Source organism: Streptomyces panaciradicis, from assembly GCF_023516615.1.
In the GTDB taxonomy this organism is placed as follows: Bacteria; Actinomycetota; Actinomycetes; order Streptomycetales; family Streptomycetaceae; genus Streptomyces; species Streptomyces panaciradicis.
On record NZ_JAMGBF010000092.1, the window covers coordinates 1 to 45,209 of the forward strand.

At 69.5% G+C, this 45,209-nt stretch carries 28 protein-coding genes and 1 pseudogene; 17 read left to right on the plus strand and 12 right to left on the minus strand.

The features are described 5' to 3' along the window. Positions 1-74: 74 nt before the first annotated feature. The gene (locus M8J74_RS27645; protein WP_249839038.1) at positions 75-746 is read right to left on the minus strand and encodes a DUF4097 family beta strand repeat-containing protein; all 672 of its coding nucleotides are present in this window, start codon (positions 744-746) and stop codon (positions 75-77) included. A 223-nt stretch (positions 747-969) separates the two neighbouring features. Here M8J74_RS27645 and M8J74_RS27650 point away from each other — a divergent pair, with 223 nt between their 5' ends. Further along, the gene (locus M8J74_RS27650; protein WP_249839039.1) at positions 970-1,713 is read left to right on the plus strand and encodes a GbsR/MarR family transcriptional regulator; all 744 of its coding nucleotides are present in this window, start codon (positions 970-972) and stop codon (positions 1,711-1,713) included. 47 nt (positions 1,714-1,760) lie between these two features. Here the strand turns inward: M8J74_RS27650 and M8J74_RS27655 are convergent, their stop codons facing one another. The 3 genes from M8J74_RS27655 to M8J74_RS27665 all read right to left on the minus strand — a co-directional run bounded on the left by M8J74_RS27655 (position 1,761) and on the right by M8J74_RS27665 (position 4,338). Further along, positions 1,761-2,603, minus strand: a complete 843-nt coding sequence (locus M8J74_RS27655; protein WP_249839040.1) for a DUF4097 family beta strand repeat-containing protein — start codon at positions 2,601-2,603, stop codon at positions 1,761-1,763. A 94-nt stretch (positions 2,604-2,697) separates the two neighbouring features. Next, entirely contained in the window at positions 2,698-3,216 is a 519-nt protein-coding gene (locus M8J74_RS27660; RefSeq protein WP_249839041.1) for a toxin-antitoxin system HicB family antitoxin, read from the minus strand. A 270-nt stretch (positions 3,217-3,486) separates the two neighbouring features. Beyond that, a complete protein-coding gene (locus M8J74_RS27665; protein WP_249839042.1) occupies positions 3,487-4,338 on the minus strand; it encodes a putative nonproteinogenic amino acid hydroxylase in 852 nt (283 codons plus the stop codon). Between the two features lie 238 nt (positions 4,339-4,576). Between M8J74_RS27665 and M8J74_RS27670 the strand changes: the two genes are divergently transcribed. The 14 genes from M8J74_RS27670 to M8J74_RS27735 all read left to right on the plus strand — a co-directional run bounded on the left by M8J74_RS27670 (position 4,577) and on the right by M8J74_RS27735 (position 35,883). Next, positions 4,577-4,888: a phosphopantetheine-binding protein gene (locus tag M8J74_RS27670; protein ID WP_249839043.1), complete on the plus strand. Its 312-nt coding sequence runs from the start codon at positions 4,577-4,579 to the stop codon at positions 4,886-4,888. Further along, on the plus strand, positions 4,885-6,135 hold the full coding sequence (locus M8J74_RS27675) for a cytochrome P450 (RefSeq protein WP_249839044.1): 1,251 nt from the start codon (positions 4,885-4,887) through the stop codon (positions 6,133-6,135). Before M8J74_RS27670 ends, M8J74_RS27675 begins: the two co-directional genes overlap by 4 nt. Further along, the gene (locus tag M8J74_RS27680; RefSeq protein WP_249839045.1) at positions 6,132-6,866 is read left to right on the plus strand and encodes a thioesterase II family protein; all 735 of its coding nucleotides are present in this window, start codon (positions 6,132-6,134) and stop codon (positions 6,864-6,866) included. Before M8J74_RS27675 ends, M8J74_RS27680 begins: the two co-directional genes overlap by 4 nt. Next, positions 6,866-9,892 carry a type I polyketide synthase gene (locus M8J74_RS27685; RefSeq protein ID WP_249839046.1) on the plus strand — a complete coding sequence of 1,009 codons (3,027 nt, stop codon included), beginning with the start codon at positions 6,866-6,868 and terminating at the stop codon, positions 9,890-9,892. Before M8J74_RS27680 ends, M8J74_RS27685 begins: the two co-directional genes overlap by 1 nt. 22 nt (positions 9,893-9,914) lie before the next feature. After that, complete coding sequence (locus M8J74_RS27690; protein WP_308406111.1) at positions 9,915-15,341, plus strand: type I polyketide synthase; 5,427 nt, start codon at positions 9,915-9,917, stop codon at positions 15,339-15,341. Then, on the plus strand, positions 15,338-21,739 hold the full coding sequence (locus tag M8J74_RS27695) for a type I polyketide synthase (protein WP_249839048.1): 6,402 nt from the start codon (positions 15,338-15,340) through the stop codon (positions 21,737-21,739). The genes M8J74_RS27690 and M8J74_RS27695 overlap by 4 nt, the downstream gene beginning before the upstream one ends. Position 21,740: 1 nt before the next feature. Then, the gene (locus M8J74_RS27700; protein ID WP_249839049.1) at positions 21,741-24,845 is read left to right on the plus strand and encodes a type I polyketide synthase; all 3,105 of its coding nucleotides are present in this window, start codon (positions 21,741-21,743) and stop codon (positions 24,843-24,845) included. A 143-nt stretch (positions 24,846-24,988) separates the two neighbouring features. Then, complete coding sequence (locus M8J74_RS27705; RefSeq protein ID WP_283948665.1) at positions 24,989-28,216, plus strand: non-ribosomal peptide synthetase; 3,228 nt, start codon at positions 24,989-24,991, stop codon at positions 28,214-28,216. A 126-nt stretch (positions 28,217-28,342) separates the two neighbouring features. Beyond that, a complete protein-coding gene (locus M8J74_RS27710) occupies positions 28,343-29,692 on the plus strand; it encodes a lysine N(6)-hydroxylase/L-ornithine N(5)-oxygenase family protein (protein ID WP_249839051.1) in 1,350 nt (449 codons plus the stop codon). Further along, a complete protein-coding gene (locus M8J74_RS27715; protein ID WP_249839052.1) occupies positions 29,689-30,459 on the plus strand; it encodes a thioesterase II family protein in 771 nt (256 codons plus the stop codon). The genes M8J74_RS27710 and M8J74_RS27715 overlap by 4 nt, the downstream gene beginning before the upstream one ends. 227 nt (positions 30,460-30,686) lie before the next feature. Continuing rightward, positions 30,687-32,276 (plus strand): AMP-binding protein, encoded by a 1,590-nt coding sequence (locus M8J74_RS27720; protein WP_249839053.1) that lies wholly within the window; start codon positions 30,687-30,689, stop codon positions 32,274-32,276. Position 32,277: 1 nt separating this feature from the next. Further along, positions 32,278-32,550: a phosphopantetheine-binding protein gene (locus tag M8J74_RS27725; RefSeq protein ID WP_249839054.1), complete on the plus strand. Its 273-nt coding sequence runs from the start codon at positions 32,278-32,280 to the stop codon at positions 32,548-32,550. Between the two features lie 110 nt (positions 32,551-32,660). Beyond that, the gene (locus tag M8J74_RS27730) at positions 32,661-34,586 is read left to right on the plus strand and encodes a B12-binding domain-containing radical SAM protein (RefSeq protein WP_249839055.1); all 1,926 of its coding nucleotides are present in this window, start codon (positions 32,661-32,663) and stop codon (positions 34,584-34,586) included. 22 nt (positions 34,587-34,608) lie between these two features. Next, the gene (locus M8J74_RS27735; RefSeq protein WP_249839056.1) at positions 34,609-35,883 is read left to right on the plus strand and encodes an aminotransferase class I/II-fold pyridoxal phosphate-dependent enzyme; all 1,275 of its coding nucleotides are present in this window, start codon (positions 34,609-34,611) and stop codon (positions 35,881-35,883) included. Positions 35,884-35,952: 69 nt separating this feature from the next. On the opposite strand, the gene M8J74_RS27740 is transcribed toward M8J74_RS27735, so the two are convergent. Then, the gene (locus M8J74_RS27740; RefSeq protein ID WP_249839057.1) at positions 35,953-36,690 is read right to left on the minus strand and encodes a TylF/MycF/NovP-related O-methyltransferase; all 738 of its coding nucleotides are present in this window, start codon (positions 36,688-36,690) and stop codon (positions 35,953-35,955) included. Positions 36,691-36,881: 191 nt separating this feature from the next. Continuing rightward, a complete protein-coding gene (locus tag M8J74_RS27745; protein ID WP_443744580.1) occupies positions 36,882-38,141 on the minus strand; it encodes an IS701 family transposase in 1,260 nt (419 codons plus the stop codon). 722 nt (positions 38,142-38,863) lie between these two features. Here M8J74_RS27745 and M8J74_RS27750 point away from each other — a divergent pair. Next, entirely contained in the window at positions 38,864-39,547 is a 684-nt protein-coding gene (locus tag M8J74_RS27750) for an LmbU family transcriptional regulator (RefSeq protein ID WP_249839059.1), read from the plus strand. Between the two features lie 53 nt (positions 39,548-39,600). Here the strand turns inward: M8J74_RS27750 and M8J74_RS27755 are convergent, their stop codons facing one another. Further along, positions 39,601-40,344, minus strand: a complete 744-nt coding sequence (locus M8J74_RS27755) for an FMN-binding negative transcriptional regulator (RefSeq protein ID WP_249839060.1) — start codon at positions 40,342-40,344, stop codon at positions 39,601-39,603. 120 nt (positions 40,345-40,464) lie between these two features. Between M8J74_RS27755 and M8J74_RS27760 the strand changes: the two genes are divergently transcribed. Next, positions 40,465-41,637 carry a serine hydrolase domain-containing protein gene (locus tag M8J74_RS27760; RefSeq protein ID WP_249839061.1) on the plus strand — a complete coding sequence of 391 codons (1,173 nt, stop codon included), beginning with the start codon at positions 40,465-40,467 and terminating at the stop codon, positions 41,635-41,637. An 85-nt stretch (positions 41,638-41,722) separates the two neighbouring features. Here the strand turns inward: M8J74_RS27760 and M8J74_RS27765 are convergent, their stop codons facing one another. The 5 genes and pseudogenes from M8J74_RS27765 to M8J74_RS27785 all read right to left on the minus strand — a co-directional run. After that, positions 41,723-43,222 carry an FAD-dependent monooxygenase gene (locus M8J74_RS27765; RefSeq protein ID WP_283948671.1) on the minus strand — a complete coding sequence of 500 codons (1,500 nt, stop codon included), beginning with the start codon at positions 43,220-43,222 and terminating at the stop codon, positions 41,723-41,725. 181 nt (positions 43,223-43,403) lie between these two features. Continuing rightward, complete coding sequence (locus tag M8J74_RS27770) at positions 43,404-43,685, minus strand: hypothetical protein (protein WP_249839063.1); 282 nt, start codon at positions 43,683-43,685, stop codon at positions 43,404-43,406. Positions 43,686-43,708: 23 nt separating this feature from the next. Then, complete coding sequence (locus tag M8J74_RS27775) at positions 43,709-44,206, minus strand: GbsR/MarR family transcriptional regulator (RefSeq protein WP_249839064.1); 498 nt, start codon at positions 44,204-44,206, stop codon at positions 43,709-43,711. A 94-nt stretch (positions 44,207-44,300) separates the two neighbouring features. After that, entirely contained in the window at positions 44,301-44,819 is a 519-nt protein-coding gene (locus M8J74_RS27780; RefSeq protein ID WP_249839065.1) for a hypothetical protein, read from the minus strand. Positions 44,820-44,927: 108 nt separating this feature from the next. Next, positions 44,928-45,209, minus strand: a pseudogene (locus tag M8J74_RS27785) (amino acid transporter); the annotation flags it as partial.

A 45,209-nucleotide genomic window follows, 5' to 3' on the forward strand; every position in this document is an offset into this window, starting at 1 on the left:
AAGGACTTGCGCAGTCCGTTCGCCGCGATGGCCAGGTCGGTCATGACTGGTGCCCCTCTGTGGATGGCGGTGGGTTAAAGGCTGCGGGCGGTGATGTCGCCGTGGCTGGTGGTCGCGTGGATGCTGATTCCGACGTCGGTGCCGGCGCCGTTGGTGAGGGAGTTGCTGATCCGGCCGTGGCCGGTCCCGGCGTCGAGGACGGCCGAGACGCCGGCCGCTGCGGTGACCTCGATGTCGCCCTTGTGCGTGGTGAGGCCGACCGGGCCGCCTGCTGCCTCGGCGATGCGTATGTCGCCGCACTGAGTGCTGATCGCCGCGGGGCCGGTCAGCCGCCCGACCGCGACGTCCGCGTCGTGCACGCTCAGCCGGACGCCGGCGGCTTCGTCGAGCCTGACCTGGCGGTGGCCGCCTTCGAAGACGACTTCGCCGAGCCTTCCCACGCCCCGCAGCTCGGCGGCGCCCGCCTTGCCCTCGACGCGGGATCCGGCCGGCAGCCGCACGGTCACCTCCACGGAACCGGAGTGGCCAAGGAGGCGGTTCTTCACCGGCGCGGCCTCGATGCGCAGCACGCCGCCGGCGTAGGCGACCTCGATCTCCTCGACCGCCTTCTTGTCGCGGCTTTTGGAGGCGTCCGCGGGCCGGACCTCGACGACGGTGTCGGCGCGGTCCGCGGCGATCAGCTGGATACGTCCGGCCGGGATGTCGAGCAGGGCGGAGACCGGGGCGGGGGTCTGGAACTTCTGCATCGTGCGCTCCTTGGATCCGTTGTTTCCGACGCAGGAAACGCTACGTTGCGTTCATGAAACGAGCAACAACGTCGTTGCCTATTAATCATGTTTCTGCAGTTCAGGGATCCGAAATCGTTGCAACTGGCTCGATGGTAAGGCAACGAAGCGGGCCTACCTTTTTGCAATGAGCTGGAGGTTAACGCTATGGTGGGCGGCAGTACGCGACATGGAGGAGGCCGTGATGCCGGGAGGCAGGCTCACCCAGCAGGAACGTCAGCAGATCGCGCTGGGACTGGCCGACGGCCTCGCCTACGCGGAGATCGCCAGGCGTCTGGACCGTCCGACCTCGACGATCACGCGAGAGGTGATGCGCAACGGCGGGCCCACGGCCTACCGCTCGGACCTCGCCCACCGCGCGACAGAGCGGCGGGCGCAGCGCCGCAAGCGGGCGGCACCCCGGGATTCGGGAGCGTCCCCGTGGGCCTATGAGGGAGACGCCGAGGCCGTGCGGGAGTACGGGGAGACCCTGACGACCGTCTTCATGCAGTCGGGCATGCCCGCGATGATGGCCCGGGTGATGGCCTGCCTGCTCATCTCCGACACGCGCGGCCTCACCGCGGCCGAACTCGTCCAGCGTCTCGAGGTCAGTCCGGCGTCCGTCTCCAAGGCGATCGCCTTCCTGGAGAGCCAGGACCTCGTGGGGCGGGCGCGCGACGAGGGTCGTCGGGAGCGGTACTTCGTCGACGACGACATCATGTACGACTCGATGATGGCCAGTGCCCGCTCCACGGCCCAGGTCGCAGAGACCGCACGGCAGGGCGTCGCGGTCCTCGGTGCCGACACGGAACCCGGCGTCCGCCTCGAGAACATCGGCCGCTTTCTGGACTTCGTCTCCGAGAGCATCGCCCGTGCGGCGGACCAGGCCCGCGACATCCTCCATACCAAGCCGGTTGCCTCCGGCAGGGACGCCGAAGGTGGCCGGTGACCGGTCGCCGTCACCCTGCTTGGATGTGGGCATGACAGGCGGGGTTCTCAGGCCTTCGCGCGGAAGATGTCGATGTTCCCCCAGTTGGTCCGCACACGGACCTCGACGGTGTCCTCGCTCGGCTCCGGGGCCTCGGACGAGTCGAGCGTGTTGCGCACCTGCCCGTGCTTGGTGTTGAGGTCGAGCCAGGCGGCGGTACCCTCGCGGACGCCGATCTCGACGTTCCCGTTGGAGGTTTCCAACTGGATGTTGCCGCGGGCGACTTCGGCGAGGCGGACGACTCCGTTGGTGGTGGTGCCGGTGACCGACGCCTCGGCGCGCGTGATGTCGATGGCGCCATTGGCGCCGTTCAGCTGGAGTTCGCCGGTGACGGCGCCGACGGTCGTGGTGCCGTGCGAGCTCTTGAGCACGGCGGGGCCGTCGATGAGGCCGATGCGCACATTGCCGGTGCTGCTGGTGATCTCGGCCGTTCCTTCGACCCGGTCGACGGTGCTCGACCCGTGCTGTGCCTTGAGCTGCAGCGGGCCGGTGGTGTCCAGGCGGACGTCGCCGGCCGAGGTCTTCAGGCGGACGGCGCCGAGTCGGCCCTCGCCGATCACGTGGGCCCCCTCGCCGTCGAGCTCGAGGTCCGAGCCCGTGGGGAGTTCGACCGTCACGTCGACCGTGCCGCCGCGCCCGAGCATGTTGGCCTTGGGCGTCCGGAGGGTGAGAGTGCCGCTGGTGCAGGCGATCTCGGTCTGCTCGGCCGTCCGGACGTCGAGGTCCTTCTTCGGGTCCCGGGGCCGCACTTCGACCACGGTGTCGAGGCGGTCGCTCGCGCTGAACCGGATGGAGCCGGCGTACACGTAGGCGGTGACCGAGATGGGTTCGAGAGTGTCGAAAGAAGGCATGGCTGTCCCGTCCTCATGAATCCTTGGATCGTCCCCGCTGGTGGGACGTGATGTGGGTGCTCTGCTGTGTCTGTTCCGGGGGGCGTGGGCGCGGCTAACGCACCCAGCCCTTGAAGCTCTGTCCGAGATTGCGGGTCCGCTCCGTCGGCCGTTGCCGCGCGCCGCTGCCGTCGACCGCAGCCGACACGGCTCGCACCAGCCATGCGTTGACGGACAGGCCCTCGCGGCTCGCGGCCTCCTCGGCACGTGCCTTGAGGTGAGCCGGCAGGCGCAGGTTGACGCGGGCGGTGCCCCCTTCGTCGCCGTCCGCCGGGGCCGGGGCTCTCGACGGTCCGAGCGGCTCGGCGGGTTCCGCCGGGCCGTGGTACGTGGGGGGTGGCGTCACCACGAAGTCGGGGTCGACCCCACGCAGCCGCACGTCGACCGCCCCCGGGGCGAGCTCGCGGGTGATCTCGTCCATCGCGTCGGAGAGCACATTGAGCATCGCCAGCCTGGTCGCCGACTCCAGGGGAGCGGTGAGTCGGTTGGCCAGTTCGCGGGCATCGTCACCGCCCGCTTCTGCGGCCACCGCCAGTTCGCGGCGAAGGGAGTCGACGTAGGGAGTGAGGTCCATGACGCCATGATGGCACCATGATGGCGCCACGGCAAGTCCGGTAGGCGTCTCGCGTGGGCAAGGAGTGCGAGATCCGTGTGATGTGCCGCGCTGAACTGCGAAAATGTAGGAAAAGAAGCGGTGTCACCGTGGTGCCGCGCTCGGCGCGTACCCGTCGTGATGGGCGGTGCACTGTGGCGCTCGGATGATGCCAAGTGGTGCCATCCGACGCCATCCACATGCCGGACGGGCCGGGACGCGTGGTCGCGTCCCGGCCCGTCCGGCCCTGCCTCACCAGTCGAACGCCTCCCCATCGGCCCGCTGCTCGATGCAGTACCTGCGGAATGCCTGGGCCTTCGCGACAACGGCCGCGTCCCCGGAACGCCTCGCGGCCTCTTCATACCAGTCGAACACGGTGGAGGCGGGCGCGTGCCGCTCGTAGTGGAGCGCGGCGAACCGAGGGAAGTCCGAGCGCATGGACTCCCGGGTCATCGTCCGGCCGGAGTCCACGAGATGCTCGATCTCCGCCTCCGTCGCCTCGGGACGCTCGATGACGCGGATCGGGTCGGTCGCCGGCACTTCGTTGCGGATCGGCACAGGCTCCTCGGCGTCCGAGAAGTCGAGGCAGAGGGAGAGCCGGGCAGTACTCGCGGTACTGCGCGCCGAATGCGGCACGGTCGTGTGTATCTTCCACACTTCGCCGCGGCGGAGGTGGTACACGATGTCATTCTCGGAATGGAGGGATTCCTCGCTGGTGCGCAGCGGAACCTGCACCCTGGTGCCGGGTTCGGCGAATTCGAGGAAATCCACATGAGGCGCCATGATCCCGTCGCGGAGGCTGAAGATGCGCACCCATTGCAAACGGTCCAAGGAGAAATGCCCGGTCACCAGGGACATGATGCCGGGCAACTGCTTACCCAGTTCGGTGAGAGCCAGGCCGTCACTGTGGGGGCGGAAGGCGATGTCGGACTCGGCGCCGCTGCCGTTGGCCAGCACATGGCACGACCACGCCCCGAAGGTGAGAGCGTCGTACTCTCCGCTGTACTCGTGGCGGTCCACGACGGACAGCTCGGAATCCAGATCGTAGGAGTCGATGGGCAGCACCGCAAGCCGTTGCGACTTAAGCAACGAAATCCCCTTCACTGCATGATTTTTTGACGCGCCGGCCGTCACCACAAGACGCGCCGACCGTCACCAGAATTCGCAGGCTATCCGCGCGGTACGGTTTATAGCCAGAGAACAAGGGCTGTCGCCGTCTGTCCCGTCGGCGGGACAGACGGATGCCCGAGCGCACGGCACTGCCATCTCTTGCGCGGAGTTTCCTCGGCTATTTACCTTGGCGGCACGAGCCACTCGCCCGGCGGAGAAGGAAAGGCTGCCAATGGAATTGGGGCCGCGGGTCCACCAGCAGGACGGACAGGGGAAGGCGCCAGAACCGCAAGCCGCGCCTTCGGACGCATCGGTGTCACTCGCGCACGAGATCTCGGTGCTGTGGGGGGAATACCTCGACGGCCGCGAGGTCGGCGCGGATGACGACTTCTTCGCGCTGGGCGGCAACTCCCTGATCGGAATCAAGATCATCGATCGGATGCTCCGGGACTACGGTGTCGAATTGTCCGTGCGTGACTTCTATGTCGCGCAGACGCCGGCCCGGGTCGCCGAGTTGATCGCGCAGGGGAGGCCACGGACGTGAGGCTGACGCCGGGGACCGGGAAGGGCATCGATCTCGGACTTGTCGACCTGTTCGACCTCGATCTCTACACCTCGGGCGATCCGCACGCCGTCTGGGACCTCATGCGGGAATCGGCACCCCTGCACCACCAAGTCCTGCCCGACGGCAGGGAGTTCTGGTCGGTGACGCGCTACGACGACGTCTGCCGCGTGCTCGGCGACCATCGCGACTTCACCTCGGAGCGTGGCACGGTGGTCACCCACCTCGGCGTCGACGACGTCGCGGCGGGCAGGCTGATGACGTCCACCGATCCGCCGCGGCACACCCAGGTCCGCCGAGCCATCGGCGCCAGGCTCACCGCACGCGCGGTAGCCCCCTGGGAGGACCGGATCCGGCAGGCGGTCGCACGCTTCCTCGAACCCGCCCTGGACGGCGGCCCGTTCGACCTGGCCGAGCGGGCACTGCTGCTCCCGGCGCTCGTCACGGGCCCGATCCTGGGCATTCCGGAGCGGGACTGGGAAGAGCTCGTGCAGCTGACCGCGATGGTGACCGCGCCCTCCGACCCGCACTTCCGGCACGGCAGCGAGGCCGCGACACTGGCCATCTCCCACCACGAGCTCGTCACCTACGTCACCGAGTGGGTCAGCCGGCGGCGGGCGGCCGGCGGCGAGGACGGCAGCCTGCTCGACCACCTCATGAACGTCCGCGCGGGGGACGCACCGCTCACGGACGAGGAGATCGCCCTCGACGGATACAGCATCCTCCTGGGCGCCAACGTGACGACCCCGCACACCGTTTCGGGCACGGTGCACGCCCTCGTCGAGCGGCCGGAGCAGTTCCAGAAGGCGCAGGCCGACCCTTCACTGGTCCCGAACCTCGTCGAGGAAGGACTGCGCTGGACCTCGGCGGCATGCAACTTCATGCGGTACGCGGTGCACGACACCGAGATCGCCGGAGGCACCGTCCCGGCCCGAGGCGCGGTCGTCGCATGGATCGGATCCGCCAACCGGGACGACTCCCAGTTCGCCGATCCGCACACCTTCGACATCACGCGGAGAGCCGCCAAGCGCCATGTCGCGTTCGGGTTCGGACCGCACTTCTGCATCGGCGGACCGCTGGCCCGACTGACCCTGCGCGTCTTCTTCGAGGAGCTGCTCCAGCGCTTCGCGTCGATCGAACTCGACGGCGAGCCACAGCACTTGCGGTCGTTCTTCATCGCCGGAATGACCCACCTCCCCATCGTCGCCCAGAAACGACAGACACCATGACATCCGGCCATGCCGCCGCCACGTCCCCATGGTTCGTCCGGACGCAGTCCACCGACCCCGCCGCTCGCGTCTTCTGCTTCCCCTACTCCGGTACCGGAGCATCGGCCTTCAGCGCCTGGCCGGCCGCCCTGGACGACATCGAGATCTGCCCTCTGCAGTTCCCCGGCCGCGAGAACCGGCTGGGCGAACCGCACTACGGCACCTACGAGAACCTCGCCGCCGACCTGATCGGACCGCTGGCCCCGCTGCTCGACCGGCCGTTCGCCTTCTTCGGACACTGCGCGGGCGCCCTGCCCGCCTACGAGACCGTCCTCCGGCTCGCCGAACTGGGTCTGCCCGGTCCGGACCGCCTCTTCGTGTCGGGCCAGCCGGCGCCGCACGACGCCGGTGCGGACCGGATGCTCACCATGACCGAGCCCGAACTGCGCGCCGCGGTCGAGGAGTTCGTCCGAGGCCGGGGCATCGAGCCGCGGCCGGACATGATCGACATGGGCATGGCCGTGCTGCTCCGCGATCACGCCGCCGCACGTCGGTACCACCGGGCCGAGCCGGTCGCGGTGGGCTGCCCCGTGGTCGTACTGCACTGGCGTGACGACCCGGACGTACGTCTCGACCAGCTCCGGGGATGGCATCGGTACGCGGACTCGGTGGACATCCGGGTCCTCGACGGCGGGCACCACGAGTTCGCGAAGGCGCCCGACGAACTGCGAAGGTTGTTGACCCGTTGGTGATGAACGCGGCGCGGCCCGACATAGCCGTCATCGGCATGGCGTGCCGCTTCCCCGGAGTGCACGACCCGGGGGAGTTCTGGCACCTGCTGCTCGGCGGGAAGTCGACCGTCGGAAGGTTTCCCGAGCACCGGACAGCCCCCTCGAACCTCACTTCCCACCCCGACACGGCCACCCTGACCGCCGGTTCGTTCTTCGAGTCGATCGACGGATTCGACGCGCCGTTCTTCGGTATCGGCCCCGCGGAAGCGGCCGCCATGGACCCCGTGCAACGGCTCGGCCTGGAACTCGCCTGGGAGGCTGTGGAGGACGCCCGGCTGCCCGCGACCGCGCTCGCCGGACGCGAGATCGACGTCCTGGCGGGCGCCGCGTCTTCCGGCTACGACGTCCTGCGCCGCCAGTCGGGCAGCGACCGGGACGACCACTACAGCGCACTCGGATCCAGCGGCGCGTTGATCGCGAACCGGATCTCCGGCCTGTTCGACGTCCGCGGCATGAGCCTGTGCGCGGACTCGGGCCAGTCGTCCTCCCTCGTGTCGCTGGCGCTGGCCTGCGACCGGATCCGCGGGGGCGCGGTCGACATGGCGCTCGTGGGCGGCGTGAACCTGATCGTCGATCCGGAGTCGGGACTGGGCCTGGCGAATCTGGGAGCCCTCTCACCGGACGCCCGCTGCTTCACCTTCGACGAGCGGGCGAGCGGTTTCGTACGGGGAGAGGGCGGCGGATTCGTCCTGCTGAAGCGGCTCGACCTGGCCGTCGCCGACGGTGACCGCGTCTACGCGGTGGTGCGCGGCTGGAGCGTCGGCAACGGCGGTGCGTCCTCGCACATGCCGGACCCCAGCCCCGAGGCGCAGGCGGCGACCGTGCGATCGGCTCTTGGGGACGCCGGTGTTGCCTGCGAGAGTGTCGACTACGTCGAGGCTCACGGCACCGGCACCCGGCTCGGCGATCCGGCCGAACTGTCGGGCCTGCGCGAGGTGTTCCGCGCGACCGGCCGCGACCGCCCCCTGGCGATCGGCTCGGTGAAGACGAACGTCGGACACCTGGAACCGGCCGCCGGCATCGTCGGCTTCGTGAAGACGGTGCTCTGCCTGCACCACGCCCGTCTGGTTCCCAGCCTGAACTTCCGGTCCCCGAACCCCGCCGTACCGGACTTCCACGACCACTTCGAAGTCCTCACGGCCGCGCGCCCCTGGCCGGGTGGGCCGAGCCGACCACGCCGGGCAGGTGTCTCGGCGTTCGGGATGGGCGGCACGAACGCGCACGTGATCCTCGAAGAGGCGCCCCCGACCCGGACGGAGGCCCGGCTCGCCGGCGACGGAACACTGCCGTGGGTGCTGTCGGCCCGGTCGCAGCCGGCCCTGCGTGAGCGGGCGGCACGGCTACGGGACCGCGTGCACGCGGACGCGTCGCTGTCGGCGGCCGACGTCGGGTACTCCCTGGTGTCGACGCGAGTCTCCTTCGAACACCGGGCCGTGCTGCTGGGAGGTGACCGTGCGCAAGCGCTGGACGGACTGGCCGCAGGCCACGACACGGCAGGCGTGATTCGCGGAGAGGCCGCGGGACCGGTCGCGCCGGTGGTCTTCGTCTTCCCCGGCCAGGGCTCGCAGTGGGTGGGCATGGGGCGGCATTTGTACGCCGAGTCGGAGGTCTTCGCGCGCGGCATCGACGACTGCGCGGATGCCCTGTCACCGTGGGTGGACTGGTCGCTGGTGAAGGTGTTGACCGGTGCGGAGCCGACCGCGTCGTTCGACCGGGTGGATGTGGTCCAGCCGGCGCTGTTCGCGGTGATGGTGTCGCTCGCGCGGGTGTGGCGGTCCCTGGGCGTCGTTCCCGAGGCGGTGGTCGGGCACTCGCAGGGCGAGATCGCCGCGGCCTGTGTGTCGGGTGCGCTGTCGCTGGCGGACGCGGCCAAGGTCGTGGCCGTCCGCAGCCGGGCCCTGACCCGACTGGCTGGATCGGGCGGCGGGATGAGCGCGGTGTCCGCGTCGCCCTCGTGGGTCGAGGAGCGGTTGGGACGCTGGTCCGGGCGGCTCGCCATGGCCGCCGTCAACGGACCGGCGTCGGTGGTGATATCCGGGGACGACGAGGCGTTGGACGGGTTCGCCGCGGCGGCCGACGGCGACGGGGTCCGGGTGCGGCGGGTCAAGGTGGACTACGCGTCCCATTCCCATCACGTCGAACGCATTCGTGAACGCCTGCTGGTGGACCTCGCGGACATCTCGCCGAGGGCGACCGCGGTGGAGTTCCACTCCACGGTCACCGGACAGGTGCTCGACCCACTCGCGCTTCGGGGGTCGTACTGGTACGACAACCTGCGCTCGATGGTGCGGTTCGGCGCGGTCGTCGAGCACCTGATGCGCGAGGGCGGCGGGGCCTTCGTGGAGGTGAGTCCGCATCCGGTGCTGACGGTGGCGATGGAGGAGACCGCCGACGCGCTGAGCGCCGCACCACCCGTGGTGGGCACCCTCGACAAGGACGACGGAAGTGCGGGCAGGGTCCTGGCGTCGCTGGCCGAACTGCACGTGCGCGGGGTGCCGGTGGACTGGACGGAGGTCTTCGCCGCCCACCGGCCCCGCCGGATCGACCTGCCGACCTACCCCTTCCAACGGCGGCGGTACTGGCTGACGGCGCCCGAGGACGCCGGCTCCACGGACCCGGGTCCCGCACCGCAGCCGATCGGATCGGAGGCGTCGGCCCTGAGGCTGGTGTGCGCGGAGACGGCGGCGGTGCTGGGCGCGAAGGGCGCCGGCCCGGCGTACGTCGATCTCGCGGCGAGGTCGACCGAAACCTTCAAGGACCTCGGGTTCGACTCCTCGATGGCCGTGCGGCTCCGCAACCGGCTCACCAACGCGGCCGGAGTCCGGCTGCCGGCCACTGTCGCGTTCACCTATCCCACCCCGCAGGCGCTCGGGCGTCACCTCTTCTCCCTCCTCGCGCCAGAGGTGCCCGCAGCCCCGGACACCGAGAGCCCCGAAAGCCGCGGTGACGACGAACTGTTCGAACTCATCGACCGCGGATACGTCTGAGCAACTCATGGGGGAGGCCCAGGTGGAAGACGTCGACAAGCTCCGGTCCTACCTGCGACGCGCCGTCGGCGACGCGCAGAGGCTGCGTGAGCGGGTGCGCCGGCTGGAGGAGTCCGCTCGCGAGCCCATCGCGGTCCTGGGCGCGGGGTGCCGCTTCCCTGGCGGGGTCACGTCCCCCGAGGAGCTGTGGCGGCTGGTGTCCGACGGCGTGGACGCGACAGGCGGCTTCCCGCGGGACCGTGGCTGGGACGTGGAGGCGCTGTACGACCCGGACCCCGAGGCGCGCGGGAAGACGTACACCCGCTCGGGCGGATTCCTGTCCGGCCTCGCGGACTTCGACGCGCCGTTCTTCGGGATCAGCCCGCGCGAGGCGCTCGCCATGGATCCGCAGCAGCGGCTGATGCTGGAGACGTCGTGGGAGGCACTGGAGCGGGCCGGGATCGATCCGGCCGGGCTGCGGGGCTCGGCGACCGGGGTGTTCACCGGGATCTACGGGGTCGACTACGGACCGCGGCTGGGTGGTGGGGCCGCCGGAGAGACGGAGGGTTTCGCGATCGCGGGGACGTACACCAGCGTGGCCTCGGGCCGGGTGGCGTATGTGCTGGGGCTGGAAGGTCCCGCGGTGTCGGTGGACACCGCCTGCTCGTCGTCGCTGGTGGCGGTGCACCAGGCCGTACGGTCCCTGCGGTCCGGGGAGTGCACGTTGGCGCTGGCCGGCGGGGTGTCGGCGCTGCCGACTCCCGGGCTGTTCGTGGAGGCCGCCCGGCAGCGCGGTCTGTCGGCCGACGGGCGGTGCAAGTCGTTCGCGGAGGCGGCCGACGGCACCGGCTGGGGCGAGGGCGCGGGCGTACTGGTGCTGGAGCGGCTGTCGGACGCGCTGCGCAACGGACGCCGGATCCGAGCGGTGATCCGGGGCTCGGCGATCAACCAGGACGGTGCCTCCAACGGACTGACGGCGCCGAACGAACTGGCGCAGCGCCGGGTCATCCGGGCGGCCCTGGGCGATGCCGGTCTCGCACCGGGCGACGTGGACGCGGTGGAGGCCCACGGGACCGGCACGAAGCTGGGTGACCCCATCGAGGCGGAGGCACTGCTGGCCACCTACGGACAGGACCGGGACCCCGGCAGCCCACTGTGGCTGGGCTCGCTGAAGTCGAACATCGGGCACACCCAGGCCGCTGCGGGCGTCGGCGGGATCATCAAGATGATCATGGCGATGCGCCACGGGGTGCTGCCCAGGACGCTGCACGTGGACCGGCCGACCCCGCATGTCGACTGGTCGGTGGGAACGGTACGGCTGCTGACCGAGGCGAGGAAGTGGCCGGGCGCACCGGGGCGGCTTCGGCGCGCCGGAGTGTCGTCCTTCGGGGTCAGCGGGACGAACGCGCACGTGATCATCGAGGAGCCTCCCGAGACCGTCGAGGCGACCCACACCGACGTCCCCGGTGCGGTGCCGTGGGTGCTGTCGGCCCGGTCCGCCGAGGCGCTGCGGGAACAGGCACAGCGGCTGCGGGACAGCCCGGCCACGGCTCTGCCGGCGGCCGACGTGGGGCACTCCCTCGTCGCGACGCGCTCCCTGTTCGAACACCGCCAGGTCGTCATCGGAGCGGACCGGGAGGAACTCCTCGCCGGCCTGGCCGCCGTCGCCGAGGGCAGCCGGAATCCGGCCGGTGTGGTGTCCGGCGTCGCCGGACCGGTCGGCAGGACGGTGTTCGTCTTCCCCGGCCAGGGCTCGCAGTGGGCCGGGATGGGGCGTGAACTGTGGGATTACTCCTCGGTGTTCGCGGAGCAGATGCGGGCGTGCGAGGACGCCCTGGCACCGTGGGTGGACTGGTCGTTGACCGATACCGTGCGCGGCGGCCCGAAGGCGGGAGACCTGGACCGGATCGAGGTCGTCCAGCCGGTGCTGTTCGCGGTGATGGTGTCGCTGGCGCAGGTGTGGCGGTCGCTGGGCGTGACACCGGACGCGGTGATCGGCCACTCCCAGGGCGAGATCGCCGCCGCCTGCGTCGCCGGTGCGCTGACCCTGCCGGACGCGGCCAGGATCGTGGCCATACGGTCCCGGATGCTGGCCACCACCGCCCAGGACGGCGGTATGGCCGGGATCGTGCTGCCCGAACACCGAGTGCGGGAGGTGCTGGAGCGGACGGGGTCACGGGCCGCGATCGCCGCGGTCAACGGGCCGTACTCGACGACGGTCGCGGGGGAGGCATCAGAGGTCCGGGAATTCGTCGCGATCTGCGAGTCCGAGGGCGCCCGCGTGCGCTGGATCCCGGGCGGCGTGCCCGGCCACTCACCGCTCATGGACCAGTTCGAGGGCCGGCTCATCGACGAGCTGGAGGGAATCACCCCCACGTCCTCACCGGTGGAGTTCTGCTCCACGGTGACCGGCGGACCGATCGACACCGCGGAGCTGGACCCCGCCTACTGGTTCCGCAACATACGCGAACCGGTCCGGTTCGAGGCGGCCGTGAGATGTCTCCTCGGCGCGGGCTACGGCGCCTTCGTCGAGGCCAGCCCGCACCCGCTGCTCACGATCAACATCCAGGACATGCTCGACCACACCCCCGGTGCACAAGGCGTGGTGGTCGGCTCGCTGCGCCGCGGCGACGGCGGGCTCAAGCGGTTGTACAGGTCGGCGGCCGAGGCCTTCGTGGCGGGCGTCGCGGTGTCCTGGGAGGCGGTGTTCCCGGGCCGGGACGGCCGTTGGGCCGAGCTGCCCACGTATCCCTTCCAGCGGCAGCGCCACTGGCTGAACACACCCGCGGAGACGACCACCCCCACCATCTCGGACCACCCGCTCCTCGATGCCGTGATCGAGCTGCCCGACGACGCGGAGCAGGGGGGAGTGGTGGGCAGCGGGCGCCTGTCACCGCGGCAACACCCGTGGCTCTACGACCAGATGGTCCATGGCGTCGTGGTGGCGCCGGCAGCGGTGCTGGTGGAGCTGGCGGCGTGGGCGGCCCGGCGGGTGGGCTGTGAGGTCGTGGACGAACTCACGCTGGAGACCCCGCTGGTGCTGTCCCGGACGGCCGACCGCGAGATCCGGATCGTCGTCGACGGCAAGGGGGTCCTCGGCGTGCACTCGCGGGGCGAGGGCGAATCCGCGTGGATCCGGAACGCCGTCGGCTCCGTCACCGGAGGAACCCGCGCGGAGGAAGATTTCGTTCCGTGGCCTCCGAAGGGCGCGGTCGAGGTGCCGTTCGACAAGGACAGCGCGCTGAAGCATGTCTGGCGCCGCGACGACGTCGTGTACGCCGATGTGGAACTGCCCGCCCAGGAGGGCGCGGACTCGCGCGGCTTCCGGATTCACCCGGCGCTGCTCCACGCCGCGTTGCGCGCGATCGGCCTCGGGCGGTTCGTCGACGACACCCGGAGCGAGGACTGGCTGCCGTACCGCTGCGCGGGGGTCCACCTGAACGCCGCGAGAGCGGCGACCGCGCTGCGGGTCCGGCTGGCGCCCGCGGGTGACAACGCAGTGTCCGTGGCCGTGTCGGATCGGGACGGAACACCGCTCGGCGGCATCGATTCGCTGCTCCTGCGGCCCGTTGACGCAGACCGGCTGACCGAGCTGGATCCGGACCACCGGGGCGCGCTGTTCCGGATGGACTGGACACCGTTTCCGGTGCCGTCCGGCACGGCCGCCGGCCAGTACGCCGTGGTGGGCGCCTCCGCCTCGGGCCGGGCTGCAGCGGCTCATGCCTCCCTCGATGACATCGCCGCCTCCTGCCCGACGATCCCTCCTGTCGTCATCGCCCGGGTGGAAGGAGCGGCCGACGGCGGCACTCCCGGCACCGCCGAGCGGAACATCCACCAAGTGCTGCGCTGGACGCGGGACTGGCTCGCCGACGACCGGTTCGTCGACTCCCGCCTGGTCGTCGTGACACGCAATGCGTTCCACGACGACCACGTACCCCACCCCGACCCCGCGGCGGCCGCTGTCTGGGGATTCGTGCGCAGTGCGCAGACCGAGAACCCGGGCCGGTTCGTGCTCGTGGACACCGACGACGAGGCCGCTTCACAGGCCTGTGTTCCGGCCGCCGCCGCGAGCGGCGAACCCCAGCTCAAGATCCGGGCCGGCGTGGTGACCACGCCTCGACTGGCGCCGGTCCAGGGCACGGCCGGCCGCCGGCGGCCCCTCGACGGCACCGTCCTGATCACAGGCGGTACCACCGGTCTGGGGGCCGTGCTCGCCCGGCACCTCGTGGAGCGACACGGCGTACGCCGGCTGGTGCTCGCCGGCCGGCGAGGGCCGGCGGCACCGGATGCGACCGGGTTGAAGGATGAATTGACGGCGGCGGGGGCGCACGTCGAGATCGCCGCCTGCGATGTCACCAGCGGCGACTCGGTCGCCCGGCTGATCGCCACGGTGACCGACGAGCACCCGCTGACGGCCGTGGTCCACTGCGCGGCCGTGCTGCGCGACGGGGTCGTCGAGGCCCTCACCGAGGACCGGGTCGACGAGGTACTGGCGCCGAAGGTGCGCGGCGCCTGGCACCTGCACGAACTGACCCGGCACCTGGACCTGTCCGCGTTCGTGCTGTTCTCCTCGGTCGCGGGCGTCCTGGGAACGGCGGGACAGGCCGGCTACGCGGCGGCCAACGCCTTCCTCGACGGGCTGGCTCAGGCTCGACGCGCCGAGGGCCTGGCCGCCGGCTCGTTGTGCTGGGGCTACTGGGCCGAACGCACCGAGGCGGGCGCCGGCCTGGGCACGGGGGACGTCGAGCGACTGCAGCGGCAGGGCGTGCGGCCGATGACGTCGCACGAGGGGCTCGCCCTCTTCGACGCGGCGCTGTCGCGGGACGAGCCGGTGCTGGTGCCCGCGCGGCTCGACCCGTCCGCCCCGGGACCGCTGCTGCGCGGTCTCGCGGTGCCGCCCTCCAGCCGGAAGAGCCGGGAGGCCGTGGACGCCGGGCTCGCGCAGCGGGTGAGGGCGCTGTCCCGGCCCGATGCGGAAGGAGTGCTCCTCGATGCCGTAAGGGTGCAGACGGCGGTCGTGCTCGGCCACCCGGACACCGAACAAGTGCGTCCCACCGTGGCGTTCAGGGATCTCGGGATCGACTCGCTCATGGCGCTGGAGCTGCGCAACAGGCTGACCGAGGTCACCGGCCTGAAGCTGCCCGCCACGCTCGCGTTCGACCACCCGAACCCGAGCGCCCTCGCACGGTTTTTGACCGAGGGCCTCCAGCCCGGCGCCGACCGGGAATCCCCGGCCGGACGCCTCGCCAAGGAGATCGAAGGACTGGGCGACCGGCTGACGGACGCTGTGCTCGAACTCGCCGAGGAGGACAGGAGCACGATCGCCGCCCTTGTCGGCGAGCTGCACAACCGGGTCCGCACGGCGGCGGGCGGCGCATCTCCGGTGGGCATCGTCGACCGGATCAGTTCGGCATCAGCCGGCGAGCTTCTCTCGCTGCTGGACAAAGAGCTCGGCCAGGGAGAGCGATGACACACGACAACGACGCCGATGTTCTCGACTACCTCAAGCGCACCTCGATCGAGCTGTTCGAGACCCGTCGGCGCCTGAACGAGCTGACCGAGGCCGCCGCGGAGCCCATCGCGATCGTGGGCGTCGGCTGCCGTTTTCCGGGCGGCGTGGCGTCGCCGGAGGCGCTGTGGGAGCTGGTGGCGGCGGGCCGGGACGCGGTGTCGGGTTTCCCCGAGGACCGAGGCTGGGACCTGGACGCCCTGTACGACGCGGATCCGGACCGGCCGGGCACCTGCTGCACCCGCTCCGGCGGATTCCTTTACGACGCTGGTGACTTCGACGCCGACTTCTTCGAGATCAGCCCACGTGAGGCGCTGGCCGCCGACCCTCAGCACCGGCTGCTCCTGGAGACCTCCTGGGAGTCCCTGGAGCGGGCAGGCATCGACCCGCGGACCCTGCACGGCAGCAGCACCGGCGTGTTCGCCGGCATCGCCTACTTCGGATACGGCAACCACGTCCACACCCCCGAGGCCATCGCGGGCTACGCGCAGACCGGTTCGCTGCTCAGCGTGGCGTCCGGGCGGGTGGCGTACGCGCTGGGTCTGGAGGGCCCGGCGCTGTCGATCGACACCGCCTGCTCCTCGTCGCTGGTGGCGGTGCACCAGGCCGTGCAGTCGCTGCGCCAGGGCGAGTGCACGCTGGCGCTGGCCGGGGGCGTCACCGTCATGGCGACGACACAGGTCTTCCGGGAGATGTCGCGGCAGCGGGGCCTGGCGGTGGACGGCCGGTGCAAGGCCTTCGCCGACGCGGCCGACGGCACCGGCTTCTCCGAGGGCGCGGGCGTGCTGGTCCTGGAGCGGCTGTCGGACGCTCGGCGGGCCGGACGCCGGATCTGGGCGGTGATCCGGGGCTCGGCGGTCAACCAGGACGGCGCGTCCAACGGGCTGACCGCACCGAACGGCCCGTCCCAGCAGCGGGTGATCCGCGCGGCACTGGCGAACGCCCGCATCCGGGCGAACGAGGTGGACGTGGTCGAGGCCCACGGCACCGGCACGACACTGGGCGACCCGATCGAGGCGCAGGCGGTCCTGGCCACCTACGGACAGGACCGCGACCCCGACCGGCCGCTGTGGCTCGGGGCGTTGAAGTCGAACATCGGGCACACGCAGGCGGCGGCGGGCGTCGGCGGCATCATCAAGATGGTCATGGCGATGCGCCACCGGACCATGCCCAAGACCCTGCACGTGGACCGCCCGACGACCCGGGTGGACTGGTCGGCCGGGGCGGTGGAACTGCTGACCGGGACCATGAAGTGGCCGAGCGCCCCGGGACGGCCGCGGCGCGCCGGTGTGTCTGCTTTCGGGGCCAGTGGCACCAACGCGCATCTGATCCTGGAGGAGGCACCCGAGGAAGAAGGGGTGCCTGATGTCTCCGACCCGCTGACCGGCGTGGTTCCGTGGGTCGTGTCGGCACGCTCGGAGAGCGCACTGCGGGCGCAGGCCGAGCGGCTGCACGCTTTCGCCGTCGCCGACCCCAACGCCGAAATCGCCGACATCGGGCGGTCGTTGACGTCGAGCCGGTCGCGGTTCGAGCATCGCGCGGTGGTGCTGGGACGCGACCGGGACGAACTGCTGCTCGGTCTCGCCGCGCTGCGCGACGGCACCGACTCCGCGGGGGTCGCACGGGGCGTCGCCGGTGACTTGGGCGGCACCGCGTTCCTGTTCCCGGGGCAGGGCACCCAATGGCAGTGCACAGCGCCCAAGTTGTACGACACCTTCCCTGTCTTCGCTCGCAGTATCGACGAGATCTGCACGCACTTCGACGCCCATCTCCCGTACGCTCTGCGGACGTTGCTTCTCGCTGAAGCGCCCGAACAGGACGGTGCGACCCGCACGGACATCGCGCAGCCGGCGCTGTTCGCGCTGGAGGTCAGCCGATACCGGCTCCTGATGACGCTCTGCGGGCAGCCGAGCCACCTCATCGGTCACTCCATCGGCGAGGTCGCCGCCGCCCATGTGTCCGGCGCCCTGGACCTCGACACCGCGACACGGCTGGTGGCCGCGCGCGGTCGGGCCATGCACGAGGCCGAGCGGGGTGCGATGCTCGCGGTACGCGCGTCGGAGGAGCGGGTCGGCGCCCTCCTCGGCCCCTACGACCGAACCGGTGTCGCCGCTGTCAACGGCCCGGAGTCGGTCGTGGTCTCAGGTGTCCGCGACGAGGTCCTCGACCTCCGGGACCGCCTCGCCGCCGACGGTACGCCGGCGAAACTCCTCGACGTCGACCACGCCTTCCACTCCCCGCTGATGGACCCGGTCCTGGAGGAGTTCGCGAACTCCGTCGGCGCACTCCCGGCGGGCCCGGGCCCTATGACCGTCCCGGTCGTCTCGACGAGACTGGGCCGCGAGGCCACGATCGAGGAGCTGACCTCCATCGCCCACTGGGTACGGCACATCCGTGAACCCGTGCGCTTCCACGACGCCGTAGAGCACGCCCGTACGGCGGGTGCCGACACCTTCCTCGAACTGGGCCCGGGAGCGACCCTCACGAGCATCACCAAGGAGGCGTTCGCCGCCGAGGGCGTGGACGACGCGGTGGTCCTGTCGGCAGCCCGGCGGGGCCGGGACGCGGTGGAGACGCTCGTCGGCTCGCTCGCCCAGCTGTACGTCCGGGGCGGGGACGTGGACTGGGACGCCCTGTTCGGTCCGCGCCGCCGGGTGGACCTTCCGACGTACGCGTTCCAACGGAGGCGGTACTGGCTGGACTTCCAGGCCGGGACGGGCATGGCGGACGTCTCTTCCGCCGGCCTCTCGGCGCCGGAACACCCTCTGCTGGGAGCGGTGGTCGATCACCCCGGCACCGGCGAGGTGGTGTTCACCGGCCGGTGGTCCCCGCGCACCCACGACTGGCTCGCCGATCACGCCGTGTTCGGCTCGGTCGTCGTACCGGCGACGGCCTACCTGGACCTGGCGCTGTGGGCCGGCGACACCGTCGGCTGCACCGCGGTCGACGAACTCTCCCTGGAAGTGCCCCTGATCCTTCCCGACCCGGGCGAGGTACGGGTGCGGATCGTCGTCGGCGCGCCGGACGAGAAGGGACACCGCTCCCTGGACGTGTACGCGCGGCCCGCCGACGACCGGCGAACGGCCGGCGACTGGACCCGGCACGCCGCTGGAAGGCTCGCAACGGGCGCGGCGCCGTCGGCCACACGCACCGATGAAGCGGCATCCCTCGCCGTATGGCCGCCGCCTGAGGCGCGGCAGCTGCCCCTGGACAGTCTCTACGACTCCTTTGCGGACGCGGGCTTCGCATACGGCCCGGCCTTCCGCGGGCTGCGCGAGGTGTGGCGGCGCGGCGACGACCTCTTCGCCACGGCCACCTTGCCCAGGACCTCCGGCGGTTCGGCCGATGCCGGATTCGTCCTGCACCCGGCGCTGCTGGACTCGGCGCTGCACGCGGTCGTGGCCGGCGGGGTCGTCGAGATCGGGCCCGATCAGGGCTGGATGCCGTTCTCGTGGGCCGGGGCGGAGTTGTACGAGCAGTGCGGTCCGACCGTGCGGATCCGGATCTCCCCGGCCGGTGCGGCCGCCGTGTCGGTGACGGTCGCGGACGAGCACGGCCACGGGATCGCGCACATCGGGGCGTTGACGTTCCGGCAGGTGAGCCCCGGGCAACTGCGCACGGTGGGTGGCGGATCCGGACAATCCCTGTACCAGGTGGCATGGCGACCGGTCCGCCCGACCGGGCGGGAGACCGATTCGGGGCGGTGGGGCGTTCTCGGCGCGAAGGACGGTCCGGCGTCCCGTCTCGCCGGCGCGCCCGAGTTCTACGCGTCCTTCGACGACGTGCTCGCGGGCGAGGCACCCCGGTACCTCGTGCTCCGTGTGGACGATCTCGTCGACACCGAGGCCGACGTGACCGCCGTGAACACGCTTGTGCTGGAACGAGTCCAGCGGTTCCTCGCCGAGGACGTGCTCGCCGGATGCACGCTGGTGGTCCTCACCCGCCTCGCCACCGGTGTCCGGGAGGGCGTCGAAAGCCTCCCCGGCGCGTCCGTCTGGGGCCTGATCCGGTCCGCGATGACCGAACACCCCGGCAGATTCCGGCTGCTGGACGTCGACGACGAGGAAGCCTCCTGGGCGCTCCTGCCGGCTGCGCTCGCCCTCGCCGAGACGCAACTGGCCGTGCGCGGTGACGAATTGCTGGTCCCTCGGCTGGCGGAGACCTCACCGCCGGGCAACCGGATCGAGTCGCCGGCCTCGGGCGCGCACCGGTTGGGCATTCCCCGCAAGGGGACGCTGGAGAACCTGACCTGGGTGCCGTGCCCCGAGGTGGAGGCGCCCCTGTCGAGCGGGCAGGTGCGCGTCGCCGTGCACGCCGCCGGGCTCAACTTCCGGGACGTCACGATCGCCCTGGGACTGGTGGAGCGGACGGCCATCGACGCCGGGATCGGCAGCGAGGGCGCCGGGATCGTGCTGGAGGTCGCGGACGACGTCACCGCTCTCGCACCGGGCGACCGGGTGACGGGCATCTTCTCCGGAGCCTTCGGCCGAGTGGCCGTGGCCGACCACCGCCTGCTCATGCCCGTGCCCGACCACTGGAGCTACGTGGAGGCCGCGTCCGTGCCCGGCGCCTTCCTCACCGCCTACTACGCCCTTTTCCACGTGGCCCGTCTGGAGAAGGGCCGGCGCATCCTCGTCCACGCGGCGGCTGGAGGCGTCGGCATGGCCGCCGTGCAACTGGCCAAGCACGTCGGTGCCGAGGTCTACGGGACCGCGAGCCCGGCCAAGTGGCCCGCCCTGCGCGCCCTGGGCCTGGACGACGCGCACCTGGCCTCGTCGCGGGACGTGGAGTTCGCGGACGCCTTCCTGGACTCCTCCGGCGGCCGCGGGATGGACGTCGTACTGAACTCCCTCGCGCACCAATTCGTCGACGCCTCGCTGAAGCTGCTGCCCGGAGGCGGGAGCTTCGTGGAGATGGGAAAGACGGACGTCCGCGATCCCGAGCAGGTGGCGGCCGCTCATCCGGGCGTCGACTACCGTGCCTTCGACCTCTACGAGGCCGGCCCGGACGTCATCCACGAGATGTTCCGTGCCGTCATGGACCTGTTCGCCGACAGGCAGTTGCACCTGAACCCGATCGCCGTCCACGACATCCGCGACGCGCGCAGGGCCTTCCGCGAGATGAGCCAGGGCCGCCACACCGGGAAGATCATCTTCGATCTGGCGAGCGGCTTCGGCGGCGGGACCGTGCTGGTCACCGGTGGGACCGGGGGAGTGGGCTCGCTGGTCGCCCGGCATCTCGTCACCGAACACGGAGTGCGCAGCCTGGTGCTGGCGAGCCGTCGGGGCATGGCGGCCGACGGGGCGACCGAACTGGTCGCCGAGCTGGCGCGGGCGGGCGCGGCGGTCGACGTCGTGGCCTGCGACGTCGCGGACCGGGACGCGGTGGCCGGACTGCTCGCGACCATGCCTCCCGGGTATCCCCTGACGGCAGTCGTGCACACCGCGGGTGAACTGGCGGACGGCACCGTCGAGTCGCTGACCCCGAGCAGCATCGAGCGCGCGCTGCGCGCCAAAGTCCTCGGCGCGCACCATCTGCACGAGCTGACCCGGGATCACCACCTCTCTGCGTTCATCCTGTTCTCCGCCCTCGCCGGCACACTGGGCACCGCCGGGCAGGCGGGCTACGCGGCCGCCAACGGGTTCCTGGACGGTCTGGCAGCGCGACGCAGGGCCTCCGGGCTGGTCGGCACCTCACTGTGCTGGGGCTGGTGGGAGCAGCCCAGCGGCATGACCGGAAACCTGTCCGGGTCCGATCTCGCGCGGGTCCGCAGACTCGGCGTCGCCGAGATGCCGACCGCCGAGGCACTGGCCCTGTTCGATGCGGCGCGCGCCGTCGACCACCCGGTCGTGATCCCGGCCCGGTTGGACATCGCCGCCCTGCGCGACAGGAACGGCGAGGAACCGCCGCCCCTCCTGGGCGAGCTCGTCGCCACCCGTCGCCCGGCGCGCAACAGGGCGAGCAGGGCCGGGGACGGCAGCCTGCCCGCACGGCTCGCCGCCCTTCCGGCGGGCGAGGCGGAGGCGGCCGTACTGGACTGGGTCCGCGAACAGGTCGCCGTCGTGCTCGGGCACCCGACCGGCACGTCTCTCGACACCGATCAGGCGTTCACCCAGCTCGGCTTCGACTCGCTGACCTCCGTCGAACTGTGCAACCGCCTGGCCTCCGCCACCGGACTACGCCTGCCGACCACCCTCGTCTTCAGCTACCCCACACCGCGCGAACTCGGCGGGCACATCGCCGGCCTGCTGCGCCCGGCACCGAGCACGAGCCCGGACGCTGACACCGCCCCGGAGGAACTGGCCGCCATGGACCTGGAAGCACTCGTCGACCTGGCTCTGGACGAGAGGGGCAACTGACATGGACGACTCCGCGGACCGCGCGGCGGCTGGCGGGGACCGGGTCGAACGGGCGCTGCGCACCCTGCTGGAGGAACGTGACCGCCTCCGGCAGGAGAACGAGGCCCTCAGAGCCGCCCACGGCGAACCGGTCGCCGTGGTGGCCATGGCCTGCCGCTACCCGGGCGGCGTGACCTCGCCCGAGGAACTGTGGGACATGGTCCGCGACGGCGTGGACGCGGTGGACGAGTTCCCCACGGACCGCGGCTGGCGCGACCTGTACGACCCGGACCCCGACACGGTCGGCTGTTCGTACGTGCGGCACGGCGGATTCCTGACGGACGTGGCCGCCTTCGACGCGGGCTTCTTCGGCATCAGCCCGCGCGAGGCGATGGCCATCGATCCGCAGCAGCGCCTGCTCCTGGAGACCTCGTGGGAGGTCTTCGAGCGGGCCGGCATCGTGCCCGCACAGGTGCGCGGGAGCGACGTCGGTGTATTCACCGGGGTGAGCTCCTCCGAGTACGGCTCGCGCTTCCTGGAGGGCGGCGGGAACGAGCTCGAGGGCTACCTGATGCACGGGAGCGCGCTGAGCGTTGCCTCCGGCCGAGTGGCGTACGAACTGGGCCTGACCGGGCCGACGTTGTCCGTGGACACCGCCTGCTCGTCGTCGCTGGTGGCCCTGCATCTGGCGGTACGTTCGCTGCGCGCGGGGGAGTGTTCGCTCGCGCTGGCGAGCGGGGCGCTGGTGTTGTCGACGCCCGCGATCTTCGTGGAGTTCTCGCGGCAGCGCGGGCTGGCGGCCGATGGGCGGTGCAAGTCCTTCGCGGACGGCGCGGACGGCACCGGCTGGGCCGAGGGAGTAGGCGTACTGCTCCTGGAGCGGCTGTCCGACGCCCGTCGGGCCGGCCACCCGGTCCTGGCCGTCGTCCGCGGTACGGCGGTCAACCAGGACGGCGCCAGCAACGGCCTGACCGCACCCAACGGTCTGGCCCAGCAGAAGGTGATCAGGCAGGCACTGGCCGACGCGGGGATCGCGCCCCGGGAGGTGGACCTGGTCGAGGCCCATGGCACCGGAACCGCGCTGGGCGACCCCATCGAGGCCGGCGCACTGCTCGCGACCTACGGACAGGACCGGCCCGAGGGGAGGCCGCTGTGGCTGGGCTCTCTGAAGTCGAACATCGGTCATGCCCAGGCCGCGGCCGGGGTCGGCGGGATCATCAAGGCGGTGCAGGCCATGCGCCACGGTCACCTGCCGAAGACCCTGCATGTGCGCACCCCCTCACACCACGTGGACTGGTCCTCGGGCGCGGTCGAACTGCTGCTGGAGGGCCGCGAGTGGCCCCGGACGGACGGCCCGCGGCGGGCCGGGGTGTCATCGTTCGGCGTCAGCGGCACCAACGCGCACGTGATCCTGGAGGAGGCGCCGCCGCCCCAGGAGCCGGCCGGGTCCGGCCAGGCCGGCGCCGGCGGTCTGGTGCCGTGGACCGTGTCGGGCAGGAACACGACGGCGCTGCGACGGCAGGCGGGCAGGCTGCACGACTTCGTCGAGGCGAACCCGGCAATGGATCTCGCCGACACCGGCTGGTCGCTGGTGTCCAGCCGGACCGCCTTCGGACACCGTGCCGTCGTCCTGGGCCGCGACCGGGACGAGATGCTGAGCGGACTGGCTTCGGTGCGCGACGGCACCGAGTCGGCCGCGGTGGTACGCGGGACGGCCGGGGAGCTGGGCGGCACCGTCTTCATGTTTCCGGGCCAGGGATCCCAATGGGTCGGCATGGGACGGCAGTTGTACGACGCCTTCCCCGTGTTCGCCCACAGCCTCGACGCGTGCGCGGCCGCGCTGGCGGAGTGGGTCGACTGGTCGCTGACCGACGTGGTGCGCGGTGCGGAAGGCGCCCCGACGCTGGACCGGATCGACGTGGTGCAGCCGGCGCTGTTCTCGGTGATGGTGTCCCTCGCCGCCCTGTGGCGGTCCTGGGGAGTGGAACCGGGTGCCGTGGTCGGACACAGCCAGGGCGAGATCGCCGCCGCCCACGTCTGCGGCGCACTGTCGCTGCGCGACGCGACCAAGATCGTGGCACTGCGCAGCAAGGCCCTGCTGGGGCTCATCGGCCATGGCGGGATGGCGTCGGTCCAGGCGTCCGCGGAACTCGTGGCCGAGCGCCTCACCTCCTGGAACGACCGGGTGAGCGTCGCTGTCGTCAACGGCCCCCGCTCCGTGGTGGTGTCCGGTGAGCCTGGCGCCCTCGATGAATTCGTCGAGAAGATGACGGCGGAGGGCATTCAGGCCAGGCGTATATCGGTCGACTACGCCTCCCATTCCCATCAGGTCGCCCGAGTCCGCGACCAGGTGATCGGGCCCCTGTCCGACATACGCCCGCAGTCGTCGACACTGCCCTTCTACTCGACCCTGCGTGGTGAAAAGGTCGATACCGAGAAGTTGAACGGTGTCTACTGGTACGACAATCTCCGTGAGAAGGTCCTCTTCGAAACATCCGTCCGGCAACTGGCCGAGGACGGCCACCGGGTGTTCGTCGAAATGAGCCCGCACCCCGTCCTGACCGTCCCGGTGCAGGAGATCGTCGAGGACCTCGACGACGCGCTCGTCCTGTCCTCGGCACGGCGGGACCGGGGAGAGGCGGAGGCACTGCTCGGCTCGCTGGCCCAGCTGTACGTCCGGGGCGGGAGCGTGGACTGGGACGCCTTCTTCGGGGCACGCCGACGGGTGGAACTGCCGACGTACGCCTTCCAGCGACAGCGGTACTGGTTGAACTCCACCCGTCCGGGAGCGACGGCACAGCTGCCCGAGGCAGAGCTGCCGACAGCGGATGACGAGCCTCTTTCCCTGCCGGACGCGTTCTCCACCCTCTCCGAACGAGACGCGGAGGCACTCGTACTGGACCATGTCCTGAGAAAGATCGCCGTCGTGCTCGGACACCCCTCCGGGGAGGCGATCGACCCCGACCAGGAGTTCAAGGATCTCGGCTTCGACTCGCTGCTGTCGGTGGAGTTGAGCAAGCGGCTGACCGCGGCGACCGGGCTCCGGCTCCGGGCGAACATGGCGCTGAAATACCCGACCGCGCGGCTGATCACCGGGCACATAGTCTCCTCTTTCCGCGCCCGGTAACTGTCCTGTCGGCGGGACACCCCGAGCCGGCCGACAGCTCGGCCGGTCCCCGAACGCCATTGTCTTGACCGGCTGTTCCCCCGTCCGTGAAGGTGGAGGCGATCTCGAATTCCACCGAATCCCGGGCCTGTTCGCTTGAGGAGATGATCCGTGTGCGCTCGTTCGGTGCGTCGTCTGCGCAAAAGGGAATGTGGCTCGCGCAGAAAATGAACCCCGACACGCTGAACCACGCGCTGTTCATGTGGGACGTGGACGGTGAACTGGACACGGCGGTCATGGAATCCGCCTTCCGGCATGTACTCGGCGAGGCGGAAGTGCTGCGCGTCAACTTCGTCGAAGTGGACGGCGAACTGCGGCAGGTGCCCCGGGAATTGGAGGACTGGCAGCCGTTCTTCATGGATGTCGGTGACACGGCCGATCCCGAGCAGGCTGCTCGCGAGGCGCTGGCCGACCTGGTGAGGCAGCCGTTCGACCTGGAACGGGATCTGCTGTTCCGGCTGGGAGTGGTGAGACTCGGGGCGGCCCGCTCCCTGGTGGTGGTCGCCTACCACCACCTCGTCTCGGACGGGTACGGCGCCGGCGGCCTGCTGTCACGGCGCCTCGCGGAGGTCTACACGGCGCTCGTACGGGGCGTGCGGATACCGGAGTTGCCGCAGCCGTGGGACGCCGAGCCGTTCGCGGCCGAGGCGACGCGGTACCGCGACTCCCCGGCCTTCACCGAGGACATCGAGTTCTGGCGCTCCTACCTGGCGAACGCGCCCGGGCCCGCACAGGTCCCGGGCGTCGCCCTGCCCGAGGACGCGCGAAGGGCGCTGTCCGAGCGGACCGGCACGGCCGACCGCTGGGGGCAACTGGCCGACGCCATCGGCATGGTGAGCCGCACGCTGACCATTCCGCGCGCGGAGGCGGACACCTGGACCGACGCCGCGAAGGCCCTGGGCGTGTGGATGTCGTCGCTGCTCACCGCGGCCGCGGCGGTGTACTTCCGGCACCGCTGCGACCGCCCGGAGTTCCTCATGTCGATGGCCGTGGCCAACCGGACCGGGGCGGCGAGCAGCACACCCGGGCTGGCCGTCAACGTGGTGCCGATGCGCGTGCGGGTTCCGCTCAGCGCGACCTTCGGGGAGATCGCCGACGCGGTGGTCGACGAGACGTACGAGATCTTCGGCCACATCGCCTGTCACTACTCGGACATCCAGCGCGCGAGCGGCATCGGCCTGAGCGGACGCGGCAGTTTCGGCGCCGTGATCAACGTGGTCGACTTCGCGGAGCAACTCCACTTCGCCGGCCGCCCCGCGCGTCACCTCGGCGCCACGACCGGCGCCTTCGACGAACTGTCCATCGGCGTCTACACCGACGGAAGCGCCGACAGCGACCTGTTCCTGCGTCTCGACGCCCCGGCGACCCTGTACTCCGCGGCTGAACTGCGCTTTGTCGGCCTGGAGTTGATCGCGTACATGCGTGCCCTGCTGGCCGCCGACGCGCAACTGCCGGTCGGCGCGCTGGACGTGCTTGCGGGCGCCCAGCGGGACCAGGTGCTCACGGCAGCGATCGGCACGGAAGTCCCGGTCCCCGGGCTGACGGTCCCCGAGCTGTTCGCCCGCCAGGTGGAGCGGGATCCCGACGCCGTCGCGGTGGTGTCCGGGGAGACGGTCCTCTCGTACCGCGAGGTGGACGAGCGGTCCGGCCGCCTGGCCGGGGCCTTGCGTCGCCGGGGCGTCGGACCCGAGACGGTCGTGGCCGTGGCACTGCCTCGCTCGGTCGACCTCGCCGTCGCACTGCTGGGAGTGGTGAAGGCGGGCGGAGCCTACCTGCCCGTCGACCCGGCGGCGGCCCCCGAACGAATCTGGCCGGTGGCGCGGGAGGCCGAGGTGCGCCTGCTGCTCGCCGAAGCGGCGACGGTCGATGCGCTCTGCGCCGATCCGGACGTTCCGGTGATCCGGTTCGAGGAGATCGCCTCTGAGGCCGCAGGAGACGACGGCGCACCCATCTCCCTGCACCCGGACGGCCTGCTGGCCGTCACGTACGGCTCCGGACCGGACGAATCACCCTCCGGGGTCGCCGTCACACACCGCAACCTGCTGCGTTCCGTCATGGATCGGCAATGGCGTGAAGGCGGCCGCGGCACCGTGCTGTGGCACTCGTCGCACACCTCCGAGGCGCTTGCCCTCGAGCTCTGGGCGCCGCTGCTGAACGGCGGCCGAGTGGTCGTGGCTCCTGCCGGCGAACTGGACGTCGACACGCTGACCGAACTGCGGGCGGTGCACGAGCTCTCCGCGCTGTGGCTGCCCGTGGGACTGTTCTCGGCAATCGCGGCAGAGCATCCCAAGAGCCTCGCCGGCTTGCGCGAGGTGTGGACCGGCGGCGAGCGTGTGTCCTCGGCCGCGGTACGACGGGTGCGTGAGGCATGCCCCGAGCTCATGGTCGTGACCGGCCACGGCCCGACGGAGACGACGCCGTTTTCCGCGACCCACCGCCTGGCAGGGGACGCCCCGCCGGACCACGTCGGCGCGGTCGGCCGCCCCGCGGACAACACCGCCCTCTATGTGCTGGGGCCGGGCCTGGCGCCGGTGCCCGCCGGCGTGACCGGCGAGCTCTATGCGGCGGGCGCCGGCCTCGCCCGTGGGATCGCCGGACGGCCCGGGCCGACGGCGGAGCGGTTCGTGCCCTGCCCGTTCGGTCCGGCGGGCGGGCGCATGTACCGGACCGGGGACCGGGTGCGATGGAGTGCGGACGGCCGCCTGGAGTACGTCGGCCGGGCAGACACCCAGACGGAGATACGCGGGGTTCCGGTCGAGTCGACGGAGATCGACGAGGTGCTGTCCGAACACACCGGTCTCGCCCAGTCGTTGGTGGTCGCCGCGACGGACGACTCCGGAAAACGGCGGCTGGTCGCCTATGTGGTCCCGGTGAGTGAGCGCGCAGCCCGGCCCCCGGCCGAGGAACTGCGCCGGTACGTCGCGGAGCGGCTGCCCGAGGCGATGGTGCCGTCCGTGTTCGTGGTGCTGGAACGCCTCCCCTTGACGGCCGGCGGAAGAGTGGACCGGGCATCGCTGCCGGCAGCCGCCGTCGACGACGGGACCTACCGGGCACCCCGCAACCACACCGAGCGGGTGCTGGCAGCGGTCTTCGCCGACGCCCTCGAACTTGACCAAGTGGGCATCGACGACGACTTCTTCGACCTCGGGGGCAACTCGCTGCGAGCGATCAGAGTCGTCGGTCTGATCCGGGCGGAGCTGAGTCTCGAGGTGTCCATCCGCACCCTGTTCGCGGCACGCACCATCGCGGGTCTGTCGGACAGGTGGAAGGACCTCGCCCGGTCGAGCCGCCCGACGCTGCGCAGGAGGACCAAGGACGGCGAAGCCCTCTGAGCATTTCACAAGTGAATTCGTGTCCCGTCGGCGGGACATGAATGCGGCAGGCGTACTTGAATGGCTCATCGTGCCGGGTCTACGTTGGCGGCGCGACCGATGGAAATGCCAGCGGGAGAATTCTCTATGACTAATCGTGAAAACGAGATCTACGACGTGGTCGGCATTGGGTTCGGTCCGTCCAACCTGTCGCTCGCCATCGCCCTTCAGGAGTTCGGGGCGCGGGGCCCGGAGAACAGGATCAGCAGCCTCTTCTTCGAGCGTCAGTCGTCCTTCGGCTGGCACCGCAACATGCTGCTGCCGTCGGCGACCATGCAGATATCCTTCCTCAAGGACCTGGTCACCTTTCGCAATCCGACGTCGAGTTTCAGCTTCGTCGCGTATCTGCACGCGGCGGGGCGGCTCCCGCAGTTCGTCAACAACCAGGACTTCTTCCCCACACGCCAGGAGTTCCACCAGTACCTGGAGTGGGCGCAGGCACGGGTGGCCGACCGCATCGTGTACGGCAGCGAGGTGACGTCGATCAGAAGGCAGCCGGGCACCGCTCCGGAGCTGTCGGACCGTCTGCTGCTGGAAGTGGCCGACACCGCCGGCCGACCCGGCCGCGTGGTCGAGGCCCGCAACGTGGTGATCTCCACCGGCCTGGTTCCGAGCATGCCCGAGGGCACCGAGCGCGACGAACGTGTCTGGCACAGTTCCGAGTTCCTGGAGAAGTACCGCCGCACGGACCCCGGGGAACTCCGCCGGGTGGCGGTCGCCGGAGCGGGCCAGAGCGCCGCCGAGATCACCAGGTTCCTGTACGACGAGCTGCCGCACGCAGAGGTCTGCGCGATCGTTCCGTCCTACGGCTACTCCGTCGCGGACGACACCCCCTTCGCCAACCAGGTCTTCGACCTCGGTGCTGTCGACGAGTACTACTTCGGCAGCGAGCAGACGCGGGAGGCGTTCTGGCGGTACCACCGCAACACCAACTACTCGGTCGTCGACGACGAGGTGATCCGGGACCTGTACCGCAGGTCCTACGACGACGACGTACGGGGCGTCAGCCGTCTTCAGTTCCTCAACCTGACCAGGGTCACCGGCGTCAAGCGCGCGGGCGCCGAGACGCGCGTGTCCCTCCAGGAGGGCCCCGACGGCGAGATACGTGAACTCGACTTCGACCTGCTCGTGTGTGCGACGGGCTACAACGCGATGGAGCCCACGGAGCTGCTCGGCGATCTCGACCAGTACTGCCTGCGGGACGAGGCCGGCCGGTACCGGGTGGAGCGGGACTACCGCATCGTCACCGCACCCGACATGCGATGCGGCATCTATCTCCAGGGCGGTACCGAACACACCCACGGTCTGACCTCCTCACTGCTGTCCAACATCGCGGTGCGCAGCGGTGAGATCGTCGACTCGATCGTCGCCCGGCGCGCGGAGACGAACGACGGGAACACGGTCCTGGCCGAGGCCGGAAAGGGAACGCTTCGATGAGTGACCCGCGGGAGGATCGGTGGCTGCGCCGCTACCGCGACGGCGACGGCTGCGAGACGAAACTCCTCTGCTTCGCCGCGGCCGGTGCCGGTGCGAGCGCGTATCGCACCTGGGCCCTGGGCCTGCCGTCGGACGTCGCCGTGCTCGCCGTGCGCTACCCGGGCCGGGAAGACCGGTTCGGCGACCCGTTCGCGCCCCGGCTGGAGGCCCTCGCGGACGAGATAGCCAATGCGCTCGGTGGGCTTACGCGGCATCGGCTGGTGATGTTCGGTCACAGCATGGGGGCCTCGGTGGCGCACGAGGTGGCACTGCGTTTCCAGGAGTGGGGGTGCCCTCCGGCCGCCTTGTGCGTGTCCGGCAGGCGGGCGACACACGCGCTGGCGGGCCGGCAGATGATCTCCGGCACGGACGACGAGATCATCGCGCATGTCGTGGGTTTCGACGCGAGCCGGGCCGCGGTCTTCGCCGACCCCGACCTGCGGGAGATCGTGCTCCCCGCGGTCCGTGCGGACTATCACCTGGTGGACGACTACGTCGGCGGTCCCCGGCCCCTGCTCGACTGTCCGGTCTACGGTTACACCGGTGACACCGATTCCGAAGTGACCCCGGAACAGATGCGCCGCTGGGGCGAATTGACGCAAGAGACCTTCCGGCTCCGCGTGCTGCCCGGCGGGCATTTCTATCTGAGGGCCCAAGAAGCCGCATTGCTGGCGGATCTCAGCGACGTATTGGATGGCCTCAAGTCCCGTACATCGACCGCCAGTTGACCTGTGCAGTGTCGTGGTAAGCTGATTTCGGTGGCATGGGAATGCGTATCGGTCCGTGATGTCATCACCGCCCCTTTTTGAGGGTGCCATCCGCTCGGTCGTCGGAAACCGAGCCAGGGAACATCGCGTCGAATCCAGTAATTCTCTCTCGAGTAACTCACGCACAGTTTTCATGAGCGTCCTCGGCCTAGGGATGGCAGATGGCAAGTAAACCGACAGCGCTGACTGTGCTCCGACCGCTCCCCTCACTGTGGGGCGGTCCGGCCGACCCGCCGTGCCTGCTCGAGGCACTGGCCGCGACGGCGGCACAGCGGTCGGACGAGATCGCCGTCTGCGACGAGGGTCGGGAGCTGACCTACCGTGAGCTGAGCCGGTGGATCGGCGGTATCGCCGCGGTTCTCGTGGAGCAGGGCATCCGTCCGGGTGACCGGGTGGCGATCACCGGCTCACGAAGTGCCGCGATCGTGGCGGCAATGCTGGCCACGGTGTACGTCGGTGCCACGTACGTGCCGCTCGACGCCGACTATCCGCTCAAGCGCCTCGAGCACATGCACACCGACAGCGGAGCCGGTCTGCTGCTGTACGCCGACCGGGAACCCGCCTTCACGACCCGCGCGCGGTCCCTGCGCATTCCGCCGATGCCCGCTTCGGCCGACCAGGGCGAGGCGGCCATGCCGCCGCATTCCTGCCGGCCGGACCTGCCTGTGTACATCATCTACACCTCCGGGTCCACAGGACTGCCCAAGGGTGTCGCCCTGCCGCACCGCTCCATCGACAACATGGCGCACTGGCAGCGAAGTCACTCGGTGCGGCCCGATCTGCGCACGGCCCAGTTCACGCCGCTGAACTTCGACGTCTGGTTCCAGGAGGTCCTCGGCACGCTGTGCGGCGGGGGAACACTGGTGATCATGCCCGAGCCGCTGCGGCGCGACCCGATCGCGCTGCTCGACTGGCTCGCGGACAACCGCATCGAGCGTCTGTTCCTGCCGTACGTGGCACTGAACATGCTCACCACCGTCGCCGCCGCCGCCGATTCGCTCGACGGCCTCGCCCTCCAGGAGGTGAACCTCGGCGGCGAACAGCTCGTCTGCACGCCGGTCCTCAGGGATTTCTTCCGCCGGCTGCCGGGCTGCCGGCTGAACATTCACTACGGTCAGAGCGAGTCCGCCATGGTCAGCGCGCATACGCTGACCGGGCCGCCGGAGGAGTGGCCGACGCTGCCGCCGATCGGGAGCCCGCTGCCGGGCTGCGAGGCGATCATCGATCCGGGCGACCAGGACGAGCCGGGGGTGGGGGAGCTCTTGGTGGCGGGCCTGCCCCTGTCCACCGGCTATCTCAACCAGCCCCGCCTCAACGCGGCGCGGTACATCCCGCTGGACCTCACCCGGCACGGCCACAACAGGGCGTTCCGCACCGGGGATCTGGTGCGTGTCGAGGACGGTGTCATCCACTACGTCGGCCGTGCCGACAACGAAGTGAAGATCCGCGGAGTCCGGGTCAATCCGCTCGAGGTGGACGCCTGTCTGCTCGAACAGCCCGGTGTCACCGAAGCGGTGTGCGTTCCCCTCCAGGTCGCGGAAGGGTCCCGTCAACTACGGGCGGCCGTCACCGTCGACACGGAGGAAGGCGTCTTCGACGCCGGCCGGGCGCTGGCCGCCCTGGCCGACCTCCTGCCCGGCCCCTCGGTGCCCGTCTCCGTCACGGTCCTGCCGGAGTTGCCCCGCACACCGAGCGGCAAGGCGGACCGCAAGGCGGTCGCCCGGACACTTGCCGGCATTCACCTTCATGGCCAGACGTCAGCGCAGACAGGGGTGTGACATGGAAGGCGACTTCGAGACGGAGACGGAACGCCGGCTCGCGACGATCTGGGCCGATGTCCTCAAGATCGACAAAGTCGGACGCGACCAGGACTTCTTCGGCCTGGGCGGGGACTCGCTGCTGGCCACCAAGGTGGTGCTGGAGGCCCGCCGCGTCTGGAACATCGACTTCACCGTACGGGTGCTCATCGACACCCCCGTCCTCGCCGGACTGGCCGGACGCATCGACCAGTGGGTCGCCGAGGACAGCGGGACGCCCGGGCAGCCTGCCTAGCCACGCAATGCGACGAGACAGCGGCACAGGATTCGGGTCGGAGGTCCGGAATGCTCATCGAAAGTATCCCGACTAGAGGCGGGAACGGAAACCGGGAGCGCAGAAAGGTCGTGCTCGTCGAAATCCCCACCTATGAGAACATCCTGCCGCTCGCCTCCGGTTACATCCAGGCGTGCGCGCAGGAGGACATCGAGGTGGGGCCGGCCCACACCTTCGAAATAGTCTCGTACCCGGTGACCGACGACCGGCACAAGCTGCTGGAGGACCTGGCCGGGAAGTACGCGGACGTCTACACCTTCAGTTGTTACATCTGGAACATGAAGCTGGTCAGCTGGCTGCTGAAGGAACTGCGGGAGAGGCAGCCGGACGCCCATTACCTGCTCGGCGGGCCGCAGGTGATGAATCACGCCGCGACCTACCTCGCGGACGCTCCGGAGAACGTCTACATATGCAACGGAGAGGGAGAGCGGACGTCCGTGGAGCTGCTCAGGCAGCTCAACAGTACGACGCCCGACATCCACCAGGTCCCCGGACTCAGCTTCTGGTCCGGCGGGGAACTCGTCACCACGGAACCGGCGCCACGGATCAGCAACCTCATGGAGATTCCCTCCCCCTTCCTCAACGGTGTCTTCGACGGCCGCGAGTTCAGCATGGGGATTCTGGAGACGAACCGTGGGTGCCCCTTCCGCTGCACCTTCTGCTACTGGGGCGCGGCCACCAACTCGAAGGTGATCAAGTTCGAGGAGGAGCGGATCAGGGCCGAGCTCGACTGGATCGCCGACAACGGGCTCTCCGGGCTCTTCATCGCCGACGCGAACTGGGGGCAGTCGCCCCGTGACGTGGAGATGACCGAGCACATCGTCAAGCGCAAGAAGGAAGTCGGCTATCCGCTGGTCGTCTACATGGCGGCCACCAAGAACCGGCCGGAACGCATGGCGCAGATCACCGAGATCTTCGTCCGCGGCGACCTCATGGTGACCCAGCCCATCTCGCTGCAGACGCTGAACCCCGAGGCTCTCAAACTCATCGAGCGGTCCAACATCCGCGAAGAGACCTTCGTCGAACTGCAGCGCACGCTCAGGGAAAAGCAGATCAGTTCCTACGTCGAACTGATCTGGCCGCTTCCGGGCGAGACCCCCGAGTCGTTCAGGGACGGTCTGACGAAGTTGTGCCGGTCCTACGCCGACACCGTCATCGTCTATCCGCAGCTGCTCCTGCACAACACGCCCATGTACAACCAGGTCGAAGAGTACGGCTTGACCACGGAACCCGTGCCGAGCGACGTGTCCGAGGCCGAGGTCGTGGTCGCCACGAACTGGGTCTCGAAGGAAGAATGCCGCGATGCGTACTGGCTCTACCACGCGATGCACACGATCTACAACATGCGCGGTCTGTTCCTGCTCTCCGGCTATCTCGACGCCGCCGGCATCGTCTCCTACGGCGACCTGTTCGACAGCGTCGCGCGTTTCATGCGGCAGCGGACGGATTCCGAGGTGCTCGACCTCATCTCCCGGTCATTGGCCGACCTGACCAACTATGATGTGCTCCTCAGCGGCAAGATCGGGCACATGATCCTCAGCACCCATCGCGAGGAATTCGACAGGGTGCTGGTCGACTACGTCACGACCCAGGAATGGTGGTCGGACCCGATGGCCCGGCAGGCATTCGAGATGGACCTGTTGGCACGTCCGTACATCTACCGCGAACCGGTGAGCGTTCCGGACTACGCGTTCACGGAAATCACCGTGGACGGCCTGGGCGACGCGGAGACCTTCATCCTGGAGGTCTCCCCGGAGCTGGCCGGGCTGCTGATGGAGCGCGAGATGCTCGACGCCGGCGCGCGGGGCGACGCCGCGTCAGGACGGATGAAGGTGAGCGTCAACCATCACGCGCGGCAGAAGATGCCGTACATGCCGCAGCGCAGCCTCGAGCACAACGCCAACTACTGCCACGGCACCGTCCTGCGCTTCCGCGAAATCCTGCCCTTCGTCGAGGTCCACTCTCCCGACGCCGCTTCGGCCACGGTCGCTGACTGAGCGTCAGAAAGGACGCGATCTCGTGGAGCTGTCCCGATCCGGAAGCAAGATGGCCAGTCTGTCCGGACTCCGGCTCATCATGGACGACATAGCCACTACCACCGGTTCCGACACGGGAACGGAGTGGCTCAACCTCGGCATAGGAAACCCCGCGGCCATACCCGAGGTCATGGAGACCTGGCAGCGGGTGACCTCCGAGGCACTGGCCACCTCCTTCGGTGAGGTCAGCTGCAGTTACGGACCGTCTCGCGGGCTGCCGACGCTCGTCGACGCGATCGCCGAATACTTCAACGACCGCTACGGCTGGAGCGTGGGGCCGCGCAACATCGTGGTGGGGCCCGGCAGTCAGATGATCTGCTTCATCGCCGCGGCACTCTTCACCGGGGCGGGCGCGACGAGAGACACCAAGCTGGTCCTGCCGATCACCCCGGACTACACCGGCTATCAGGGACTCTCCCTGACCCCCGGAGGAATCCGGGGAGTCGAGCCCCTCCTGCGGCTGGAGAGCGACCGTTCCTTCCGCTATCTGCTCAATCTGCCGGCCCTCGAGAGCCTGACGGACGTCGGGCTCATGCTGTTCTCCAGCCCGAGCAACCCGGCCGGCCGTTGTGCGTCGCCCGAGGAGATACAGCGACTCGTCTCGGTCGCCCGGGGCCACGACGTTCCGCTGGTGATCGACAACGCCTACGGCGCTCCGTTCCCGGGTATCGGTGGACCGTCGATGGCGCCGGTGTGGGACGAACGCGTCATCAATGTCTTCTCGGTCTCGAAGGCCGGGCTTCCCGGGGAGCGCCTGGGCTTCGCCATCGCCGACGAACGCCACATCGATCCGATCGTGTCGTTCCTGTCCAACTCGACGCTGCACGCCCCCCAACTGGTGCAGTCGGCGCTGGCCCACGCGCTGCGGTCCGATGTGCTCGACTCGCTGGTCGCGTCGGTCATCGGCCCCTTCTACGCCGAGCGACGGAAGTTCGTCGAGTCGCTGCTGGCAGGGGCACTGCCGAAGGACGTCTCCTGGCACCTGCACGCCGCCGAAGGGGGCATGTTCTGCTGGGTCTGGGTGGACGAGGACTGGTTCGACGATCTTCGGTTGTACGAGCTGCTCAAGCGCAGAGGGGTGTTCGTCGTGCCGGGAAGGCACTTCTTCACTGAGGTCGGCGACAGCCCGGGCCTCGGACGCCACCCCCGGCAGTGTTTCCGCATCAGCATCACCCCCGATCCGGACGTCATCGCCGCCGGCGTCGAGGTGATCGCCTCGGCGCTGGACGACATGCGCGCGGGAAGCGCCGCGCCCTGACGTTGCAGCCAGCATGGGCAGCCCGCTCCAGGGCGGTCGGGAGACCGCCCTGGAGCGGGCTGCCGCACGTCAGCTCACCTTGGGCGCCGAGTCCAGCTGCACCGCGACGGACAGATAGCTCGATGCGAACGAGAAGTAGTGGAAATCGACGTCGAACGCGTCGACGAACTCCATCAGGGCGCGGTACTCGTGCTGGCGCCACCCGGGGTAGTTGAGGAACTCGTCGAAAACGACGATCGACCCCGCACGAAGCCGTGGGGCGAGTCCGAACAGGACGGTGCGGGCGCTGGAGTACAGATCCGAGTCGATGTGCACGAGAGCGACCGGTTCGTCGGTGCCGGCCAGGTACTTCGGCAGAGTGTCCTCGAACAGGCCGACGTGCAGCTGCGCATTCGACGGAAGGCCGGTCGGCAGCCTCCCCTCCGTGCTGTACGTGCCGACGGGACTGTCGTGTGTCCAGTCCTCGGGCAGCCCCTTGAACGAGTCGAAACCGTGCACGGTGCGATCCTCGAACTCCTCGCAGAGGATGCTCAGAGTCTGGCCGCCCATGACACCGAACTCGAGCACGTCGCCCTCGATCCTCACGGAGAGGCAGGCATGCCGTAGGAGATTCTCCCGGCCGCCGAGATTCTGCGCCGACGCGAAATTCTCCTCCAGAAAGCGGGCCGCGTCCACGACGGAAATTATTTTCGCCATGCGCGCGTAGTCGGTCAGCAGGCTTGTGACGTCCATTCCGCTGAGGTCAGGCAGCAGGCGACTGAGCTCCGGAAGCACTGGTAGCAGGCCTTCGGTGGCATCGTTGTCCATGTTCCTCCTCGACTCGATTCACTGACGAGGACGGTACAGACGACCGTTCCGCGTGACAATGGAGAACAGGTCGGTATTCGCCGACGTGAAAATAGCGCTGTGAATTCCGTGGCTTTCGGTTTTCCGTCGCGGCGCCGGCGCCGCTTGTTCGCCCGCCTGTCCCGCCGGCGGGACAGGCGGGGAGAGCATCCTCAGGCCGACGTATGAGGACTCTTCCCGGTCCGCCCTCTCCCCGGGCGGCGCTCATGCGCCGTGTGGCAAGGAGACTGGATGTCCCGTCGGCGGGACGCCACCAAGGAGTTGGGCCCGTGCAAGCGCTGGAAGGCGTACGCGGCGGAGACGAGGGCCATGTGGTGGTACCAGCCGGGGAACGAGCGTCCCTCGAAGTCCAGCAGCCCGAAGTCCCGCTGCATGGAGCGGATCGCGTACCTCGTCCCGTTCTGGAGTGCGGCGATCGAGCCGACCTCCGCGACGGGCTGGTGGGCGAGGCTGGTGAGCCACAGCGGGCGCGGGTGGTCGGAGCCGACCTCGGCGTAGAGCCGATAGACAGGACCGGGGGAGCGTCCTTGAGAGCTGCCCGGCACATGCACGAGCGACGTCTGGAACGGTGTGCTGCGCTGTTGTCCGTCCGGCAGGCCGATGACGGCCCTCTCCTGGCTCTGCCCGTGGACGAGGGTCCTCGCGCCCACGGGCGCGGGGGCCTTCTCGCCCGCGGGCACCACCGCCAGGTGCGGTGGTACGGCGACGACGAAATCGCGGCGGCGCCTGGCGAGTCCGTGTAAGAGCCACCCCACGTCGGGTTCGTCGCTCATGTCGACGAGGACGACCGAGGACGCCGAGTCGGTGCGAGCGGACAGCCGTTCGACGAGTCTGAGTGCCTGTGCCCACAGCGGCTGGTACTGCTCGGAGTCCGGTATGCGCGTCTCCATGCGTCGCCCGCAATCGCCTGTCCAGGTCGCGGGCAGGTGTAAGCACCAGTCCACGGGTACCTGTGCGTCGCCCACGCACAGGAACGCCCCCAGCCCCAGCTGACAGTTGAGCGTGCGGCCCGAGGACAGGTCGAAGTAGCGATGGACACCCACGGACCGGTCACCGCGCTTGGGCAGGACGGCCCGGCCGATCGACCAGACCGGCTGGGGGCGTTGTTGGGCCACCCAGTGCGTGAGTTCGGTCATCACCTCGTCGAAGTCCCACGGGCTGAGACTGACGAACTGGCGCAGCGACTGAGCGACGGACGGGTCGCGGGAGATCGCGGCGGCGAGCCGGCGCACCGACTTCTTGCCCGGAGTGACGAGCAGGCCTTTCAGATAGGCGTGCGCCCACTTGCGTTGGTCGATTCGGCGCAGGCTCTTGAAGATCGTTCCGCTGTATCGGTCCAAGGCCAATTCTGAGTCGTTCGCGTAAGCCGCGTGGCTCGAAGTCGACCAGTCGTCTGATTGGACCGCATCCATGCCGCTTATAACTCCCCCGACCTTACTGAGCGTTGGAGGGAGTCTAGGGCGAACATCAGTGCGGCGTCACTCGTCGGCGTTGTTCGGGCGTGGCTTGAGTCGCCCTGGCGTCCCGGGCCGGTAAGCAGTTGAGGAGTACACGACCATGCGAAGATGGCCGGATTCGGATCACGTCTTCCTGGTCAAGGCGCCTGCCTTCCTGCCAGGGTGGCTCGTCCACCCCTCCGTTGCGGCCTTCGGGCGCTGCGGTCGAAACGCGGTGACCTGGGAGGAATGGAGTCCCTCGGCTTCGGTGGGGCGATGTGCCACGGCGGTGCCGATGGCCGACTTAGAACGCGACGGGCTCGGACTGCCCCCTCAAATCGCGCCATTCAGTGGAATAGGGCGCTAAGATTCCATTAAGAAGTTCGAACTCCGCAAAGTAGTGTTCGAAGGCGCCCAGGTCCTTGAACTGCGCAACGCTGTGGGGATCTACTCGGGAGCGCGGCGGCTGGTCATCTCGACCTTGCGGAGGAACCCGTGCAATGGCCGGTTCAGGTTCATCGGGGTAGTCCGGACATATCTACGCGCGGTGCCGGCGGCCGTGGTGAGGTCTGCGCAGGAACGGGGAACGCTTTCTGTATCTAGCGGAAAGCCATCGCGAACCAGCCGATTTAAAGGCGCGTTACCACGGAGGCGTGATGACTAGTCAGGCCGAGGGACACAGAGACACCAAGACGCTCATGTTCGATGAGACGACAGAGACCGTGTCGAGGGCGAGGAAAACCGCCGGTGCGGAATCGCGGCGCGAACAGGTACTCACGACGAAAGTGGGGCTGCACATACCCGCAGGACTCTCCTTCGAGGAGTGGGAGCGCGCTGGGCGCCAGCTTTCCGGGTTACTGAACTCGTCGTCCTGGTGGCTCGGGGACTGGCTCATCTACGGCAAGGACCAGTACGCCGACCGCTATGACCGCGGTATTCGCGCGGCCGGCCTGCAGTATCAGACGCTGCGCAACTACGCCTGGGTCTCCCGGCGGTTCGAACTGCACCGGCGGCGGCCCGCGCTCAGTTTCCAGCACCACGCCGAATTGGCCTCACTGCCCGTCGACGATCAGGAGACCTGGCTCGATCGTGCCGAGCAGATGAAGTGGAACACCAAGCAGCTGCGCGATGCCATTCGGGCGGAGCGTGCGGGCACCTCGCAGCCGACCAGCGTCGTGGCGACGACACGTCGGCTGGCCGTGCCCGACAACCGGCTCCAGTGGTGGCACAAGGCGGCTGCCCATGCCGGCGCAGAGCTGGAGGAGTGGGTGACGGCCACTCTCGACGCCGCCGCCAAACAGCTGCTCGAAGAGGTCGAGCTGCCTTTGGGTCGTACGGCGAGGGCGTTGGAGGCACGCGGGGGCGTCCTCCCGGCCCAGTGAAGGTGGCGGGTCCGTGCAGCATGAGGTACGAACCCGCCACGCGGCCAGGACCGCTACGGCAGGCGGCTCATGAGATCCGCCGTCTGCCGGTGGCGGGTGCATCCGCGTCCCGCGAACGACCGCACCACCCGTTCGCGGACCTCCGGCCGCTGTTCCTGACTGAGCTTGAACATTCCCTCGGCCCTGGTGACCTGAAGGCGGAAAGCGCCGACACCGGGCACTATCTTTCGAAAATAGTCGACGGATTCACTCATGTCCCAGCTGTGGCCGAACTCCTTCTCGAATGCCCGCACCGTCGCCTCTACGACACCCAGTGTCTCCTCCGTCGTATCGATCTTTTCCAGCACGCCGTGCACATGCACCGACGTGAAGTTCCACGTCGGAGCGGCCGGTGTGATGTCGTAGACGGCGGGGGAGACGTAAGCGTGCGGTCCGGTGAATGTCAGCAGGACGACTGATCCTGTCTCCAGCGCCGCCCAGTGCGGATTGGCACGGTTCAGGTGACCCAGCAAGCGCATGCCGGCCAAGTCCGCAGCGGCCGGTCCTTCCCACCGAGGATCGGTGATGACCGGAAGGTGGGTTGCGTACGGTCCGTCGGTGGGAGTTCCGTTGCTCACCATCAGCGCCAGCGGATTGCCGCGCATCAGGTCGATCATCCATGAAACGTCCGGTTCCCGGTAATCGCTGGGGACGAACATACAGCACTCACCTTTCATGAGAGGCTGCGGAATTGCGACGGAAAGCTTTGAGTTTCCGTCGAGATGTCCTGTCGACGGGACAATCGGGTTCTCCATCATGACCCGTCATCCTCGGCGACGCAATGAAGGCAAAGAGTCACAACCGCCAGAACAAATCCATCCGGTCTTCATGCGCAATTTCGGATGAATGGGTGGACGGACCATCAAAGGAGTAAGGGAATGGCGATACGTAAGAGATCCAGGACCGGCGTGGTGGGTCTGGCGGTGCTCGCGATGTCGGCAACCGCCTTCACAGGTTCCGCGCAGGCATCGTGGGACACGACCTCCGTGCCGGTCGGTCATGGGGCGACACAGCTGGCGATGGACGCGGCCGTGCGGGGCGGCGTCCCCGGCATCACCGCCGAAGCGCGCGATGCCGACGGCGTCTGGAAGTCGGCGTCAGGCGTCGGGAACCTCAGAACGGGTACGCCACGCGGCAGGAACGACCGGTTCCGCGTCAGCAGCATTACCGACACATTCGTGGCGACGATCCTGCTTCAGATGGAGGCCGAGAAGCGGCTCGATCTCGACGACGCCGTGGACCGATACCTGCCGGGCCTGGTCTCCGGCAACGGCAACGACGGCCGTGAGATCACCGTGCGGCAGCTCCTGAACCACACCAGCGGGCTGTTCGACTACCTGAACGACCAGGCATACGGCGAGACATACCTGGCGGGCGACGGCTATTTCCGCCACCGGTACGACTCCCTGACCCCCCAGCAGCGTGTCAAGGTGGCCCTGGACCACCAGCCGTTGTTCGCGCCCGGCGCCAGGCACTCGTTCTCCACCACCAACGACGTTCTGGCCGCGCTCATCGTCGAGAAGGCCGGCGGCAGGTCGTACGAGGACGAGGTCCGTGAGCGCATCATCGAGCCCCTGCGGCTCAAGGCGACGTCCCTTCCCGGGAACCGTGTCCGGCTGCCCCGGCCCAGCAGCCGCGGCTACTCCAGGCTCTTCCCCTCCCAGCCGGACCGGATCGACGACGTGACCGAGCTCAACGGCTCCCAGCTCTGGGGCAGCGGCGACATCATCTCCAGCGCGGCGGACCTGAACCGGTTCTACGGAGCCCTCATGCGAGGAAAGCTGCTGCCGCCGCTGCAGTTGAAGGAGATGAAGACGACCGTCGCCAACCCCGACTTCCCCGGCGCGTCCTACGGCCTCGGCATCGAACGGTTCGACCTCGGCTGCGGTACCACTCTCTGGTATCACGACGGTGGCATGCCGGGGTGGCTGACACTGGCCGCCACCACGGAGGACGGCCGCCACCAACTCACGCTCGACTACAACGCCGACTGGGGAGCGGAGACCGTCCTCTCCGTAGTGAACGCCGAGTACTGCACCCCCACGACCTGACACCGGACACATGACTGAGCCTCTCTGCCCCTCGTCGGAGGGCAGAGAGGCTCAGTCATGTGAACCGATCACCTACGGCGGCACCTCACCGCCCGAGGGCCGGTCCGAACCAGACGGTGAGGGCGGTCCGGAGCCCGGAGGCGTCGAGGGCCCCGGAATCGGCGGCCCAGGCGACATGACCGTCAGGGCGGATGAGGAGCGCGGCGGGGGCGGGGATGTCGCCGACGGCAGGGACGGGCCAGTGGTCGTCCTGGCTCCGCGCCTCGACGAGGTCGACACGATCGGCCCAGCCCTCGGCCACCGCCGCCGTCCCGGCGCTGCCGCTCAGGTCGAGCAGCACGGGGTGGGCGGTGTGCAGCAACTCGTAGACGCTGATGGCGCCGTCGGGCGTCTTGAGAGGGGCGTCGGGGACCCGGCGCCCCGCCAGCGGGTGGTCGTCGTCGACCGTGTACCTGATGTCCAGGCCGGTGATCATGTCCCGCAGGTACCGATTGACGTCGTCGAACACCATGAGCGATCCGAACACCTCGCGCAGGGCGTCCATCTCGGAGCCAGGGCGGGCCAGCGCCGACTGCGCCCGGGTGTTGTGCAGGAGGCGCTCTCCGACCGGATGCCGCTCGGTGTGGTAACTGTCCAGCAGACTCTCCGGGGCCTGGCCGCGCACCACAGCGGCGAGCTTCCAGCCGAGGTTGACCGCGTCCTGCACGCCTATGTTCAGCCCTTGTCCGCCCGCCGGGTAATGGATGTGCGCCGCGTCGCCCGCAAGCAGCACGCGGCCCTCCCGGTACTTGGCGGCCTGGCGTGCGGCGTCACCGAACCGGGAGATCCACCTGGGGTTGCGCATGCCGTAGTCGGTGCCCGCGAGCCTGACCAGCGACTCCCGCAACTGCTCGAACGTCACGGAGGCGTCCCGGTCGGCGACACGGTCGTACTCGGAGGTGATCACCCGGTGCCATCCCGGCTCCAGGGCGAGCGCCGAGAAATGGCCACCCGGACAGCGCCGCATGAAGATGAAATCCTCGGGCAGATCCGGGATTTCGACGTCCCCGAGCAGTGCGGTCATCGTCGCCGGAGTACCGGGGAAGTCGATGCCCGACAGCCGTCGTACCGAGCTGCGCCCGCCGTCGCAGCCCACGAGGTAGCGGGCGCGCAGGGTCGTGGATGCACTCTCCGCCGTACGCAGCTCGACCGTCACGCCGGCTTCGTCCTGGCGGAGACCGGTCACCTCGGACGACCACCGAACCCGCACGCCGAGCTCGGCGGCCCACTCCTCCAGCAGCCGTTCGATGCTGGACTGAAGGATCATCAGCGGGAGCGGATGCCTGGACTCGAACTCGTCGAAGTCCAGCCAGAGGCCGGAGAAATGGCCCACCGGTGTCAGGTCGCCTGCCGCCAGGAAGCGGTCCACGACGCCACGCTGGTCCAGCACCTCCAGGGTTCGGGAATGCAACCCGCCGGCTCGCGACTCACCCGTCCGTTCCGGAAGCTGTTCGGCGACCAGGACGTCGGCGCCGGCCAAGCGCAGTTCGCAGGCGAGCATCAAGCCCGTCGGGCCGGCGCCCGCGATCAGCACATCCGTGTCCATGCCAGCGTGTCCCACGTCGCTGCTCCCTCATTCCGCCGTGCCTCTCACCTCGCCGACACCTCCACGTTCACGGAGGCGGATCAGCAGGTCAAGACAACTCCATGCCGGGAGGAACCAAGCCGCGGGCGGACTTGTACCGTCCCGCCGGCGGGACGGGAATCGTGCTCCGACGCGTCATCCGTCATTCATCATCGAGTTCTTCCAGAACCTCGGCGGCAGTGCTGTTTCCCTTGTCAGCCAGACGCCGCAGTTCGGCAAGATCGTCCTGTTCTACGGCGAGTTCGATGAGCTGATCGGCCGCTGTGGAGTTACCGGTCTCCGCGAGGCGCCGCAGCTCACCGATATCGCCTTGTTCCGCCGCCAGTTCGATCAACTCGTCGGCGGCGTCTGTGTCTCCGCGGTCGATGCGCTCGCGCAGGGTGGCTAGGTCAGACTGGTAGGACGGGTCGGATTCGGTGGTCATGGGACTCTCCGTGGCTGTCGGGGTCAGGAGTTGGACTGGGGCAACCTTCCGGAAGCGCGCAGTTCCTCGCGGTGTGCGTGCCATTCCTTCCGCAGTGCGGGCAGGCGTTCCGCAAGGAACTCCGCCAGCGCGACCATCTCTTCCAGCGGGGCCCGGCGCGCAGGTGCTGCGTCGGTGAGTAGGTCCAGGCCCTCCCGGAACAGTGCCGCGTGTTCGAGGTGGAGGGTGGCGTCGAAGTTCTGCGGCTGTCGGCCCGTCGGGTTGAGGCTGACCCGGTCCATCCGCTCGCCGGCTGTCCTGGTGCGTCGCGCCAGGTCGTATGTCTCCAGCAGTCGGATCGCGCCCGTGATCGCGCTTCGGCTTGCCAGGAGTGCGTCGCTCAGTTCGTCGATCGTCTGCTGAGCGGGATCACAGACGAGCAGGTACCCGAGGAGGCGTCCGGCCATGGGCGGGAAGCCGTAATGGCGGGCGTAGAAGCGGCCGACGTGGTCGGCGAAGATCAGCTGAGCATCCTGGGACACAGCGGCAATCTAGCATCTATCGCTGAGATGACACTTATTTCTGTCATCTCAGTGGTGTGGGTGCTGTGAGGAACGGAGTAATTGCTCGTCTCTGTCAGGAAAGTCCCGACGCCCGCAGCACTGCCTCGGTCGTCTCGTCGTCGATGTCCTGCCCCAGGCGCTTCATGATCTCGGCTCCATGGCGGAGCGTTCCACGTTCGAGGGAGCGGCGGACGCCTGTGTCGAGCTCGTGCCAGAGCAACGGGTTTGCGGTGAGGACTCGGGGGTCGAGTTTGAGGGTGTGGCCGTGGACGTCACGGAGTACCAGGTGGGAGGAGACGCCGTCGTACCGCCGTACAGCGGTCAGCGTGTCCGTATGGATCACTTGCCTGCGCCAGGGGGCGTGCACCCTCAGCCAACCCGGCCCCGCGGTCACCCGTGGCGGCAGCAGGACGGCGCATACGACGGCTGACAGAGCGACCCACAGCAGGGCGCGCAGGGGTGTCAGGCTTCCCGCGTCCCAGTCGACCAGCACGCTCATCGCGCAGAACACCAGGGCACAGCCCGTCGCGAGCCGGGCGCTGCCACGCCAGTGGCGGTCGCCAGCCGAGCCCGCCGGTCCGCTCCGTCGCATGATGCTGACGCTAGGCGCCGGGGCGGGGTCCGGCGAGCATGGCTAACGGGGCCTTAGCGCGTGCGGGCGAATCTTGACGGGATCCTGACGTGGTCGCCCGCGTCGTACTCAGCCGGTGTGGACGCGGGGCCGGCGGGCGCGGTCCGGCTCCGCCTCGCGCAGTACCTCCCGGGTGACCGGGGCGACCTCGCCCTGGCCGAAGAGGAAGAACCGCAGGAAGTTCGCGAAGGGGGTGCCCTCGGTCCACTCGAAGTAGATGTGGGGGATGCAGCCCGTGGTGTCACGGACGTGGAGGGCGAGCGCGGCCAGGGCGTTGGGGACGGAGGAGGACTCCAGGGTCAGGACGCGGTAGCGGTTGTGCAGGACTTCGCCGCGCACGGTGAGGCCGGC

What these genes read in the sequence shown, in the direction of transcription:
- M8J74_RS27700 (WP_249839049.1), top strand. Translation starts at nt 21,741, where the DNA reads ATGGACGACTCCGCGGACCGCGCGGCGGCTGGCGGGGACCGGGTCGAA.
- M8J74_RS27740 (WP_249839057.1), bottom strand. Translation starts at nt 36,690, where the DNA reads ATGGACAACGATGCCACCGAAGGCCTGCTACCAGTGCTTCCGGAGCTC.
- M8J74_RS27645 (WP_249839038.1), bottom strand. Translation starts at nt 746, where the DNA reads ATGCAGAAGTTCCAGACCCCCGCCCCGGTCTCCGCCCTGCTCGACATC.
- M8J74_RS27660 (WP_249839041.1), bottom strand. Translation starts at nt 3,216, where the DNA reads ATGGACCTCACTCCCTACGTCGACTCCCTTCGCCGCGAACTGGCGGTG.
- M8J74_RS27750 (WP_249839059.1), top strand. Translation starts at nt 38,864, where the DNA reads ATGTTCGATGAGACGACAGAGACCGTGTCGAGGGCGAGGAAAACCGCC.
- M8J74_RS27710 (WP_249839051.1), top strand. Translation starts at nt 28,343, where the DNA reads ATGACTAATCGTGAAAACGAGATCTACGACGTGGTCGGCATTGGGTTC.
- M8J74_RS27695 (WP_249839048.1), top strand. Translation starts at nt 15,338, where the DNA reads ATGACACACGACAACGACGCCGATGTTCTCGACTACCTCAAGCGCACC.
- M8J74_RS27760 (WP_249839061.1), top strand. Translation starts at nt 40,465, where the DNA reads ATGGCGATACGTAAGAGATCCAGGACCGGCGTGGTGGGTCTGGCGGTG.
- M8J74_RS27680 (WP_249839045.1), top strand. Translation starts at nt 6,132, where the DNA reads ATGACATCCGGCCATGCCGCCGCCACGTCCCCATGGTTCGTCCGGACG.
- M8J74_RS27715 (WP_249839052.1), top strand. Translation starts at nt 29,689, where the DNA reads ATGAGTGACCCGCGGGAGGATCGGTGGCTGCGCCGCTACCGCGACGGC.
- M8J74_RS27685 (WP_249839046.1), top strand. Translation starts at nt 6,866, where the DNA reads ATGAACGCGGCGCGGCCCGACATAGCCGTCATCGGCATGGCGTGCCGC.
- M8J74_RS27705 (WP_283948665.1), top strand. Translation starts at nt 24,989, where the DNA reads ATGATCCGTGTGCGCTCGTTCGGTGCGTCGTCTGCGCAAAAGGGAATG.
- M8J74_RS27770 (WP_249839063.1), bottom strand. Translation starts at nt 43,685, where the DNA reads ATGACCACCGAATCCGACCCGTCCTACCAGTCTGACCTAGCCACCCTG.
- M8J74_RS27755 (WP_249839060.1), bottom strand. Translation starts at nt 40,344, where the DNA reads ATGATGGAGAACCCGATTGTCCCGTCGACAGGACATCTCGACGGAAAC.
- M8J74_RS27650 (WP_249839039.1), top strand. Translation starts at nt 970, where the DNA reads ATGCCGGGAGGCAGGCTCACCCAGCAGGAACGTCAGCAGATCGCGCTG.
- M8J74_RS27655 (WP_249839040.1), bottom strand. Translation starts at nt 2,603, where the DNA reads ATGCCTTCTTTCGACACTCTCGAACCCATCTCGGTCACCGCCTACGTG.
- M8J74_RS27745 (WP_443744580.1), bottom strand. Translation starts at nt 38,141, where the DNA reads ATGGATGCGGTCCAATCAGACGACTGGTCGACTTCGAGCCACGCGGCT.
- M8J74_RS27670 (WP_249839043.1), top strand. Translation starts at nt 4,577, where the DNA reads ATGGAATTGGGGCCGCGGGTCCACCAGCAGGACGGACAGGGGAAGGCG.
- M8J74_RS27725 (WP_249839054.1), top strand. Translation starts at nt 32,278, where the DNA reads ATGGAAGGCGACTTCGAGACGGAGACGGAACGCCGGCTCGCGACGATC.
- M8J74_RS27780 (WP_249839065.1), bottom strand. Translation starts at nt 44,819, where the DNA reads ATGCGACGGAGCGGACCGGCGGGCTCGGCTGGCGACCGCCACTGGCGT.
- M8J74_RS27765 (WP_283948671.1), bottom strand. Translation starts at nt 43,222, where the DNA reads ATGGACACGGATGTGCTGATCGCGGGCGCCGGCCCGACGGGCTTGATG.